The organism is Streptomyces solitudinis, from assembly GCF_036323765.1.
In the GTDB taxonomy this organism is placed as follows: Bacteria; Actinomycetota; Actinomycetes; order Streptomycetales; family Streptomycetaceae; genus Streptomyces.
The window spans coordinates 111,267-167,817 of the sequence record NZ_JAZDCW010000006.1 but is presented as its reverse complement, the minus strand read 5'-3'; the positions used below and the strand labels follow the sequence as shown (position 1 = coordinate 167,817).

51 protein-coding genes (2 of these 51 only partly in view) are annotated in these 56,551 nt (G+C 75.1%); 32 read left to right on the top strand and 19 right to left on the bottom strand.

Annotation, left to right across the window (positions count from 1 at the left end; genetic code table 11):
- The 3 genes in view from V1J52_RS17295 to pdhA are tightly spaced (each overlapping or abutting the next) and all read right to left on the bottom strand, a layout consistent with a single transcriptional unit that may run on beyond the window.
- A protein-coding gene (locus tag V1J52_RS17295) for a dihydrolipoamide acetyltransferase family protein (protein ID WP_330140742.1) crosses the window boundary here: on the bottom strand, positions 1–186 show its start. 1,254 nt of this gene lie to the left of the window's left edge; only the first 186 of its 1,440 coding nucleotides appear in the window; its start codon is at positions 184–186; its stop codon lies off the left edge, out of view.
- A complete protein-coding gene (locus V1J52_RS17290; protein WP_330140741.1) occupies positions 186–1,247 on the bottom strand; it encodes an alpha-ketoacid dehydrogenase subunit beta in 1,062 nt (353 codons plus the stop codon). The genes V1J52_RS17295 and V1J52_RS17290 overlap by 1 nt, the downstream gene beginning before the upstream one ends.
- Positions 1,244–2,392, bottom strand: a complete 1,149-nt coding sequence (gene pdhA / locus V1J52_RS17285; protein WP_330140740.1) for a pyruvate dehydrogenase (acetyl-transferring) E1 component subunit alpha — start codon at positions 2,390–2,392, stop codon at positions 1,244–1,246. The genes V1J52_RS17290 and pdhA overlap by 4 nt, the downstream gene beginning before the upstream one ends.
- Positions 2,393–2,646: 254 nt before the next feature.
- Here pdhA and V1J52_RS17280 point away from each other — a divergent pair, with 254 nt between their 5' ends.
- Complete coding sequence (locus tag V1J52_RS17280; RefSeq protein WP_330140997.1) at positions 2,647–3,132, top strand: Lrp/AsnC family transcriptional regulator; 486 nt, start codon at positions 2,647–2,649, stop codon at positions 3,130–3,132.
- Between the two features lie 36 nt (positions 3,133–3,168).
- On the opposite strand, the gene V1J52_RS17275 is transcribed toward V1J52_RS17280, so the two are convergent.
- Positions 3,169–3,783: a TetR/AcrR family transcriptional regulator gene (locus V1J52_RS17275; RefSeq protein ID WP_330140739.1), complete on the bottom strand. Its 615-nt coding sequence runs from the start codon at positions 3,781–3,783 to the stop codon at positions 3,169–3,171.
- Positions 3,780–5,330, bottom strand: a complete 1,551-nt coding sequence (locus tag V1J52_RS17270) for a 3-hydroxyacyl-CoA dehydrogenase (RefSeq protein WP_330140738.1) — start codon at positions 5,328–5,330, stop codon at positions 3,780–3,782. Before V1J52_RS17270 ends, V1J52_RS17275 begins: the two co-directional genes overlap by 4 nt.
- A gap of 93 nt (positions 5,331–5,423) precedes the next feature.
- Between V1J52_RS17270 and paaN the strand changes: the two genes are divergently transcribed.
- Positions 5,424–7,130: a phenylacetic acid degradation protein PaaN gene (paaN, locus tag V1J52_RS17265; protein ID WP_330140996.1), complete on the top strand. Its 1,707-nt coding sequence runs from the start codon at positions 5,424–5,426 to the stop codon at positions 7,128–7,130.
- A 67-nt stretch (positions 7,131–7,197) separates the two neighbouring features.
- Here paaN and V1J52_RS17260 read toward each other — a convergent pair whose 3' ends face one another.
- From V1J52_RS17260 to V1J52_RS17235, 6 genes are all read right to left on the bottom strand, one after another.
- The gene (locus tag V1J52_RS17260; protein ID WP_330140737.1) at positions 7,198–7,974 is read right to left on the bottom strand and encodes a TrmH family RNA methyltransferase; all 777 of its coding nucleotides are present in this window, start codon (positions 7,972–7,974) and stop codon (positions 7,198–7,200) included.
- Between the two features lie 155 nt (positions 7,975–8,129).
- Entirely contained in the window at positions 8,130–9,371 is a 1,242-nt protein-coding gene (locus tag V1J52_RS17255) for a cytochrome P450 (RefSeq protein ID WP_330140736.1), read from the bottom strand.
- 215 nt (positions 9,372–9,586) lie between these two features.
- Entirely contained in the window at positions 9,587–10,498 is a 912-nt protein-coding gene (locus tag V1J52_RS17250) for a Yip1 family protein (RefSeq protein ID WP_330140735.1), read from the bottom strand.
- Positions 10,499–10,629: 131 nt separating this feature from the next.
- Positions 10,630–11,091 carry an ATP-binding protein gene (locus V1J52_RS17245; protein ID WP_330140734.1) on the bottom strand — a complete coding sequence of 154 codons (462 nt, stop codon included), beginning with the start codon at positions 11,089–11,091 and terminating at the stop codon, positions 10,630–10,632.
- 193 nt (positions 11,092–11,284) lie between these two features.
- The gene (locus V1J52_RS17240; protein ID WP_330140733.1) at positions 11,285–13,588 is read right to left on the bottom strand and encodes a (Fe-S)-binding protein; all 2,304 of its coding nucleotides are present in this window, start codon (positions 13,586–13,588) and stop codon (positions 11,285–11,287) included.
- A 271-nt stretch (positions 13,589–13,859) separates the two neighbouring features.
- Complete coding sequence (locus V1J52_RS17235; RefSeq protein ID WP_330140732.1) at positions 13,860–14,978, bottom strand: M23 family metallopeptidase; 1,119 nt, start codon at positions 14,976–14,978, stop codon at positions 13,860–13,862.
- 316 nt (positions 14,979–15,294) lie between these two features.
- On the opposite strand from V1J52_RS17235, the gene dnaK reads away from it, so the two are divergent.
- From dnaK to V1J52_RS17215, 4 genes are all read left to right on the top strand, one after another.
- Positions 15,295–17,154, top strand: a complete 1,860-nt coding sequence (gene dnaK, locus V1J52_RS17230; RefSeq protein ID WP_330140731.1) for a molecular chaperone DnaK — start codon at positions 15,295–15,297, stop codon at positions 17,152–17,154.
- On the top strand, positions 17,151–17,852 hold the full coding sequence (grpE, locus tag V1J52_RS17225; protein WP_330140730.1) for a nucleotide exchange factor GrpE: 702 nt from the start codon (positions 17,151–17,153) through the stop codon (positions 17,850–17,852). The genes dnaK and grpE overlap by 4 nt, the downstream gene beginning before the upstream one ends.
- An 84-nt stretch (positions 17,853–17,936) precedes the next feature.
- A complete protein-coding gene (gene dnaJ, locus V1J52_RS17220; RefSeq protein ID WP_330140729.1) occupies positions 17,937–19,112 on the top strand; it encodes a molecular chaperone DnaJ in 1,176 nt (391 codons plus the stop codon).
- Between the two features lies 1 nt (position 19,113).
- Positions 19,114–19,575 (top strand): heat shock protein transcriptional repressor HspR, encoded by a 462-nt coding sequence (locus tag V1J52_RS17215; RefSeq protein ID WP_330140728.1) that lies wholly within the window; start codon positions 19,114–19,116, stop codon positions 19,573–19,575.
- A gap of 41 nt (positions 19,576–19,616) precedes the next feature.
- On the opposite strand, the gene V1J52_RS17210 is transcribed toward V1J52_RS17215, so the two are convergent.
- The gene (locus V1J52_RS17210; RefSeq protein WP_330140727.1) at positions 19,617–21,707 is read right to left on the bottom strand and encodes a SpoIIE family protein phosphatase; all 2,091 of its coding nucleotides are present in this window, start codon (positions 21,705–21,707) and stop codon (positions 19,617–19,619) included.
- 172 nt (positions 21,708–21,879) lie between these two features.
- Between V1J52_RS17210 and V1J52_RS17205 the strand changes: the two genes are divergently transcribed.
- From V1J52_RS17205 to V1J52_RS17120, 18 genes are all read left to right on the top strand, one after another.
- Positions 21,880–22,728 carry a trypsin-like serine peptidase gene (locus tag V1J52_RS17205; RefSeq protein ID WP_330140726.1) on the top strand — a complete coding sequence of 283 codons (849 nt, stop codon included), beginning with the start codon at positions 21,880–21,882 and terminating at the stop codon, positions 22,726–22,728.
- 253 nt (positions 22,729–22,981) lie between these two features.
- On the top strand, positions 22,982–25,576 hold the full coding sequence (gene clpB, locus V1J52_RS17200) for an ATP-dependent chaperone ClpB (RefSeq protein ID WP_330140725.1): 2,595 nt from the start codon (positions 22,982–22,984) through the stop codon (positions 25,574–25,576).
- Positions 25,577–25,670: 94 nt separating this feature from the next.
- Entirely contained in the window at positions 25,671–26,207 is a 537-nt protein-coding gene (locus V1J52_RS17195) for a YbjN domain-containing protein (protein ID WP_330140724.1), read from the top strand.
- A 175-nt stretch (positions 26,208–26,382) separates the two neighbouring features.
- Positions 26,383–26,967 carry an AMIN-like domain-containing (lipo)protein gene (locus V1J52_RS17190; RefSeq protein ID WP_330140723.1) on the top strand — a complete coding sequence of 195 codons (585 nt, stop codon included), beginning with the start codon at positions 26,383–26,385 and terminating at the stop codon, positions 26,965–26,967.
- A 204-nt stretch (positions 26,968–27,171) separates the two neighbouring features.
- Positions 27,172–27,456: a polyprenyl synthetase gene (locus V1J52_RS17185; protein ID WP_330140722.1), complete on the top strand. Its 285-nt coding sequence runs from the start codon at positions 27,172–27,174 to the stop codon at positions 27,454–27,456.
- On the top strand, positions 27,437–28,501 hold the full coding sequence (locus V1J52_RS17180) for a polyprenyl synthetase family protein (protein ID WP_330140721.1): 1,065 nt from the start codon (positions 27,437–27,439) through the stop codon (positions 28,499–28,501). The genes V1J52_RS17185 and V1J52_RS17180 overlap by 20 nt, the downstream gene beginning before the upstream one ends.
- Positions 28,502–28,565: 64 nt before the next feature.
- Entirely contained in the window at positions 28,566–29,732 is a 1,167-nt protein-coding gene (locus V1J52_RS17175; RefSeq protein WP_330140720.1) for an oxygenase MpaB family protein, read from the top strand.
- A 107-nt stretch (positions 29,733–29,839) separates the two neighbouring features.
- Positions 29,840–30,082, top strand: a complete 243-nt coding sequence (locus tag V1J52_RS17170; protein ID WP_330140719.1) for a hypothetical protein — start codon at positions 29,840–29,842, stop codon at positions 30,080–30,082.
- Positions 30,083–30,455: 373 nt separating this feature from the next.
- The gene (locus V1J52_RS17165) at positions 30,456–30,980 is read left to right on the top strand and encodes a DUF2617 family protein (RefSeq protein ID WP_330140718.1); all 525 of its coding nucleotides are present in this window, start codon (positions 30,456–30,458) and stop codon (positions 30,978–30,980) included.
- A 92-nt stretch (positions 30,981–31,072) separates the two neighbouring features.
- On the top strand, positions 31,073–32,806 hold the full coding sequence (locus V1J52_RS17160; protein WP_330140717.1) for a polyamine aminopropyltransferase: 1,734 nt from the start codon (positions 31,073–31,075) through the stop codon (positions 32,804–32,806).
- Between the two features lie 78 nt (positions 32,807–32,884).
- Positions 32,885–33,844, top strand: coding sequence for an SRPBCC family protein (locus tag V1J52_RS17155; protein WP_330140716.1), 960 nt, complete (start codon positions 32,885–32,887; stop codon positions 33,842–33,844).
- Positions 33,845–33,912: 68 nt separating this feature from the next.
- Complete coding sequence (locus tag V1J52_RS17150) at positions 33,913–34,725, top strand: aldose epimerase family protein (protein ID WP_330140715.1); 813 nt, start codon at positions 33,913–33,915, stop codon at positions 34,723–34,725.
- 10 nt (positions 34,726–34,735) lie between these two features.
- The gene (gene pyrE, locus V1J52_RS17145; RefSeq protein WP_330140714.1) at positions 34,736–35,275 is read left to right on the top strand and encodes an orotate phosphoribosyltransferase; all 540 of its coding nucleotides are present in this window, start codon (positions 34,736–34,738) and stop codon (positions 35,273–35,275) included.
- 177 nt (positions 35,276–35,452) lie between these two features.
- Complete coding sequence (gene fbaA, locus V1J52_RS17140) at positions 35,453–36,475, top strand: class II fructose-bisphosphate aldolase (RefSeq protein ID WP_330140713.1); 1,023 nt, start codon at positions 35,453–35,455, stop codon at positions 36,473–36,475.
- A 146-nt stretch (positions 36,476–36,621) separates the two neighbouring features.
- On the top strand, positions 36,622–37,035 hold the full coding sequence (locus V1J52_RS17135) for a DUF3151 domain-containing protein (protein WP_330140712.1): 414 nt from the start codon (positions 36,622–36,624) through the stop codon (positions 37,033–37,035).
- 86 nt (positions 37,036–37,121) lie between these two features.
- Positions 37,122–37,943: a tryptophan 2,3-dioxygenase family protein gene (locus V1J52_RS17130; protein WP_330140711.1), complete on the top strand. Its 822-nt coding sequence runs from the start codon at positions 37,122–37,124 to the stop codon at positions 37,941–37,943.
- Entirely contained in the window at positions 37,936–39,447 is a 1,512-nt protein-coding gene (gene kynU / locus V1J52_RS17125; RefSeq protein WP_330140710.1) for a kynureninase, read from the top strand. Before V1J52_RS17130 ends, kynU begins: the two co-directional genes overlap by 8 nt.
- Entirely contained in the window at positions 39,444–39,986 is a 543-nt protein-coding gene (locus tag V1J52_RS17120) for an alpha/beta hydrolase family protein (RefSeq protein ID WP_330140995.1), read from the top strand. Before kynU ends, V1J52_RS17120 begins: the two co-directional genes overlap by 4 nt.
- A 108-nt stretch (positions 39,987–40,094) precedes the next feature.
- Here V1J52_RS17120 and V1J52_RS17115 read toward each other — a convergent pair whose 3' ends face one another.
- Positions 40,095–41,381 carry an adenylosuccinate synthase gene (locus V1J52_RS17115; protein WP_330140709.1) on the bottom strand — a complete coding sequence of 429 codons (1,287 nt, stop codon included), beginning with the start codon at positions 41,379–41,381 and terminating at the stop codon, positions 40,095–40,097.
- Between the two features lie 221 nt (positions 41,382–41,602).
- Here V1J52_RS17115 and V1J52_RS17110 point away from each other — a divergent pair, with 221 nt between their 5' ends.
- The gene (locus V1J52_RS17110; RefSeq protein WP_330140708.1) at positions 41,603–42,664 is read left to right on the top strand and encodes a hypothetical protein; all 1,062 of its coding nucleotides are present in this window, start codon (positions 41,603–41,605) and stop codon (positions 42,662–42,664) included.
- Here V1J52_RS17110 and V1J52_RS17105 read toward each other — a convergent pair.
- Positions 42,632–43,147: a GbsR/MarR family transcriptional regulator gene (locus tag V1J52_RS17105; RefSeq protein WP_330140707.1), complete on the bottom strand. Its 516-nt coding sequence runs from the start codon at positions 43,145–43,147 to the stop codon at positions 42,632–42,634. The two genes, V1J52_RS17110 and V1J52_RS17105, sit on opposite strands and share 33 nt — an antisense overlap.
- A gap of 90 nt (positions 43,148–43,237) precedes the next feature.
- Here V1J52_RS17105 and V1J52_RS17100 point away from each other — a divergent pair, with 90 nt between their 5' ends.
- The 4 genes from V1J52_RS17100 (at position 43,238) to V1J52_RS17085 (ending at position 47,324) form a co-directional block, all read left to right on the top strand.
- The gene (locus tag V1J52_RS17100; protein WP_330140706.1) at positions 43,238–44,194 is read left to right on the top strand and encodes an ABC transporter ATP-binding protein; all 957 of its coding nucleotides are present in this window, start codon (positions 43,238–43,240) and stop codon (positions 44,192–44,194) included.
- Positions 44,191–45,843: an ABC transporter permease gene (locus tag V1J52_RS17095; RefSeq protein ID WP_330140705.1), complete on the top strand. Its 1,653-nt coding sequence runs from the start codon at positions 44,191–44,193 to the stop codon at positions 45,841–45,843. The genes V1J52_RS17100 and V1J52_RS17095 overlap by 4 nt, the downstream gene beginning before the upstream one ends.
- Before the next feature lie 246 nt (positions 45,844–46,089).
- Entirely contained in the window at positions 46,090–46,638 is a 549-nt protein-coding gene (locus V1J52_RS17090) for a hypothetical protein (RefSeq protein WP_330140704.1), read from the top strand.
- A gap of 17 nt (positions 46,639–46,655) precedes the next feature.
- A complete protein-coding gene (locus V1J52_RS17085) occupies positions 46,656–47,324 on the top strand; it encodes a class F sortase (protein ID WP_330140703.1) in 669 nt (222 codons plus the stop codon).
- 130 nt (positions 47,325–47,454) lie between these two features.
- Here the strand turns inward: V1J52_RS17085 and V1J52_RS17080 are convergent, their stop codons facing one another.
- A complete protein-coding gene (locus V1J52_RS17080; RefSeq protein WP_330140702.1) occupies positions 47,455–47,652 on the bottom strand; it encodes a hypothetical protein in 198 nt (65 codons plus the stop codon).
- Positions 47,653–47,787: 135 nt separating this feature from the next.
- Here V1J52_RS17080 and V1J52_RS17075 point away from each other — a divergent pair, with 135 nt between their 5' ends.
- Together V1J52_RS17075 and V1J52_RS17070 are read left to right on the top strand one after the other, a co-directional pair.
- Positions 47,788–49,176, top strand: a complete 1,389-nt coding sequence (locus V1J52_RS17075; protein WP_330140701.1) for an aspartate aminotransferase family protein — start codon at positions 47,788–47,790, stop codon at positions 49,174–49,176.
- A gap of 35 nt (positions 49,177–49,211) precedes the next feature.
- Entirely contained in the window at positions 49,212–49,940 is a 729-nt protein-coding gene (locus tag V1J52_RS17070; protein ID WP_330140700.1) for a GntR family transcriptional regulator, read from the top strand.
- Between the two features lie 51 nt (positions 49,941–49,991).
- Here V1J52_RS17070 and V1J52_RS17065 read toward each other — a convergent pair whose 3' ends face one another.
- From V1J52_RS17065 to purD, 4 genes are all read right to left on the bottom strand, one after another.
- A complete protein-coding gene (locus tag V1J52_RS17065) occupies positions 49,992–50,906 on the bottom strand; it encodes a phosphoribosylaminoimidazolesuccinocarboxamide synthase (RefSeq protein WP_330140699.1) in 915 nt (304 codons plus the stop codon).
- A 95-nt stretch (positions 50,907–51,001) separates the two neighbouring features.
- Positions 51,002–52,492, bottom strand: coding sequence for a N,N-dimethylformamidase beta subunit family domain-containing protein (locus tag V1J52_RS17060; RefSeq protein WP_330140698.1), 1,491 nt, complete (start codon positions 52,490–52,492; stop codon positions 51,002–51,004).
- A gap of 211 nt (positions 52,493–52,703) precedes the next feature.
- Complete coding sequence (locus V1J52_RS17055; RefSeq protein ID WP_330140697.1) at positions 52,704–54,263, bottom strand: hypothetical protein; 1,560 nt, start codon at positions 54,261–54,263, stop codon at positions 52,704–52,706.
- A 289-nt stretch (positions 54,264–54,552) separates the two neighbouring features.
- Entirely contained in the window at positions 54,553–55,836 is a 1,284-nt protein-coding gene (gene purD, locus V1J52_RS17050) for a phosphoribosylamine--glycine ligase (protein WP_330140696.1), read from the bottom strand.
- Positions 55,837–56,144: 308 nt separating this feature from the next.
- Here purD and V1J52_RS17045 point away from each other — a divergent pair, with 308 nt between their 5' ends.
- Positions 56,145–56,551 carry the 5' portion of an SLATT domain-containing protein gene (locus V1J52_RS17045; RefSeq protein ID WP_330140695.1) on the top strand. The gene runs 325 nt beyond the window's last position, so the window shows 407 of its 732 coding nt (coding positions 1–407); the start codon lies at positions 56,145–56,147; the stop codon falls past the right edge of the window.

Genomic DNA, 56,551 nt, shown 5'->3' with positions numbered 1-56,551 from the left:
GAACCGCGCGGTGACCACGCCCTCGTACGGGCACGGCACCTCCACCACGGCCTTGGCCGTCTCGACCTCGACCACCGGCTGGTCCACGGCGACCACGTCGCCGACCTCCACCAGCCAGCGGGTGATCTCCGCCTCCGTCAGGCCCTCACCCAGGTCCGGCAGCGTGAACTCGTGCACCTGCGGCATCAGCGTCCGCCCCCTTCCGTCCACTCCGACTCCCACTGGAGCCGTGCGACGGCGTCCAGCACGCGGTCCACACCCGGCAGGTGGTGGCGCTCCAGCATCGGCGGCGGGTAGGGGATGTCGAAGCCGGTCACCCGCAGCACCGGCGCCCGCAGGTAGTGGAAGCAGCGCTCGGTGACGCGGGCGGCGATCTCGCCGCCGGGGCCGCCGAAGCCGCCGGACTCGTGGACGACGACGGCCCGCCCGGTCCGCCGCACCGAGGCGGACACGCGCGCGTCGTCGAAGGGCACGAGCGAGCGCAGGTCCACGACCTCCAGGTCCAGGCCGTCGGCGCGGGCCGCCTCGGCGGCCTCCAGGCAGACCGGCAGCGAGGGGCCGTAGGTGATCAGCGTGGCGGAGGTGCCGGTGCGCCGGACGGCGGCCTCGCCGACCGGCGGGACGGACGCGGGCGCCCCGGGGTCCCAGTCCTCCTTGGACCAGTAGAGCCGCTTGGGCTCCAGGAAGACGACCGGGTCGTCCGAGGCGATGGCCGCGCGCAGCATGCCGTAGGCGTCGGCCACCGTCGCCGGGGTGAGCACGTGCAGGCCCGGGGTGGCGGCGTAGTACGCCTCGGAGGAGTCGCTGTGGTGTTCCACGCCGCCGATGCCGCCGCCGTAGGGCACCCGGATGGTGATCGGCACGGGCAGGGCGCCGCGCGTGCGGTTGCGCATGCGGGCGACGTGCGAGACGAGCTGTTCGAACGCCGGGTAGGCGAAGGCGTCGAACTGCATCTCCACCACCGGCCGCAGCCCGTACATCGCCATGCCGACGGCCGTCCCCAGGATTCCGGCCTCGGCCAGCGGGGTGTCGGTGCAGCGCTCCGGGCCGAACCGGGCCGTCAGCCCGTCGGTGACCCGGAAGACGCCGCCGAGCGCGCCCACGTCCTCGCCCAGCACGTGCACGGCCGGGTCGGCGGCCAGCGCGTCGTGCAGCGCCCGGTTGAGCGCGCGGGCGAACGGGACGGGTTTGCGTCCGGCCGCCGCCGCGCCGGCCGGGCGCGGGCCCTGGCTGGTCGCTGTGCTCACCGGACGTCCCCCTCGCCGCTGCCGTCCGCCTCGGCCTCCGCCGCCAGCTCGGCGCGCAACTGCTCGGCCTGCTCCCGCAGCTGGCTGGTCTGCTCGGCGTAGACGTGGTCGAACAGGGCCATCGGGTCGAGCGCGGGGGGCGTGTTCATCCGGCTGCGCAGGTCGGCGGCGAGTTCCTCGGCGGCGTCCCGGGCGGCGGCGACCAGGGCGTCGTCGAGCAGGCCGCGCGCGGTCAGCTCCGCCTCCAGCAGGGTGACGGGGTCGTGCTCGCGCCACCGTGCCACCTCGTCGTCGTCCCGGTAGCGGGTGGCGTCGTCGGCGTTGGTGTGCGCCTCGATCCGGTACGTCACCGCCTCGACCAGCGTGGGGCCGTCGCCGCGCCGGGCGCGGGCCACCGCCTCCGTCAGCACCTCGTGCACGGCGGCCACGTCGTTGCCGTCCACCAGGCGGCCGGGCATGCCGTAGCCGACGGCCTTGTGGGCGAGCGTCGGGGCGGCGGTCTGCCGGTCCAGCGGGACGGAGATGGCGAAGCCGTTGTTCTGCACCAGGAAGACGACGGGGCAGCGCCACACGGCGGCGAAGTTGAGCGCCTCGTGGAAGTCGCCCTCGCTGGTGCCGCCGTCGCCGACGAGCGCGAGGGCGACGGTGTCGTCGCCGCGCAGCCGGGCGGCGTGCGCGAGCCCCACGGCGTGCGGGAGCTGCGTGGCCAGCGGGGTGCACAGGGGGGCGATGCGGTGTGCGCGCGGGTCGTACCCGGTGTGCCAGTCGCCGCGCAGCAGCGTGAGCGCCTGGACGGGGTCGAGTCCGCGGGCGACGGCGGCGAGGGTGTCGCGGTAGCTGGGGAACAGCCAGTCCTGCTCGGCGAGCACCAGCGCGGCGGCGACCTCGCACGCCTCCTGGCCGGTGGAGGACGGGTAGACGGCGAGGCGGCCCTGCTGGGTGAGGGCGGTGGCCTGCCGGTTGTAGCGGCGGCCCTTGACGAGGTGCCCGTACCACTGCCGGAGCAGGTCCGGGTCCAGGTCGGCGCCGGTGCCGAGCAGCCGGTGGGGCTCCTCGTCCGGCAGCAGCGGTGCCGCGTCGGCGCGGGGCCGCCAGGCGGGCGGCGGTGCGGTGCGGTAGGTGCCTGGCTGGGCGAGGACCGTCATGGCGGGCACACCTCCGGTGGGCGGCGGGCGGGCGTCGGGCGGCGGCCGGGGCCGGGGCCCTCGGGCTCGGCCGGGGCCCGGGAGGCCGCCCGTGGGGCTCGGCCGGGGTGCCGGCGTCCCCCCTACCGATTGTTCGGTCCGGAAGGCATTCTGGCTACAGGTGGTGCGGCGCTGTGGACGTTTGGCCGCCGCGCGGCCCGCGCGGGCGCCGGACGTCCAACGAGGGGAGGCTGTGGGGCGTGGTGGATGAACAGATGGCCAGGGAGCCCGCACGGGAGCCGGGCGTGCCGCCCGCCCGTCCGCTGGACGAGGTGGACCGGACGGTCCTGCGCCTGCTCCAGTCCGACGGACGGGCCTCGGTGCGCGCGGTCGCCGAGCGGGTGCACATCTCCCGGGCGAACGCCTACGCGCGCATCAACCGGCTCGTCGAGGACGGCGTGATCCGCGGCTTCAGCGCCCGCGTGGACCACGAACGGGCGGGCCAGGGCGCGTCGGCCTACGTCACGCTCAAGATCGTCCAGAACACCTGGCGCACGGTCCGCGCCGAACTGGAGCGGCTGCCGGGGGCGGCGCACATCGCGCTGGTCAGCGGGGACTTCGACGTCCTGCTGCTGGTGCACACCGCCGACAACCGGTCGCTGCGGGAGCTGGTGCTCACCCGCATCCAGGCGATCCCCGAGGTGCTGAGCACCCGCACGCTGCTGGTCTTCGAGGAGACCGACCTCGACCCCGCGCCCTGACGCCCCCGGCCGTCCCGTGCGCCCGCGCCGGGGCCCTCAGCCCTCCCCGCGCGCCTGTCCCGGTTCCGTCCGCAGGCCCGCGAACGCCATGCGGACGACGGCCGCGGCCACCTCGTCCCGCGCACCGGCCGCGTCCCGCTCGGGCCGGTACCACTCCACGATCGAGTTGATCATCCCGAACAGCAGCCGCGTCGCCAGCCGCAGGTCTATGTCGGCCCGCAGGTCGCCCTCGGCGGCGGCCCGCCGCAGCAGCTCGGCCACCTGCTGGTCGAACTCGCGGCGCCGGGCCAGCGCCCAGCGCTCGGTGGCGGTGTTGCCGCGCACCCGCAGCAGCAGCGTCACGTACGGCAGCTCCGCCATCAGCACCTCGGCCGTGCGCCGGGTGACGTGCTCCAGCCGCTCGACGGCCCGGCCCCTGACGGCGCCGGGCTCGGCCAGGATGCCGAACAGCCCGTCCAGCGCCCGGCTGACCGCCCGGCGCAGCAGGTCCTCCTTGCCGCTGACGTGGTGGTAGATCGACGACTTGGAGATCCCGGCGGCGCGGGAGAGGTGCTCCATGGACGTGCCGTCGTACCCGCGTTCGTTGAACACGCGCACGGCGACGGCGAGCAGCGTGTCGGGCGTGTACGTGTCGCGCCTGGCCATGGTCACGATTGTCCTCCGGTGCGTCCGGCGCGGCGCAGCAGGGCCTGGGAGGGGGCGTACCGGCCGGTCGGGTAGGCGGCGTGCAGGGCGCGCAGCACGTCCACCGCCCACTCGGCGCCGAGCGCGTCGCACCACTCCAGCGGGCCGCGCGGATAGTTCACGCCCAGCCGCATCGCGGTGTCGGTGTCGGCCTCGGAGGCCACGCCCCGGGCGACGGCGTCGGCGGCGAGGTCGGCGAGGAGGGCGACGGTGCGGGTCACGATGAGGCCCGGCACCGGTTCGACGAAGCTGACCTCGCGCCCGAGCGCCTGGAACAGCCCGGCGGCGGCGGCCCGGTCCGTCTGCGGGACGTCGTCCGCGCAGCCCAGGGCGGTGCGGGTCGCGGCGGCTTCGTCCAGGGCGAGGTCGTAGTGGATCTCGCCGGACGCCGGGGCGTGCCCGTTCGCGGCCAGGAGGCGCGAGCCGCCGGGCAGCGCGACGTACCCGCCGCTCCCGTCGCTCCTGCTGGGCTCGGCGGGCCCGCCGTCCCCTTCGGCCGCCTCGGGCTCGTGCCGGACGACGGTCAGGCCCGCCCCGGTGCACAGGGCGGCGAGCCGGGCGGCCGGCCCGGGCCCGCCGTGGACGGTGACGGTGCGGGGCGCGGGGTGCCGCGGCTCGGTGCGCGGACGCGGCTCCTCGGCCCCGTCGCCGTGGGGGTACCAGCCGTGCCCCGACTTGCGGCCCAGCCGCCCGGCCTGGACGAGCCGCCGCTGCGCGAGGGACGGGGTGAACTTCGGGTCCTGGTAGAACGCCTCCCACACGCTGCGGGTGACGGCCTCGTTGACGTCCTGCCCGATGAGGTCCGTCAGCTCGAAGGGGCCCATCCGGAAGCCGCCGCTCTCCCGCAGGACGGCGTCGATGGTGGCCGGGTCGGCGGCACGCTCCTCGTACAGGCGGAACGCCTCGGCGTAGAACGGGCGGGCGACGCGGTTGACGATGAACCCCGGCGTGTCGGTGCAGCGCACCGGCGTCTTGCCCCAGGCGGCGGCCAGCTCCTCGGCCCGCGCGGCGGCGGCCTCGTCGGTGGCGGCGCCGCTCACCACCTCCACCAGCGGCAGCAGCGGTGCCGGGTTGAAGAAGTGCAGGCCCACGCAGCGCCCCGGGTGGCGCAGGGCCCCGGCGACGGCGGTGACGGACAGGGAGGAGGTGTTGGTGGCCAGCAGGCAGTCGGCGGAGACGACGGACTCCAGGGCGCCGAAGAGCTGCTGCTTGGCGCCCAGCTCCTCCAGCACGGCCTCCACGACGAGCCCGGCGTCGGCCAGCTCGCCCAGTTCGGCCGCGGGGTGCAGCCGCGCCAGCGCCTCCGCGTGCGCCTCGGGCGTCATGCGGCCCTTGGCCACCAGCCGTTCCAGCCGCTGCCCGATCGCCGCCGCGGCCTGCTCGGCGCGCCCGGGTGCCACGTCGTGCAGCCGCACCCGGTGCCCGGCGACCAGGGCGACCTGGGCGATGCCCTGCCCCATGGTTCCGGTGCCGACGACGCCGACCGTCTCCCGAGCCGTCTCCACGCTGGCCATTTCAGCCCCCTTGTCCCGACCGATCGTTCGGTTACTCTAGCCGTTGTCCACCAGCCCACGCCCAGCTCGACGAGGAGTTGGTCCCCGATGACCATGGTGACCCCCGCGCTGACCGTCCGGCAGTTGGCCGACCAGCACGGTCCCACACTCGACAAGGCTCTGGAGGCCCTTCGTACCCGCGAGTACTGGTCTCCCCACCCCGAGCACCCCAAGGCGTACGGCGCGGACGGCACGCCCGGCGCGGCCGAGGGGAAGGCCGCCTTCGACGCCCTGCTCGGCACCCGCTTCCCGCTGGAGCAGCCCGGCACGGACGACTGGACGGGTGGCGAGACCTCCCCGTACGGCGTCGAGCTGGGCATCACCTACCCGCACGCCGACGCGGACGTGCTGCTCCCCGCGATGCGGGACGCCATGCCCGCCTGGCGGGACGCCGGGCCGAAGGCGCGGGCGGTCGTCTGCCTGGAGATCCTCGCCCGGATCAACGCCCGCTCCCACGAGTTCGCGCACGCCGTCATGCACACCAGCGGCCAGGCGTACCCGATGGCCTTCCAGGCCGGCGGCCCGCACGCCCAGGACCGGGGGCTGGAGGCCGTGGCCACCGCCTACGCCGAGCAGACCCGCACGCCCGCCACGGCGGTGCGCTGGACGAAGCCGCAGGGCAAGCGCGACCCTCTGGAGCTGACCAAGGAGTTCACCGCCGTCCCCCGCGGCGTCGCCCTGGTCATCGGCTGCAACACCTTCCCCACCTGGAACGGCTACCCGGGGCTGTTCGCCTCGCTGGCCACCGGGAACGCGGTGCTGGTCAAGCCGCACCCGCGCGCCGTGCTGCCGCTGGCGCTCACCGTCCGGACCGCCCGCGAGACGCTGGCCGAGGCCGGGTTCGACCCGGACCTGATCGCGCTGGCGGCCGAGCGCGAGGGCGAGGGCGTCGCCAGGTCCCTCGCGCTGCGCCCCGAGGTCCGCGTCATCGACTACACCGGCTCCACCGCCTTCGGGGACTGGCTGGAGGCCAACGCCCGCCAGGCCCAGGTCTTCACCGAGAAGGCGGGCGTCAACACGGTCGTCGTCGACTCGACGGACGACTACCGCGGCATGCTCGCCAACCTCGCGTTCTCCCTCTCCCTCTACAGCGGCCAGATGTGCACCACGCCGCAGAACCTGCTGGTCCCCCGGGACGGCATCCGCACCGACGCGGGCCACAAGAGCTACGACGAGGTCGTGGCCGACCTCGCGGCGGCCGTGGACGCGCTGCTCGGCGACGACGCCCGCGCCGCCGCGCTGCTCGGCGCGCTCGTCAACCCGGGCGTCGTCGAGCGCCTGGACGCGGCGCCCGGTCTCGGCGAGGTCGCCCTGGCCTCCCGGCCCGTGCCGCACCCCGAGTTCCCCGACGCCACCGTCCGCACCCCGGCCCTGCTCACGCTGGACGCCGCCCGGTACGCCGACGCGCCGCAGGACGCCCCCTACCTCAGCGAGTGCTTCGGACCCGTCTCGTTCGCCGTCGCCGTCGACTCCACGGCCGACGCGGTGGAGCTGCTGCGCCGCACGGTCCGCGAGCGGGGCGCCATGACCGTCGGCGCCTACACCACCGACCCGGAGACGGCCCGGCTCATCGAGGAAGCCTGCCTGGAGGAGTGCGCCCAGCTCTCCCTGAACCTCACCGGCGGCGTCTACGTCAACCAGACGGCGGCGTTCTCCGACTTCCACGGCTCCGGCGGCAACCCGGCCGCCAACGCCGCCCTGTGCGACGCCGCCTTCGTGGCGAACCGCTTCCGCATGGTGGAGGTCCGCCGCCAGGCGTGACGGCGGGCACCCGGCGGCGCGGGCCCGGGCGGGCACCCGGTGGCGCGCGGGCCAGCGGTCAGCGGTGTCAGCGGCGTGCGGCCCAGTGGTAGAGGGCCATCGCGGCGCTCGTGGCGAGGTTGTAGCTGGAGACCTGCGGCCGCATCGGCAGCGCCAGCAGCCGGTCGGCGCGGGCCCGCAGCTCCGGCGAGACGCCGTGGCGCTCGGTGCCGAACGCGAGGACGGCGTCGTCGGGCAGCACGGTGGTGCGCAGGTCGTCGCCGTCCGGGTCCAGCACGCACAGCGGGCCCGGCGGCAGCGCGTCCGGCTCCAGGCGCTCCACGGCGGTCGCGTAGTGCAGGCCCGCCCCGCCGCGCACCGCGCCGGGGTGCCAGGGGTCGGCCGGGCCGGTGGTGACCACGCCCGTCGCCCCGAGCCCGGCGGCCAGCCGGACGACGGCGCCGACGTTGCCCAGGTGGCGCGGGTCCTCCAGGAGGACGACCGGCGCGCGGCGCGGACGGGCGTGCAGCACCGCGAGGTTGGCGGACCGCTCCCGCCGCCCCGCCAGCGCGGCCACGCCGGTGGGATGCGCACGCGGCACCAGCGACCGCAGCACCGAGTCGTCCACCTCGACGGCGAGCGCGCCCAGGGCCCCCGCCACGTCGGGGGCCAGCTCTCCGGCCAGTCCGCGCAGCTCCGCCGCGTCCCGGGCCAGCACCACCCGCACCTCCGCGCCGAACCGCAGCGCGTGCTTGACCGCGTGGAACCCGTCCAGCACGACGCCGTCCGCCGCGTGGCGCCGCCACGCCCGCACGGCCTCCCGGGCCGCGTCCGTCCCGCCCGCCGGGGCGTCCTGCCTGCTCACCACCCCAGGCTACGCGCGCCCGGAGCGCGTCGGCCCAGCGGTGACATGGTGACGCCCCCCGGGGACGTGGAGGGGCGGACCGGATGGTCCGGCCGCGATGGACGCGCCCAGCCGGTCAGCCGGACGGTGTGCGGCCGGGCCGCGCTGACCGGACGTCACGGACGGACGCCGGTGAGGACGACGCCGCTGCGCGGCCGGGTCGGGATGCGGCGCAGCGGGATCGTGAGGTCCTGCTCGGGGACGGTGTACTCCAGACGGGCCAGCCGCGTCGCCAGCGCGGCCAGCAGGGCGACGGTCACGTCCTCCCCCGGGCAGCGGTGGCCGGTGCGCGGGTCGCCGCCGCCCTGGGGCACCAGCTCGTCCGCGCCCGGCGCCCGCCGGAGGAAGCGCTCGGGGCGGAAGGCGTACGGATCGCCCCACAGCCCGGGGTCGTGGTCCTGCCCGTACAGGTCGAGCAGCACCATCGCCCCGGCCGGAACCGGCTCCCCGCGCCACGTCAGGTCCCGCACGGCCCGGCCGGCCACGAACGGCGCGAACGGGTAGAAGCGCCGCACCTCGTGGGCGAACGCCTCGGCGTAACCGCTGTCGTCGGTGCGCAGCCGCTCGCGGTGCCCGGGGTAGCGGTGCAGGGCGTGTCCGGCGAAGGCGGTGAACCACGAGACGGCGACGGTCGGCCGCAGCACGTTCAGCAGCTCGACGGCGGCGACCCGGGCGTCCGGCCGCACCCCGTCGGCGTCCCGGTGCGCCGCCACCGCGGCGAGCGCGGAGCCGGGCGGCGCGCTCGCCGCGCCCGAGCGCACGTCCTCGACCAGCTCCGCGAACCGGGACTCCCACCGGGCGCGGGCCCGCCGCGCCCGCCAGTGGCGCGGGCCGAGCGTGCCGAAGCCGTCCACCATGGCGATCAGGTCGGCGGCGAGCCGCGGCAGTTCCTCCTCGGGGACGGGTACGCCCGCCCACTCGGTCACCCCGCGCGCGAGGACCCGGCTCGTCTCGTCGAACAGCACCGTCCGCGGCTGCTCGGACCACCGCTTCGCCGCCTGCTCCCAGGCCGCCGTCGTCCGGGCGACGAGCGCGGCGACACCGTCCGGCGGGGTGAGCAGCGCCGTGAACAGCTCCTTGCGCACCCGGTGGGCCGTCCCGTCCAGCGTGTGCACGGCGCCCTTGCCGAACAGCGTGGACACGACGGGCTCGGGCAGCGCCGTGCGCCGCTCCACGTGCCGCTCGTCGTAGAAGAACCGCACGGCGTCCTCGCCGCGCAGCGCCACCGTGTGCCGCCCCATCAGCCGGGTGCGGACCACGGGCGCCTCCGTGTTCCGCCACCGGTCCGGCAACCAGGCGTAGCCCTCGGTTCCCAGGGCCAGGGTGCTGTCGAGCAGGGGCGCGGAGGAGGCAGGCATGCGCTGCCGTGTGCCCGGACGGTGCCTGGCCGAAACCGGCCCCGCCCGCGCCGGTCAGGCGGCCGCGCCCGAGCCCCCGGGGGGCGCCCCCGGGGTCCGTCATCACGCCTTCGGCACTGACGCGGAACCGTCCGCCCGCCCTGCTCCGGCGCGCGCCGCGGCCACCCGGCGTCCAGCGGCCCGCCCGGCCGTCCGGCGGCGCGGTGCGCCTCGGCTCAGAGCGTGCCGAGTTTGATCAGGAAGAGCAGGGCGACGAGCTGGATCGCGGAGGCGCCCAGGGCCTTGGGCCAGGGGAGGTCGTGGGAGCGGCTGACCATCAGGGCGAACAGCGCACCCGCCGCCACCCAGGTGAGCCAGCCCAGCACCTGCACGAACGGGGCGTTGCCGCCGAGGAAGAACGCGAACAGCAGCCGGGGGGCGTCCGTCAGCGAGCTGATGAGCATCGCCAGGCCCACGGTCGGCGCCCACGCGCCGTCACCGCCGAACTGGCGGGCCAGGGTGTGCGTCACCGACCCGAGGACGACCATGGAGATCACCACCGCGACGCCGGTGATCAGCACGTACGGGACGGCGCTGGTCAGCGTGGAGTTCAGCACCTCCTCGCGGGCCTGGTCGAGGCCGAAGACGGCCAGCAGGCCGTACAGGAAGGTGACCAGGACGGCGGGACCCCACACGGCGTGGTCGCGCGTCTGCCAGAACGTCGTCTTCGGCCGCAGCACGATGCCCGCCAGCAGCTCCTTCCACGGCAGCCGCGGCCCGGCGGGCGGCGCGCTGGTGCGTCCGGCGGCGTAGGTGGAGCCACTGGTGTAGTCGTCACCGCCGCCGGGCTCCTCGTGGATGCTGAACTGGCGCGTGTGGCCGGGGGCGTCGGCGTACGGGTCGCGGACGGCGTGCCCGTCGAAGTACTCCGGTTCGCCGTGCGGCGAACCGTGCCCGGCGCCGTGCGGTGAGCCGCCCTGCCCCTGCCCCCAGCTCACCGGCTGCTGCCCGCCGTACGGCCCCGGGGCCTGCCCCGGGTGGTGCTGCCCGTGCGGGGGCTGCTGCGGAGGGCCCTGCGGGACGGGCGGTTGCTGCCCCTGCTGAGCGTTCCGCGGGCCACGGCCGCGTCCGATCCTGAATCCAGCCACGTCATCGAACGTACCGCGTCCGCCGCCCCGCCGGACCACGGGGACCGGCCCCAGCACCTCCTTGTGGCCGGTTCGGTACATCCCGTAGGGATACGCCCCTAGGTGCCGCGCGGCCTCCCGGGCGGACCGGGTCAGGGGGCGGGGCGGAAGAGGGCCACGGGGCCGGGGGGCAGGGCGACGGCGAGGGTGACGACGGAGCCGGGGTGGGCGGGGGCGATGCGGAGCCGGTCGGTCGTGAGCCGGGCCAGCCACAGCCCGCGCCCGCGGTGCCCGCCGTCCAGACCGGGCAGCAGCTCCGGGATCACGTCCGCGCTGAATCCCGGTCCGGCGTCGCTGACCTGGGCCTCCAGCTCGTCACCCACCCGCCGCAGCAGCAACCGGCCTTCGCCGCCCGCGTGTTCGACCGCGTTCGTCAGTACCTCGTCCACGGCGAGCACGAAGCCGCCGCGCTGCGGCTCGGGCAGCCCGGCGCAGGCGGCGCACTCCTCCACGCGCAGCCGCAGCTGCGGCAGGGTCCGGGCCGTGAAGCGGCGTTTGAGCAACTGCTGTTCCGGCCGTCCCGGGCGGGTACGGGGCGCCTGGTCCACGGGCATACCGCGAAGGCTAGAGCCGCGCGGCCCTGTGACGACAGGGCGCGTGGCCGCCCGGCTGGTTTCCCGCCAGCTCTGGCCGAAAACGGGCCGGAGCACGCGGGCGCCCGCCCGGCACCCGCTCCCCGTCCCACGCGCCCGGCCGCCGTCCCACGCGCCCGGCCGCCGTCCGGGTGCGGAATGCGCCGGCGGGGCGTCAGCCAGCCGTCGGCGCCGGTTCCGGCGCGTCCGTCGTGTCCGTCGCGCCGTCGCCGTCGTCCGGGCCGGCGGGCGTCTTCACCGACGTCAGCAGCAGCTGCGCCACGTCCACGACCTGCACGGACTCCTTCGCCGTGCCGTCGTTCTTCTTCCCGTTCACCGAGTCCGTCAGCATGACGAGGCAGAAGGGGCAGGCCGTCGAGACGATGTCGGGGTTCAGCGACAGCGCCTCGTCCACGCGCTCGTTGTTCACGCGCTTGCCGATCCGCTCCTCCATCCACATGCGCGCGCCGCCGGCGCCGCAGCAGAAGCCGCGCTCCTTGTGCCGGTGCATCTCCTCGTTGCGCAGCCCCGGCACCTTGCCGATGATCTCGCGCGGCGGCGTGTAGACGTTGTTGTGGCGGCCCAGGTAGCACGGGTCGTGGTAGGTGATCAGGCCCTCCACGGGCGTGACCGGCACGAGCCTGCCCTCGTCCACCAGGTGCTGGAGGAGCTGCGTGTGGTGGATGACCTCGTAGTGGCCGCCGAGCTGCGGGTACTCGTTGGCGATCGTGTTGAAGCAGTGCGGGCAGGTGGCGACGATCTTCTTCCGGGACGCCGGGAGCCGGGTGGGCCCGTCACCGTCCTCGGTGTCGTCCTCGCCGAAGGCCGCGTTCAGCGTGGCGACGTTCTCCTCGCCGAGCTGCTGGAACAGGAACTCGTTGCCGAGGCGGCGGGCGGAGTCACCGGTGCACTTCTCGTCGCCGCCCATGATGGCGAACTTCACGCCCGCCATGTGCAGCAGTTCGGCGAACGCCTTCGTCGTCTTCTTGGCCCGGTCCTCCAGGGCACCCGCGCAGCCGACCCAGTACAGGTACTCGACCTCGGTGAGGTCCTCGATCGTCTTGCCGACGACCGGCACCTCGAAGTCGACCTCCTTGGTCCACTCCAGCCGCTGCTTCTTGGCCAGCCCCCAGGGGTTGCCCTTCTTCTCCAGGTTCTTGAGCATCGTCCCGGCCTCGCTCGGGAACGCCGACTCGATCATCACCTGGTACCGCCGCATGTCGACGATGTGGTCGACGTGCTCGATGTCCACCGGGCACTGCTCGACACAGGCGCCGCAGGTGGTGCAGGACCACAGGACGTCCGGGTCGATGACGCCGTTCTCCTCCAGGGTGCCGATCAGCGGACGCTCGGCCTCGGCCAGCGCGGCCGCGGGCACGTCCTTGAGCTGCTCGGCGGTGGCCTGCTCCTCGCCCTCGGCGTTCTTGCCGCCGCCGGCCAGCAGGTAGGGCGCCTTGGCGTGGGCGTGGTCGCGCAGCGACATGATCAGCAGCTTCGGCGACAGCGGCTTGCCGGTGTTCCAGGCCGGGCACTGCGACTGGCAGCGTCCGCACTCGGTGCAGGTGGAGAAGTCGAGGATGCCCTTCCAGGAGAAGTGCTCGACCTGGGAGACGCCGAACTGGGTCTCCTCGCCGCCCTCCTCGTCGAACACCGTCTCGAAGTCGATCGGCTTGCCGCCCGACGTCATCGGCTGGAGTTCGCCCAGCGCGGTGCCGCCCTTCGCGTCCCGCTTGAACCAGATGTTGGGGAAGGCGAGGAAGCGGTGCCAGGCGACGCCCATGTTCGTGTTGAGGCTGACGGTGATCATCCAGATCATCGTCGTGCCCAGCTTCACCATCGCCCAGAAGTAGACGAGGTTCTGCAGCGTGGCGACGTCCAGCCCGTTGAACAGCGCCACCAGCGGGTACGAGACGAGGTACGCCGGCTCGTACCCGTCCACGCCGTGCAGGGCGCCCTCCAGGCCGCGCAGCACCAGGATCGCGAGACCGATCGTGAAGATGATGTACTCGACGAAGTACGCCTGCCACATCTTCGAGCCGGTGAAGCGGGACTTGCGGCCCGCCCGCGTCGGCAGGTTCGCCAGCCTGATCACCATGAGCGTGGCGATGCCCAGCGTCGTCATCAGGCCGATGAGCTCGATGTACATCTCGTACGGCAGGAACCCGCCGAGCACCGGCAGCGTCCAGTCGGCCTGGAAGAGCTGCCCGTAGGCGTTGATGATCGTCGGCGGGAGGGTGAGGAACCCGATCGCCACGAACCAGTGGGCGACGCCGACGACGGCCCAGCGGTTCATCCGGGTGTGGCCCAGGAATTCCCGGATCAGGGTGGCCGTGCGCGCCTTCCAGTCGTCCGTGCGCGTCCCCGCCGGTACCGGCTGGCCGAGCTTCACGAAGCGGTAGATCTGTGCGACGGCACGAGCGATGAGCGCCAGGCCGACCGCGGTGAGGCTCAGCGTGACGATGATCGCGGCGAGTTGCATGACGGCTCCTCGGGCCTGCGGAGGCGGTAGAGGCGAGGGTTCGGGGCGGGCGTACCAGTTGGTAACTTAGTCAGTCCGTACGAGACTATCCACTATCCGCTCCGCGCTGTACCGGGGCATGCGGTGATCTGCGTCGCTGAGGGTGGGCTAACCCCGGGCGCCCGCGCGGGACACGCCCCCGCGCGCTGCTGTACGAGCCCGGACGTGCCGGGCGCCGCACGTGCCCGGACGTCCCGGGCGTGGCGAGCGGGCGCCGCCCCCCGGGGCACGGCTACAGCCGCACGCCCCGGGCGCGCAGCCACGGCACCGGGTCGACGCCGCGCGCCGCGCCGGACGGCCGCACCTCGAAGTGCAGGTGGGGGCCGCTGGAGTTCCCGGTGGAGCCGGAGAGCCCGATCTGCTGCCCGGCCCGCACCCGCTGCCCCGCGCCGGTCTGGAGGACGGACAGGTGGGCGTAGTACGTCTCGAAGCCGTCACCGTGCCGGACCACCACCCGGTTCCCGAACGCCCCCGCGTACCCGGCGCGCACGACGGTCCCGGCGCCGACGGCCCGGACCGGGGTGCCCGTCCGCACCGCGAAGTCCTGCCCCGTGTGGCGGCCCGCCCAGCGGGAGCCGGACGCCGCGTACCCGGCGCTGAGCCGGTACGCCGCGACGGGCGCCGCCCAGGAACCGGCGCCGCCGTGCCCCATGGCCGTACGCGTGCCCATCCGGGCGGCCCGTGCCCTGGCCCGGTCCAGCTCCGCGCCGACCTGCCGCTTCAGCCGGAGCCGGCGGGCCTCCTCGGTGCGGAGCCGGGCCAGGGCGCGGGCCGCCTCCGCCCGCTGCCGCTCCAGGCGGACGCGCGCCTGGCGGGCGGATTCCGCCAGCCGTGCGGCGGCCCGGTTGCCCCGCAGCATGGAGGCGGTGCTGTGCAGGAACGCCTCGGGGGAGTCGGCCAGCACCACGCGGGCGCCCGCCAGGAGCCCGCTGCCCCGGTACTGGCCGGCCGCCGCGGAGCCGATCGCCCGGCGCAGCTCCGCGTACTCGGCGCGCTGCCCGGCCAGCTCACCGGAGAGCCGGTCCACCCGCTCGCGCTGCCGCGCCGTCGCGGCCCTGGCCCGTTCGTACCGCTGTCCCGCCCGGGTGGCCTCCCGGTAGATCCGGGCGGCCTCCGCGACGGCCGTCTGCGGGGAGCCGCCCGCCCGCGCCGGGCCGCCGGGCGGGCGCGGGGCGGCGCGCCCGAGGTGGTCGGGCCCCGCCGGGCGGGGCTGTGCGGCGGCCGCGGACTGGGCCGGCGCGATGACGGGCACCGCCGCCGGCACGAGCGTCAGGGCCAGGGCCGCCGTCCACACGGACAGCGCCGAACGCGTCAGCCGCGGCCGGGGCGTGGCGCCCCGCGAGGTCGGCACGCACGCGCACACCGTCACCATCTCCCGTCCGGCAGGGGCTCAGCAGGGTCACTGGGGGCCTCTCCCGGGAACGCGGTGTTCAAAGCCCGAACCAGGAGAACCTGGACAAATTTCAGCCCCGTGCAGGAAAAAGCAGAAGAAGTCCCAAGCGGAAGAGATGCCCAACGCCAGTCATGGGCGGCCCTCGTGGAGCAAGCGCTGCGCGTGCTCACGACAATAGACCTGAGTCTCCCCGGCTCACGTCTCTTGACGGCCGCGCGTCCGTCAGGCACCCTTGAGTCAGTAACACTCAATGTGAGCTGGAGGAGATCCCGAGATGGCACGTGCGGTCGGCATCGACCTGGGTACGACGAACTCCGTCGTCAGTGTGCTCGAAGGCGGTGAGCCCACCGTCATCACCAACGCCGAGGGCGCCAGGACCACGCCGTCCGTCGTCGCCTTCGCGAAGAACGGCGAGGTGCTGGTCGGCGAGGTCGCCAAGCGCCAGGCCGTCACCAACGTGGACCGGACGATCCGGTCGGTCAAGCGCCACATGGGCACCGACTGGAAGATCAACCTCGACGGCAAGGACTTCAACCCGCAGCAGATCAGCGCGTTCGTGCTGCAGAAGCTGAAGCGGGACGCCGAGGCGTACCTGGGCGAGAAGGTCACCGACGCGGTCATCACCGTCCCCGCGTACTTCAACGACCACGAGCGCCAGGCCACCAAGGAGGCCGGCGAGATCGCGGGCCTGAACGTCCTGCGCATCGTCAACGAGCCGACGGCCGCCGCCCTCGCCTACGGCATGGAGAAGGAAGACCAGACGATCCTGGTCTTCGACCTCGGCGGCGGCACCTTCGACGTCTCGCTGCTGGAGATCGGCGACGGCGTCGTCGAGGTGAAGGCCACCAACGGTGACAACCACCTCGGTGGTGACGACTGGGACCAGCGCATCGTCGAGTACCTCGTCAAGCAGTTCCAGTCCGGTCACGGCGTGGACCTCGCCAAGGACAAGATGGCGCTCCAGCGGCTGCGCGAGGCCGCCGAGAAGGCCAAGATCGAGCTGTCCTCGTCCACCGAGACGACGATCAACCTGCCCTACATCACCGCCTCCGCCGAGGGCCCGCTGCACCTCGACGAGAAGCTGACCCGGGCGCAGTTCCAGCAGCTCACCCAGGACCTCCTGGACCGCTGCAAGACCCCGTTCCACAACGTCATCAAGGACGCGGGCATCCAGCTCTCCGCGATCGACCACGTGGTCCTCGTCGGCGGCTCCACCCGCATGCCGGCCGTCGCCGAGCTGGTCAAGGAGCTGACCGGCGGCAAGGAGGCCAACAAGGGCGTCAACCCGGACGAGGTCGTCGCCATCGGCGCCTCGCTCCAGGCGGGCGTGCTCAAGGGCGAGGTCAAGGACGTCCTCCTGCTGGACGTCACCCCGCTGTCCCTCGGCATCGAGACCAAGGGCGGCATCATGACCAAGCTCATCGAGCGCAACACCACGATCCCGACCAAGCGCTCGGAGATCTTCACCACGGCCGAGGACAACCAGCCGTCCGTGCAGATCCAGGTCTACCAGGGCGAGCGCGAGATCGCGGCGTACAACAAGAAGCTCGGGATGTTCGAGCTGACCGGGCTGCCCCCGGCGCCGCGCGGCGTCCCGCAGGTCGAGGTCACCTTCGACATCGACGCCAACGGCATCATGCACGTCTCCGCCAAGGACCTCGGTACCGGCAAGGAACAGCGCATGACCGTCACCGGCGGCTCCGCGCTGCCGAAGGACGACATCGAGCGCATGATGCGCGACGCCGAGCAGTACGCCGAGGAGGACACCAAGCGCCGCGAGGCCGCGGAGACGCGCAACCAGGCCGAGCAGCTGGTGTACACGACCGAGAAGTTCCTCCAGGAGAACGAGGACAAGGTCCCGGCCGACACCAAGGGCGAGGTCGAGGAGGCGGTGTCCGACCTCAAGGAGAAGCTGAAGGGCGAGGACACCTCCGCGATCCGCGAGGCCACCGAGAAGGTCGCGGCCACCAGCCAGAAGCTGGGCCAGGCCCTCTACGCCGACGCCCAGGCCCAGCAGGCCGCCGCCGGCGCCGAGGGCGGGGCCGGCCAGGCCGGCGCCGCGCAGGGTGACGACGACGTGGTCGACGCCGAGATCGTGGACGACGAGAAGGACAAGCGAGGAGGTGCAGCGTGACGGAGGAGACCCCGGGCTTCGAGAAGGACGAGCCCGAAGTCCCCGCCGACGCTCCCGCATCGCCCGAGGAGGCCGTGGCAGCCGGTGCCGGGTCCGCCGACCAGGCGGACCCGGCCGCCGGGGCCGCCGACTCCGAGGAGCAGGACGTCCCGGCTCCGCAGGACGCCGGGAGCACGGCCCAGGGCGCGGCGCTGACCGCGCAGCTCGACCAGGCCAGGACGGCGCTGAACGAGCGCACCCAGGACCTCCAGCGCCTCCAGGCGGAGTTCGCCAACTACCGCCGCCGGGTGGAGCGGGACCGCGTCGCGGTCAAGGAGGTCGCGGTCTCCAACGTGCTGACCGACCTGCTGCCGGTGCTGGACGACATCGGCCGCGCCCGGGAGCACGGCGAACTGGTCGGCGGCTTCAAGTCGGTGGCCGAGTCGCTGGAGACGGTCGTCGCCAAGATGGGCCTGCACCAGTTCGGCAAGGAGGGCGAGCCCTTCGACCCGACGGTCCACGAGGCGCTGATGCACTCGTACTCGCCCGACGTCACCGAGACGACGTGCGTGCAGATCCTCCAGCCGGGGTATCGCATCGGCGAGCGCACGATCCGCCCCGCGCGGGTCGGCGTCGCCGAGCCCCAGCCCGGCGCGCAGGGCACGGGTGACGAGAAGGCGGCGACGGACGAGGAGAGCGGTGGCCCGGACGAGGGCTGACGTGTGGAGCCAGTGCCCCCGGGCGGGCCGCGCGGCGCGGCCCGCCCGGGCGGCGGCAGGACGAGGGAAGGAGGGACGCCGCCGATGAGTCTCAGCAGGGAAGTGCTGGAGAAGGACCTCTACAAGGTCCTCGGTGTCCCCAAGGACGCCACCGAGGCGGAGATCAAGAAGGCGTACCGGAAGCTCGCCCGCGAGTACCACCCGGACGCCAACACGGGCGACGCCCGCGCCGAGGAGCGCTTCAAGGAGGTCGGCGAGGCCAACGACGTCCTCTCCGACGCCAAGCAGCGCAAGGAGTACGACGAGGCGCGCGCCCTCCTGGGCTCCGGCGGGTTCCGGCCCGGCCCCGGCGGCGGCAACTTCAACTTCGACCTGGGTGACATCTTCGGCGGCACCCAGGGCGGCGGCACCGCGGCGGGCGGCTTCGGCGGCGGCCTCGGCGACGTCTTCGGCGGCCTGTTCAACCGGGGCGGCACCACCGGTGCGCGCACCCAGCCGCGCCGCGGCCAGGACGTCGAGTCGGAGGTGACGCTCAGCTTCACCGAGGCCGTGGACGGCGCCACCGTCCCGCTGCGGATGTCCAGTAGCGCCGCGTGCCGGACGTGCGCGGGCACCGGCGACAAGAACGGCACGCCCAGGGTGTGCCCGACGTGCGTCGGCACCGGGCAGGTCAGCCGGGGCGGCGGTGGCGGGTTCTCGCTCACCGACCCGTGCCTGGACTGCCGGGGCCGCGGCCTCATCGCCGAGGACCCGTGCGAGGTGTGCCGGGGCAGCGGCCGGGCGACGAGTTCGCGCACCATGCAGGTCCGCATCCCGGCGGGCGTCTCCGACGGGCAGCGCATCCGGCTGCGCGGCAAGGGCGCGCCGGGCGAGCGCGGCGGCCCGAACGGGGACCTCTACGTCGTCGTGCACGTCGACGCGCACCCGGTGTTCGGGCGGCGCGGCGACAACCTGACGGTGACCGTGCCCGTCACCTTCACGGAGGCGGCGCTCGGCGGGGAGATCAGCGTCCCGACGCTCGGCGGCCCCCCGGTCAAGCTCAGGCTGCCGCCCGGCACCCCGGGCGGACGCACACTGCGGGCGCGCGGCAAGGGCGCCGTGCGCAAGGACGGCACGCGCGGGGACCTCCTGGTCACCGTGGAGGTGGCCGTGCCCGGCGAGTTGAACGAGAAGGCAGTCGAGGCCCTGGAGTCCTACCGCGACGCGATGGCGGGGGAGGACCCACGGGCGGCGCTGTTCCAGGCCGCGAAGGGAGACTGAGGTGGACGGCCGAGGTGCACGCAGGAACAACCCGTACGAGCTGACCGACGAGTCGCCGGTCTACGTCATCTCGGTCGCCGCCCAGCTCTCCGGGCTGCATCCGCAGACGCTGCGCCAGTACGACCGCCTCGGCCTGGTCTCCCCCGACCGCACGGCCGGGCGGGGCCGCCGCTACTCGGCGCGCGACATCCAGCTGCTGCGCGAGGTGCAGCGGCTCAGCCAGGACGAGGGCATCAACCTCGCCGGGATCAAGCGGATCATCGAGCTGGAGAACCAGGTGGCGGCGCTCCAGTCCCGCGTCGCCGAACTCCAGCAGGCGCTGGAGGGCGCCGCGGTGACCATGCGCCAGCGCGAGGCGCAGGTGCACGCGTCCTACCGCCGCGACCTCGTGCGCTACCAGGACGTGCAGCAGTCCAGCGCCCTCGTCGTCTGGCGCCCCGGCGGCCCCGGGCCCCGCGGGTAGCCGTATCCGCTGGGGGCGCGTCCCGCGGACGCGCGCCACCGTCAGCGCACGCGGGCGACGAGCAGGGCGGCGTCGTCGTGGTCGTCCTGCTCGTCGCGCCCGCGCAGGTGGTCCAGCAGCCGGTCGCAGGTCTCCTCCAGCGGCCGGTCCTCGCCCTCCAGCACCGCCAGCAGCGCCTGGAGCCGGACGTCGATGTCCTCGTCGCGCCGCTCCACCAGCCCGTCGGTGTACAGCACGAGCCGGTCGCCGGGGGCCAGCTCCACGGTGACGGACCGGAACACGGTCCCGCCGACGCCCAGCGGCGCGCCGGTCGGCAGGTCGAGCAGCTCGGGCCGCCGCCCGTGCCGGACGACGGCCGGCGGCAGGTGCCCCGCGTTGGCGACGCAGCAGGCGCCGCTGTGCGGGTCGTAGAGGGCGTAGACGCAGGTGGCGATGTAGTTGTCGATGCCGGTGGTGATGCGGTCGAGGTGCCGGAGCAGCTCGGCCGGGTCGAGGTCCAGCTCCGCGAGCGTCTGCGTGGCGGTGCGCAGCCGTCCCATCGTCGTCGCGGCGTTGATGCCGCTGCCCATCACGTCGCCCACGATCAGGGCCGTCCGGTCGCGGCTGAGCGGCAGCGTGTCGAACCAGTCGCCGCCCACCTCGCTCACGGCCTCGGCCGGCTGGTAGCGGGAGGCCACGTCCAGGCCGTACAGGTGCGGCGGGTGCTGCGGCAGCAGGCTGCGCTGGAGGGTCAGCGCGGTGTCGCGCTGCCGCTCGTACCAGCGGGCGTTGTCGATGCAGACGGCCGCGCGGGCGGCCAGCTCGCAGGCCAGCGCCACGTCCTCCTCGTCGAACGGCAGCGGGTTGCGGGCCCGCTTGAGGTCCAGGGCGCCCAGCACCTCCCCGCGGGCGATCAGCGGCACCGCCAGGTAGGAGTGGACGCCGGCCCGGGCCAGCAGGCCGGCGGAGTCCGGGCCGCGGGCGATGCGGGCCAGGTCGGCGTCCGTCGTGCGGGCGACCAGCACCGGGCGCCCGGTCCGCACGCAGCGCGTGACCAGGCGGTCCGCGCCGTAGCGGGCCGACTCGCCGGGCGGGTCGGCGGCCCGTGCCGCGTCCGTCGGATGGCCGACGCCCAGGGCCAGCGCCCGGAAGACGGCCGGTCCGTCCGGCGCCGGTGTGCTGCGGCGGCCCGCCAGGACGGCGTCCAGCACGTCGACGGCCGCCACGTCGGCCAGCTCGGGCACGGCCACGTCCGCCAGCTCCCTCGCCGTCTGTGCCAGGTCCAGCGTGGTGCCGATCCGCACGGAGGCGTCCGCGACGACGGCCAGCCGGTGCCGGGCGCGCTCGGCCTCCAGGCCGGCCCGGTGCCGGTCGGTGACGTCCACCACGGAGGTGGCGAGGCCCAGCACCCGCCCGCCCGCGTCCTCCAGCCGGTGCAGTGACACCGACCACGCGCGCTCCTCGTGCTGGTCGGTGGGCATACGCCCGATCGTGTACTTGTCCAGCACCGGTTCACCGGTCTCCAGCACCCGGCGCATGGCCCGCTCGGCGCTGTCGCTGTGCAGGAACGGCAGGATGTCCCGCACCCGCCGGCCCAGGTGCGCGTCGGCGGGGATGCCGCTGATCCGCTCCAGCGCCGGGTTGACGGCGACGTAGCGCAGGTCGGTGTCCATGATCGCCAGACCGATCGGGGACTGCTCCACCAGCCGCACGGACAGCGCGAGGTCCCGTTCCACGCGGCGCAGCGTGGGCTGGTCCGTGGCCAGGCTCAGCGCGTAGGCGTCACCGCCGTCGTCCAGCAGCCGCATGTTGCGGAACTCCAGCAGCCGCACCCCGCCGTCCTTGTGCAGGGCGGGGAAGGTGCCCTCCCAGCTGCCGCGCTCGTCCGCCATCAGTTCGGCGAACAGCCGCAGCACCAGGTGGTAGTGCTCCTCGGGCACGAGGAGGCGGGCCCCGTACCGGCCGAGCGCCTCTTCCGCCGGGTACCCGAGCAGCGCCTCGGCCTGCGGGCTCCAGAAGACGATGCGCCCCCGGTCGTCGAGGACGAACGTGGCCACGCCCAGCACGTCGAGCAGCCCGCCGGGCCGGGCCGGACCGGCGTGCGGGCCGCCCGCCGGGCCGGACCCGGACCACGTGCCGTCGGTACCGCTCATCCCCGCCCTCCTTCCGCGCGCAGGGCGCTTCCATCATGACCCCGCACGCCGCCGCCCCGCAGCCCCGCGCCCCCGGGTGGCCGCACGGCCGGGTGACCGCGCCCCCGGGCGGCGGTCATCCGCTCGGCCGCCTGCGGTGGCCCTGCGGAGGGCGGGCCCGCACGGTGGGGTGATGGAGCACATACGGACGGCGACGGCCGCGCTCGCCACCACCCTGACGGCCGTGGCGCTGGCCGGGGCCACCGGCCCGGCGCAGCGGGAGGACGGCGGGCCCGGCGCCCAGGGCGGCCCCTGGGCGGGCGGCAGCGTCACCACCGTGGGGAAGCTGGTGACGGACCTGGGGGACGGGCGGACCGGCGTCTGCTCCGGCGCCATAGTGGACTCCCCGAGCGGCAGCGTCATAGCGACCGCCGCGCACTGCCTGACCTCGCCCGACCGCCCGGACCGGCCGCGGGCGGCGTGGTTCGCGCCGGGGTACGAGGCCGGGCCCGGCGCCGGGTCCGGGGCGCTCGGCGCCGAGGGCGCGATGGAGCACGGGTGGAAGGTCGTCTCCTACCACGTCCCGCCCGGCTGGGACGTGAACCGGCCGCTGGAGGACATCCTCCCGCACGACTACGCGTTCGTGACGGTGGAGAAGAAGCAGGGGCGCAGCGTCCAGGAGGAGTTCGGGGCCAACCGGCTGGACTTCGCGCCGGTGGACCCCGGCTCGCCCGTCCTGCCGATGGGGTACCCGGCCGCGCCGCCCTACGACGGCCTGCGGCTCGTCCACTGCTCGGGCCGGGCGGAGCTGCTGACCGCGCGCACCGCGCACGCGGCGAACGTCGGCGGCCTGCTCCTGGCGCCGTGCCGGCTCACCCAGGGTGCCAGCGGCGGCCCCTGGCTCCAGGACTTCGACGCCGCCTCCGGTTCCGGCACGGTCGTGGGCGTGATGTCCGTGGGCAGCGGCGACGGGCAGGTCCTCGGCCGTCCGTTCCCCGCGGCCACCGGCCGCGCGCTGTACGCCGAAGCCACCGCGGTCTGACCCGCGCGTCCCGGCTTTCGGCCCGGCGCGGCCGCCCGCCCGCCCCCAGCCCTCCTCCGGCCCGGCCCCCGCCCGTCCCCGCTCCCGCCCCGGGCCCGCCGCCGCCAGCCCGTCTCGGCCCGGCCCCGACCCTGCGCACGGGGGCCGAACCTGCTTGAGTGGCTTCCGCTCAAGTTTGTGTACCCTAGAGGAGTCAGGGCGCTCTGGAAGGCGCCCTCGTGGTCCGTCGGACGGTTCGAGGAGGAGACACCGCGTGGAAGCCGAGCTGACCAACAAGAGCCGGGACGCGATCAGCGCGGCCCACGACCGCGCCCTCGCCGACGGGCACCCCGACATCACCCCCGCCCACCTGCTCCTCACCCTGCTGGAGGGCGAGGACAACGACAACATCCAGGACCTGCTCGCCTCCGCCGAGGCGGACCAGGCCGCGCTGCGCTCCGGCGCCGAGCAGCTCCTCGCCGCCCTGCCCGTGGTGCAGGGCGCCACCGTGGCCAAGCCGCAGCCCAACCGGGAGCTGCTGGCCGTCATCGCCGACGCGAGCCGGCGGGCCAGGGAACTGGGAGACGCCTACGTCTCCACCGAGCACCTGCTCATCGGCCTCGCCGCGAAGGGCGGACAGGCCGGGGCGCTGCTGGAACGCCAGGGCGCCGGGGACCGGAAGCTGCTGGACGCCTTCACCCGGGCGCGCGGGGGGCGCCGTATCACCACGGCCGACCCCGAGGGCACCTACAAGGCACTGGAGAAGTTCGGCACCGACCTCACCGCCGCCGCCCGCGACGGCAAGCTGGACCCGGTCATCGGGCGGGACCAGGAGATCCGCCGCGTCGTGCAGGTGCTCTCGCGCCGCACCAAGAACAACCCCGTCCTCATCGGCGAGCCCGGCGTCGGCAAGACCGCCGTCGTCGAGGGGCTGGCCCAGCGCATCGTCAAGGGTGACGTGCCCGAGTCGCTGCGCGACAAGCGCCTGGTCTCCCTGGACCTGGGCGCGATGATCGCCGGGGCGAAGTACCGGGGCGAGTTCGAGGAGCGGCTGAAGACGGTCCTGGCCGAGATCCGGGACAGCGAGGGCCGGATTGTCACGTTCATCGACGAACTGCACACCGTCGTCGGCGCGGGCGCCGGCGGCGACTCGGCGATGGACGCGGGCAACATGCTCAAGCCCATGCTGGCGCGCGGCGAACTGCGCATGGTCGGCGCGACGACCCTGGACGAGTACCGCGAGCGCATCGAGAAGGACCCGGCGCTGGAACGCCGCTTCCAGCAGGTGCTCGTCGCCGAGCCCACCGTCGAGGACTCCGTGGCGATCCTGCGCGGGCTCAAGGGCCGCTACGAGGCGCACCACAAGGTGCAGATCGCCGACAGCGCGCTGGTGGCCGCCGCGTCCCTGTCCGACCGCTACATCACCTCCCGCTTCCTCCCGGACAAGGCCATCGACCTGGTGGACGAGGCGGCCTCCCGGCTGCGCATGGAGATCGACTCCTCGCCCGTGGAGGTGGACGAACTCCAGCGCTCGGTGGACCGGATGCGCATGGAGGAACTGGCGCTGGCCACCGAGTCCGACCCGGCCTCGGTCGAACGGCTGGCCCGGCTGCGCCGCGACCTGGCGGACCGCGAGGAGGACCTGCGGCGCCTCACCGCCCGCTGGGAGAAGGAGAAGCAGGCGCTCAACGCGCTCGGCGAGCTGAAGGAGCGGCTCGACGAGCTGCGCGGCCAGGCCGAACGCGCCGAACGGGACGGCGACTTCGACACCGCGTCCAAGCTGCTCTACGGCGAGATCCCGGCCGTCGAACGCCGCCTGGAGGAGGCCGCCCGCGCCGAGGCCGAGCAGGGGGCCGCCAAGGACTCCATGGTCAAGGAGGAGGTCGGCCCCGACGACATCGCCGATGTCGTCGCCTCCTGGACGGGCATCCCCGCCGGCCGCCTGCTGGAGGGGGAGACGCAGAAGCTGCTGCGCATGGAGGACGAACTCGGCCGGCGCCTCATCGGCCAGCACGAGGCCGTCCGCGCCGTCTCGGACGCGGTGCGCCGCACCCGGGCGGGCATCGCCGACCCGGACCGGCCCACCGGCTCGTTCCTCTTCCTCGGCCCCACCGGCGTCGGCAAGACGGAACTGGCCAAGGCCCTCGCCGACTTCCTCTTCGACGACGAGCGGGCCATGATCCGCCTCGACATGAGCGAGTACGGCGAGAAGCACTCGGTGTCCCGCCTCGTCGGCGCCCCGCCCGGGTACGTCGGCTACGAGGAGGGCGGCCAGCTCACCGAGGCGGTCCGGCGGCGTCCCTACGCCGTCGTGCTGCTGGACGAGGTGGAGAAGGCGCACCACGACGTCTTCGACATCCTGCTCCAGGTCCTCGACGACGGGCGGCTCACCGACGGGCAGGGCCGTACGGTGGACTTCCGCAACACCATCCTCATCCTCACCTCCAACCTGGGCAGCCAGCACCTCATGGACCCCCTCGCCAAGCCCGAGGAGCGGCGCGAGAAGGTCCTCGCCGCGGTGCGGGCCGCCTTCCGGCCGGAGTTCCTGAACCGGCTGGACGACCTGGTCGTCTTCTCCGCCCTCAGCGGGGACGAGCTGGAGCGCATCGCGCAGCTCCAGATCGACGGCCTCCAGCGGCGCCTGGCCGAACGGCGGCTTACGCTGGAGGTGACCGAGGCCGCCCGGCACTGGCTGGCGGTCGAGGGGAACGACCCGGCCTACGGTGCCCGTCCGCTGCGCCGCCTGGTGCAGACGGCGATCGGCGACCCGCTGGCCCGGGAGATCCTGGCCGGCGAGGTGCGCGACGGCGACACCGTCCAGGTCGACGTGTCCGGTGACGGGCTGCTCGTCGGGCCCGTGACCGGCTGACCGCGCCGCCCCGGCCGGGACGCGCCCGGCCGGGTTGCGGAACCCGGCCGTCCGTGGGGGAGGATGGCCGGAGCCGTACGAAGGGAACACCTACGTGAGCATCGACCCGTCCTCGATCCCGAATTTCGGGGGCCAGCAGCCCGAGCAGCCGCAGGGTGGTCCGCAGGGGCCGATCGTCCCGGACCAGGACCTGGTCAAGCAGCTGCTCGACCAGATGGAGCTCAAGTACGTCGTCGACGACGAGGGTGACCTCGCGGCGCCGTGGGAGGAGTTCCGGACGTACTTCATGTTCCGGGGTGAGAAGGAGCAGCGGGTCTTCTCGGTCCGTACGTTCTACGACCGGCCGCACTCGATCGACGACAAGGTCAAGATCCTGGAGTCGATCGACGACTGGAACCGCCGCACCCTGTGGCCGAAGCTCTACACGCACACCCACGACGACGGCACCGTGCGCCTCATCGGCGAGGCGCAGATGCTGATCGGCACCGGCGTCTCGCTGGAGCACTTCGTCTCCAGCACGGTCAGCTGGGTGCGGGCGTCCATCGAGTTCGACAAGTGGCTCGTGGACGCGCTCGGCCTGGAGAAGGACGCCGAGACCAACCCGGAGGGGCCGGAGGGCACCGAGAGCTGAACCGGTACCCGCGGCGTCCGCGACACGAACGACGGCCCCGAGCGCACCCACCGCCCGGGGCCGTCGCCGTGCCCGCACCCGGCACGGGGGTCCGGCAAGCGGTGCGGATACGGTTCTCCGCAGCCAGAACCGCCCGTCCCGCCCGGGCGGGCGCCCGCCCGGACCCTGGAGCCGCATGCGCCGCCGGAAGATCCTGCCCGCCCTCACGCTCGCCGCGCTGGCGCCACTGGCCGCCACGGCGTGCGGCGGCGGTGGCCCGGACGCGGCCGCCTCCGCCGCCCCGAGGCCGCCGCAGTCCCCGGCCGCCTCCGCCGCGCCGCCGTCCCCGAGCGCGGAGCCGTTCGGCACGGGCGAGCGGTCCGGACCGGCCGACGGCGCCGCGATGACCCCTCCGGTGATCGAGGACGTCCGCGTCGGCACCCGCGAGGGGCACGACCGCGTCACCCTCACCTTCGCCGAGGGCACCCCGGCCTACATCGCGCACCTCATGGACCCGCTCAGCCACGGCGGCCGGGGCGACGTCACCCCCCTGCCCGGCGAGCACAGCCTGAAGCTCGTCCTGGTCGGCATGGGACCGGCGGCCGAGGTCCCGGCCACCGGGACGACCCCCACCGTCCGCGCCGTCGAGGGCCTCGGCGTCTTCGAGGGGGAACTCGGCGCCGGCATCGGCGTCGACACGTCCGACGGCGCCCCGCCCGCCTTCCGCGTCACCACCGAAGCCGACCAGCTCCACGTCGACATCGCCCACTCCGCCCCCTGATCCACCCGCCCGCGGCGGGGCGGGGCGGGCTCCGGTGGTGGCGTGGGGACTCCAGTGCGACTAGTCATCCGATCGGTGTTATCCGCTCCGGCGTGGGCGGGGCCCCGGCAGACTCGCGTCAGGACGGCGGGACCGCGGGCCGCGCGCCACGGGACGGCGCGCCGGTGACGGCCGGACCGGCCCGCCTCCGGGAGGAGGGTGGCGATGACGGAGCGGCACGACCGGGGGTCCGGCCCCCGGAAGGACGACGCGGTGCTGCTGGTGGCGGGGGTGGCCGACCTGGCGGTCAGCGGCCTGAGCGCGGCCCTGGGCGGGCTGCGCGGCCTCCTCGGCCGCGCGGACCTCGCCGACCTGGCCGGTGAGGGGCGCCAGGACGTCAGGGCACGGGGGCGGCTGGCCCTGGACCGCCTGAACGCCTTCGCCCCGGCGCACCTGGAGGTGCTCGCCCAGCACGCGGCGGCCCGGCGGGATGACCGTGCCGGGGGGTGACGCCGGGCCGGACCACGCCCTGCGGGCCCGGGTGGACGCGGTGCTGGGCCGCTTCGTGGACGAGGAGGTCTCCCACTTCGCGGCCATCGACGCCGACCTCGCGCCCGTCGCCGCGCAGCTCCGCACCGCCACCGCCCACGGCAAGCGGCTGCGCGCGGCGTTCTGCTACTGGGGCTGGCGCGCGGCCGGGCAGCCCGACAGCGACGCCCTGGTCCGGGCGGCGGCGGCGATGGAACTGGTGCACGCCGCGGCCGTCGTCCACGACGACCTGATCGACCGGAGCCCCGTGCGGCACGGCCTCCCCACGGCGCACCGGGCGCTGCGCCCCGCCGTCGCGGACGGCCCGCGTCCGGCGGACGCCGCCCACTCCCTGGCGGTCCTGGTCGGCGACCTGCTGATGGCGTGGGCCGGGCAGTTGTTCGCCGCGTGCGGCCTGCCCGCCGCCTACCTCGCCAGGGGCCGTCCGCTGTGGGCCGTGCTGGCCCGGGAGCTGGTGGCCGGGGAGTGCCTGGAGATCCTGCGGACCGGCTCCCGTCCGGACACCGCCGCGTCCCTCCAGGTCGTCCGCTACAAGACGGCCAAGTACACCGTCGAGCACCCGCTGCTGATGGGGGGCGCGCTGGCCGGTGCCTCCACCGGGCTGCGGGGGCTGCTCAGCGCCTACGGGCTCCCCCTCGGCGAGGCGTTCCAGTTGCGGGACGACCTGCTGGGGATCTTCGGGGATCCGGAGCGCACCGGCAAGGCGAACGCGGACGACATCGCCGCCCACCGGCCCACCGCCCTGCTGGCGCAGACCTGGCAGGCCGCCTCCGCCGCCGAACGCGGCGACCTGCGGCGGCTGCTGGGCCGCCGCCGCCCGGAGCCGCGGGACGTGGACCGGGTGCGGGAGATCATGCGCCGCACCGGGGCGGTGGAGCGCGTCGAGCACATGATCACCGAGCGGGTCCGCACCGCCACCGGCCTCCTGGAGCGGGAGCGGCTGCCCGCCGGTGCCGCCGACGCCCTCACCCGCCTGGCGCGGACGGCGACCGTCCGCTCGCGCTGACCCCGCCGCCCGCGCCCAGGCCCTGCCCGTCCGCTGCACCCTCCCACCCATCCGAGGAGCCCCGATGACCGCCCCTACCGAGGAGTCGCTGGACGCCCTGCGGCACAGCGGCGACGAACTGGCCGACGCCACCGTGGAGACGCTGTTCGAGCGCGGTGAGGTGGGCACGTTCAACACCCTCATGCGCTACGTCTCCACCGTCGGCCAGGAGCTGCCCGACGGACTGCCGGAGGTGGCCCGCGCGTACCTGCACGAGACGAGCAGCCCGCCGTCCTGGGTCGACTGGGGCGAGATGGAGCGGGCCCGGCTCTTCTTCATCGACAACAACGTCCACATCTCCACCGCGCTCTCCTTCGCGGCCATGCCCGCCTGCTACGTGGTGCCGCGCGTCGCCCGGCTGCTGTCCGCGACCCACTCGCTGAAGTACCCCTCAAAACGCATGGCGGAGACCGGGCAGTTCACCGTCTACCTCATGCAGCCGGACGCCTTCGAGGCGGGCAGCCGGTTCGTCCCGGCCGCGCAGAAGGTCCGCCTGCTGCACGCCTCCGTCCGCTACCACCTGCGCCGCGAGGGACGCTGGGACGTCGAGTCCCTGGGCACGCCGATCTGCCAGGAGGACATGATCGGCGGCCAGACGATCTTCTCGATCCAGGTGCTGGACGCCCTGCACCGGCTCGGCGTGCACATGAGCGAGGAAGGGGCCGAGTCCTACCACTACGCCTGGCGGGTCGTGGGCGCCATGCTCGGCGTCGACCAGCGGCACGGGCCGCGTGACCTCCAGGAGGCCCGCCGGTTCTCCGACCGCTACATGACCCGCAACATGGGGCCGAGCGAGGAGGGCGCCCACCTCACCCGCCAGCTCATCGACCTGTACGAGGAGGTCGTCCCCGGCACCTTCTTCGACCCCGTCGTCTCCGCCCTGATCCGCTACCTCATCGGTGACACCTGCGCCGACTGGCTCCAGGTGCCGCGGACGTCCTGGGACACCGTCGTGCGGGCCGCTCCGGCCCTGCTGAACGTCCTGGAGACGGTGGAGGACCGCTCGGCGGTGGGTGCCTGGGCGCTGGACCGGCTCGGCCACCTGACGACGCGGCTCGAACTCAGCTCCCTCACCCGGGGCCGCGTCATGCACTACGCCATCCCCGAGGAGCTGAAGAAGGATTTCGGCGTGTCCTCCACCGTGTCCCCGGGCTCCCGCTGGACGCCGCCCGGCCCGGCCCTCGGGGGCTGAGGGTGAAGCTCTGAGCTTGCTCAAGTGTGCTTTGGGGCCGCGCCGGGCGGGGCATGTCCGGGGCAACACCCCCCGGATCGCGGGCGGGTGGACGAAGGGGGGCTGCCATGGGCAGTGACGTGATCGTGTTCGCCGTGGCGGGGCTGGGTGCTCTCCTGGTCCTGGGGCTCCTGGTGTGGGTGGGCACCACCGTCGCACCGGGGACGCCGCTGGGCCGGGGCGGCTACGGGGAGTCCGGCGGCGGCTGGGGCGGCGACGGCGGTTCCGGCGGCGGGGGCGGCGGCGACGGCGGTTTCGGCGGCGGGGGTGGCGGCGGCTGCGACGGGGGCGGTGGCGGCGGGGGCTGCTGAGCCCGCCACCGCACGACGGCGGCGGCCACCGCGCCTTCGGGGGCGCTGACGGCGCACGGCCGGCGGGGGAGGGGAGGGGCGGCGCCACCCGGGGCGGCGGGGGCCGGTCCGGGTGGGCGACACTGCGCTGACGCGCCCGGCGCACGCCTGGAAGTTGAACATATGATCGCCACCGCCCCCTCCGGTATGGAATGCGGGCCAACTTGGGTAGGAATGCTGTGGACTTGGCGTAATCCATGATTCGGTGAGGTCTCCATCCAGGCCCGTTCAGGGGCACGAGCCGGCGAATGACGATCCGAGGTCCACATCCGAGGACTGGCCGGTCCCACAACCTTCACCGGCCGATCCTCCACAGCGTTTGCGGAGCCGATCCATGCTCACCAAGCTGAAGACCGCCTACACCGACACCCGCGCCGGCGACCTCGCCTGGGCGCTCGGCAGGGAGCCGCTGCCCTCGCTGGCCACCCTGGACCTCGAACTCACGGGTGCACACGTGCAACTGCGCCTGCTCGGCGCCTCGCACCAGGTGCTGCTGGACGAGGCGGGAGGCTGGTGTTCGGAGACCGTCGCCTGCATGCCGGGGAGCAGCAGCCCGCTCCCCCTGGGCGTCTCCAAGCGGCTGGGCGCCTGGGAGTACGAGTTCGCCGCACGCGTCGAGCGGCTGTCGGACGGTTCCTTCGCGGGCCGGGCGCAGGAACTGCTCGCCCTCGTCGCCGACCACCCCAACGGCCTGGCCGGCACGTTCCCGGGGGAGCCGCACGCGTTCACCGCGCTGCTGGTCCAGCGCGTGCGGGAACAGGTGTGCTGGCGCACCTGGCACGCCTACCCGCAGGAGAGGCGGCTCGTCGCCACCCGCACGCGCGTGGGCGTGCACACCCGGCGTACGGCGCCCGCCTGACGTCGGGGGTACGGCACGGCGCGACTCACACCGCCGCAACGGCACCCCTGCGGGTGACAGGGGGTGTGTCCGGCGTCACGTAGCGTGCCCTCATGATCGACGAGCCTGTGCCCGGACGGGCGGTCCGGCCGGGCACGCCGCGCGGGACCTCCGGCGGCCCGGCCCTACGGCTCCCCGTGCGTCCGGGCCTCGGCCGCTCCCTGGTCCTCGCGTCCGTGTTCGTCTGCGCCGCGTGCGGGCTCGTGTACGAACTGGCCCTCGTGGCGATGGCCTCGCACCTCACCGGGAACTCCGTCACCCAGGCGTCCATCGTGCTGTCGGTGATGGTGTTCGCCATGGGGGTCGGCTCGCTGCTCGCCAAGCGGCTGCGGCGCCGGGCCGCGGCGAACTTCGGGGTGATCGAGACGCTGCTCGCCCTCGTCGGCGGCAGTTCGTCGATGGCGCTGTACGCCTGCTTCGCCTGGTTCGGAGTCTCGCGGGCCGCCCTTGTCGGGTTCTCGCTGGCGATCGGCGTCCTCATCGGCGCCGAGATGCCGCTGCTGATGACGCTCATCCAGCGGATCAGGGCACAGGACGCCGACGGCGCGGTCGCCGACCTGTTCGCCGCCGACTACGTCGGTGCGCTCGTCGGCGGCCTCGCCTTCCCGTTCCTGCTGCTGCCGCTGTTCGGGCAGCTCACCGGCGCGCTGCTGGTCGGCCTGGTGAACGCGCTGGCCGGCGGCGTCGTGGTGCTGTGGCTGTTCCGGCACGACCTCTCCGCCTCCGGACGGACCTGGTTGCTCCTCGCCTACCTGTCCGTACCGCTGCTCCTCGGCACCGCGCTGGTGTGCGCCGGGCCCTTCGAGGCCGCCGCGCGGCGCGCGGTGTACGGCGGCGAGGTGCGGGTGGCGCTGGAGACGGAGGTGCAGTCCGTCGTCGTCCTCGCCGACGGCCGCGGCCCCCGGGGCGGCGGAGAGCCGGGACGGTGCGGGTTCGCGCTCTTCCTCGACGGGCGCCGTCAGGTGTGCGGGGCGTACGAGGCGCGCCACCACCAGGCGCTCGTCCGGCCCGCGATGGCCGCCGGGCGGCGGGAGCGGGTCCTGTTGCTCGGGGGCGGCGACGGCCTCGCCCTGCGCGAGGTGCTGCGCCACGACGGGGTGCGCGCGGTGACGGTCGTGGAGATCGACGCGGGCCTGGTGCGGCTGGCCCGCGGCGATCCGCAGCTGAGGGCCCTCAACGACGGCGCGTTCGACGACCCCCGGGTGCGGGTCGTCGCGGCGGACGCGTTCCGCTGGCTGCGGGACCGGCCCGCGGGCGCCACCGCCTACGACGTCGTCCTGTCCGCGCTGCCCGACCCCCGGCTGACCGACAGCACGCGCCTGTACTCACAGGAGTTCTACGGCCTCGTGCGGCACGCCCTCGCGGACGGCGGCCGGTTCGCCGTCCACGCGGGCCCGGGTCCGCACGCGGTCTGGACGGTCGAGGCCACGCTGCGCGCCGCCGGGCTGCGCCCGGCCGCGTACCTGGTGGACGTGACCGGGGCCGGAAACGGGAACGGGGCCGGAAACGGGAACGGGGCCGGGAAAAGGGGCGGCGGTGGGAACGGCGACGGGGGTCCGGCCGGGGCCGGGGAGGACGGCGAGCGGGGGTTCCTGCTCGCGGGAGTGGCCGCCGTGCCGCCGCTCGGCCTGGACGCGCCCCGGGCCTCCCCGGGCGCGCGCGGGGCCGTCCGGCCGGTGGCCGGGCTGACGGAGGCCGACCTCGCCGGGGCCGCCGCCAGGGCCGCGGAGCGGCGCGTCACCGGGCTGCCGCCCTCCACCCTGCTGCACCCCCGCTACGACGACTGACCCGCCGCCGGGGCCGTCGGCGGACCGCTGTGGACCGGGTCGGTCGTGGAGCGGGCCGACGCGGGTAGGCTCCGCCCCATGGAGCATGAGGTGTACGTTCCGTTCCCGGTCGGCCCGGTGCGGGCCGCGCTCGCCGAGGCCGCACGCGTCGCACGCTGCGTCCCCGGGCTTCAGCTCGACGCCCCGGAGGGTTCGGGGGAGGCGGCCGGCGGGGAGTCCGGCGCCGGGGGCACGGTGGCCGGCCGGCTGCGGCTGCGCATCGGCGGGTCCACGATCACCTACCGGGGCACGCTGACCCTGGCCGCGCGCGACGACGGCTTCCGCGTCACCGGGACGGGCGACGAGGCGCGGGGCAGCGGCTCCGCACGGCTCACGCTCACCGTGGTGCCGCGCCCGGCCGACGGCTCCGGGGAGGCCGGGGACGGGGGCGGCACGGTGCTCGCCTGCGCCGGATCGGTGCGCGGGGAGGGCCGGCTCGCCGAGACGGAGGCCCGGCACCGCACCGCCGCCGCCCGCCGCCTGCTGGAACGGTTCGGCGAGGCCCTGGCGGAGAGCCTGGCCGCGGAGCCCCCGGCCGACGACAACGAGCGCGCCATCCCGGGCATCCCCGCCCCCGAGGAGCCCGCGGCGGAGACGACGGCCTCCCCGGAGCCCGCCTCCGAGGCGGCGGTGTCCGAGGCACCCGTTTCCGAGAAGCCCGCTTCCGAGGAGCGTCCCGCCCCCGAGGAGTCCCCCGCCGGGCGGGACGGCTCCGGCTTCGGCGCCGAGGTGCCGTCGCCGTCCCCGGGACCGCTCGACGAGGACGCCTACGACTCCGACGAGCCGGTGCCCGCCGAGGCCGCCCACGCCCGCCGGACGATGATCGGACGCAGCGCCGAGGAGGTGGACCACGCGCCGCCGCGCGGCCGGTACGCCCCGGTGCCGGCCCCGGAGACGGTGTCCACGACCGCCGCCCTGCGCTGGGCCGCACCCGCCGCCGCGCTGGCGGTGGCCTCCGCCGTCCTCGTCGGCCGCGTCCTGCGCCGCCGCCGGAGCTGAGGGCGGGTCAGCCCGCCGCGCCCGCCGATTCGTGGGCCCCCGGGCCCGGTACGGCCTAGGCTCGGGGGGTGACCACGCAGACAACCGACGTCCGGCTCGCGGCCGGTGACGCCCACGTGACCGTCGAACCCCACCACGGCTGCCGTATCGCCTCCCTGAGCGTCGGCGGCACCGAACTGCTCCGCCAGGGCGAGGAGTACGGCTCGTTCGTGATGGTGCCCTGGTGCGGCCGCACCGACCGGGGGCGGTTCCGGCACGGCGCCGACACCTATCAGCTCCCCATCGACGCCGCGCCGCACGCCATGCACGGCCTGGCCCGCGAGGGCCGCTGGCGCACCGTCCGGGCGGATGAGCGCTCGGCCGCGTTCACCTGGGAACTGGGCGACCCCTGGCCCTGGTCCGGCACGGTGACGCAGCTCGTGGAACTGGCCGAGGACGGCAGCGCGCTCACCCTGACCCTCGGCGTGGAGACGGCGGCCGACTCGTTCCCCGCGCAGGTCGGCTGGCACCCCTGGTTCCGGCGCAACCTGGGCACCGGCGAGGACGTGCGCATCGGCTTCACCCCGCAGTGGCAGGAGGAGCGGGGCGACGACCACCTGCCCACCGGGCGCCGTATCGAGCCCCGGCCCGGCCCCTGGGACGACTGCTTCGGCATGCCCGACGGCGTGGACGTCACGCTGACCTGGCCGCAGGAGCTGGAGCTGCGGGTCACCAGCCGGGCCGAGTGGGTGGTGGTGTACGACGAGCAGGAGGCGGCCGTCTGCGTCGAGCCGCAGACCGGCCCGCCCAACGGCCTCAACACGCACCCCGCCCTCGTCACGCCGATCTCCCCGGTGGAGACCACGACGACCTGGGCCTGGCGGCGGCCGCAGGATCGATAAGCTCGGGTCCATGAGCGACGTACGAGCCGACCTGCTCCAGCAGATCAAGGACAAGGCCGTGGTGCACGGCAAGGTGATCCTCTCCTCCGGCAAGGAGGCGGACTACTACGTCGATCTGCGCCGGATCACCCTGGACGGCGAGACGGCGCCGCTGGTCGGCCAGGTGATGCTGGACCTGACCGACGGCCTGGAGTACGACGCCGTCGGCGGTCTGACCCTCGGGGCCGACCCGGTGGCCACCGCGATGCTGCACGCCGCCGCCGCCCGCGGCCGTCGGCTGGACGCGTTCGTCGTGCGCAAGACCGGCAAGGCCCACGGCTTGCAGCGCCGTGTGGAGGGCCCGGACGTCGCCGGGCGGCGGGTGCTCGCGGTGGAGGACACCTCCACGACCGGCGGCTCCGTCCTCACCGCCGTCGAGGCGCTGCGTGAGGCGGGCGCCGAGGTGGTCGGCGTGGCGGTGATCGTCGAGCGCGGTGCCGCCCCGGCCGTCGAGGAGGCCGGGCTGCCCTACTACCAGGCGTACGACCAGAAGGACTTGGGCGTCAGCTGAGCGCCACCGCGCCGAGGGGCGGGCTGTTTCACGTGAAACAGCCCGCCCCTCGGCGCACCCCCGTACGGACGGCCCCTCTGGAGCATCCGGGCCCGTCTGGGAAGATGGGTCCGACGATGACGTCGCCCAAGGTCAGGGCCCACGCACACACCCGCACATCTTCCAAGGAGCGGACAGATGCCCATCGCAACCCCCGAGGTCTATAACGAGATGCTCGACCGGGCGAAGGCAGGCAAGTTCGCCTACCCGGCCATCAACGTCACCTCGACGCAGACCCTGCACGCAGCGCTGCGCGGGTTCGCCGAGGCCGAGAGCGACGGCATCGTGCAGATCTCCACCGGCGGTGCGGAGTTCCTGGGCGGCCAGTACAGCAAGGACATGGTCTCGGGCGCGGTCGCCCTGGCCGAGTTCGCGCACATCGTCGCCGAGAAGTACCCCGTGAACATCGCCCTGCACACCGACCACTGCCCGAAGGACAAGCTCGACGGCTACGTCCGCCCCCTGCTGGAGGTCTCCCGCGAGCGGGTGGCGGCCGGCCGGAACCCGCTGTTCCAGTCGCACATGTGGGACGGCTCCGCCGAGACGCTGGCCGACAACCTCCAGATCGGCCAGGAGCTGCTGGCCGTGGCCGCCGCCGCGAAGATCATCCTTGAGGTCGAGATCACCCCGACCGGCGGCGAGGAGGACGGCGTCACCCACGAGATCAACGACGAGCTGTACACCACGGTGGACGACGCGCTGCGCACCGCCGAGGCGCTGGGCCTGGGCGAGAAGGGCCGCTACCTGCTCGCCGCCTCCTTCGGCAACGTGCACGGCGTGTACAAGCCGGGCAACGTCGTCCTGCGCCCGGAGCTGCTGAAGGACCTCCAGGAGGGCGTCGCGGCCACGTACGGCAAGCAGAGCCCGTTCGACTTCGTCTTCCACGGCGGCTCCGGTTCCACCGAGCAGGAGATCGCCACCGCGCTGGAGAACGGCGTGGTGAAGATGAACCTCGACACGGACACGCAGTACGCGTTCACGCGGCCGATCGCGGACCACATGCTCCGCAACTACAACGGCGTGCTGAAGGTGGACGGCGAGGTCGGCGACAAGAAGACCTACGACCCGCGGAGCTGGGGCAAGCTCGCGGAGAAGTCCATGGCCGAGCGCGTGCGGCTCGCCTGCGGGCACCTGCGCTCCACCGGTACGAAGCTGAAGTAACGCGGCGGGTCCGCACCGCGCGGAGGGGCCGGCCGCCCGCCCCTCCGCGTCCCGCGCCGTGCCCCGTGCCGTGTCCCGCACCCCGTGCCGTGCCCGGGGGCTCGGGCGCGCGGCGCGGGCGGACGCGGGCAAGGCACACTGGGCGCATGTCCATTCACGAGAACCTGCTCGGGGGCCCGCCCCCGACCCACCTGCCCGACGACCCCGGGCCGCGCGAGGCGCTGGCCTCCGGCACGGCACCGTCCGACGTCGCCGCGCGGTTCCCCGCGTCCTCCCTGGCCTGGGCCCAGCTCGCCGACGAGGCGTTCGAGGGAGGCCGGGTCGTCGAGTCCTACGCGTACGCGCGGACCGGGTACCACCGGGGCCTGGACGCCTTGCGGCGCAACGGCTGGAAGGGCCACGGCCCGGTGCCGTTCGAGCACGAGCCCAACCGCGGGTTCCTGCGCGCCCTGCACGCCCTCGCCCGCGCCGCGAAGGCCATCGGTGAGGAGGAGGAGCACGAGCGCTGCGCCACGTTCCTCAAGGACAGCTCGCCCACCGCAGCCGCCACGCTCTCCTGAGAAGACTGGCTCTTGCCGTCGCCGGGCCCGCCGGAGATGATCGCGGCAGGCCCGGTGACCCCGGGCGCGTGCGCAAGGAGACATGGATGCCGGACACCCCTGAGACGCCCCACCTGGACTTCGCGGGAACGACGCCGTACGAGGACTACGTGCAGGCCGACGTCCTGACCCACCTCCAGCACCCGCTCACGGACGACCCCGGTGAGCTGGCCTTCCTGGTGACGACCCAGGTCATGGAGCTGTGGTTCACCCTGCTCGTCCACGAATGGCAGACCGCCGCCCAGGCGCTGCGCGAGGACGACCTGCGGACGGCGCTGGACGCGCTGAAGCGCTCCACCTACGAGTTGCGGTCTCTGAACGCCTCGTGGGAGCCGCTGGCGCACCTCACCCCCGCACAGTTCAACTCCTACCGTGCCTCGCTCGGCGAGGGCTCGGGCTTCCAGTCCGCGATGTACCGCCGCCTGGAGTTCCTGCTGGGCGACAAGTCCGCGTCCATGCTCGTCCCGCACCGGGGCGCGCCGCGCGTCCACGACGAGCTGGAGAAGGCCCTGCACGAGCCGAGCCTCTACGACGAGGTGCTGCGTTACCTGGCGCGGCAGGGCGCGGACATCCCGCGCGAGGTGCTGGACCGGGACGTCGCCCGGCGCTACGAACCGGCTCCCGAGGTGGAGGCGGCCTGGGAGCGGATCTACTCCGGGGACCCGGAGGCGCCCGCCGCCCGGCTCGGCGAGGCGCTGACCGAGGTCGCGGAGCTGGTGTGGCGCTGGCGCAACGACCACCTGATCGCCACCCGCCGGGCGATGGGCGCCAAGACCGGCACGGGTGGTTCGGCCGGTGTGGCCTGGCTGGAGAAGCGGGCCGCCAAGATCGTCTTCCCCGAGCTGTGGACGGCCCGCAGCCATGTCTGAGCGCGTCACCGCCCCCGCCTCCGCCTCCGTCTCCGCTCCCGCCGCCGCGCCCGACGACGCCGCCGCTCCCGCCGCCGCCCCGGCCTCCGGTGCCGCCCCGGCCTCCGGCGCCGGGCGCGGCACGCTGCGGCGGGAGGCCGCCCGCCTGGACGCGGCCGACGCGCTGGCCGGGCTGCGGAAGCTGTTCGTCCTGGACGCGCCCGGTCACCCGGACGGCGGCGTCTACCTCGACGGCAACTCCCTCGGAGCCCTGCCCCGTGCCGTACCGGACCGCCTGGCGGACGTCGTCGCCCGAGAGTGGGGCGAGCTGCGCATCCGGTCCTGGACGGAGTCGGGCTGGTGGACGGCGCCGGAGCGGATCGGCGACCGGATCGCCCCGCTCGTCGGTGCGGCTCCGGGCCAGATCGTCGTGGGCGACTCCACGTCCGTCAACGTCCTCAAGGCCCTCGTCGGCGCCGTCCGCATGGCCGGAGCCGGGCGGGACGAGATCCTGGTGGACGCGACGACCTTCCCCACCGACGGCTACATCGCCGAGTCCGCCGCGCGGATCACCGGCCGCACGCTGCGGCCGGTGCCACCGGGCGAGCTGCCCGGCGCGCTCTCCGGACGGACGGCCGCGGTGCTGGTCAACCACGTGGACTACCGCACCGGCGAGCTGCACGACCTGCCGGGCCTCACCGCCGCCGCGCACGCCGCGGGCGCCCTCGTCGTCGCGGACCTGTGCCACAGCGCGGGCGCCCTGCCCGTCGGACTGGACGAGCACGGCGTGGACTTCGCCGTGGGCTGCACGTACAAGTACCTCAACGGCGGGCCCGGCGCCCCCGCCTACCTGTACCTGCGGCGCGAGCACCAGCCCCGGTTCGACTCGCCGCTGCCCGGCTGGAACTCCCACCGGGACCCGTTCGGCATGGCCGCCGGGTACGCACCCGCCGAGGGCGCCGCCCGGGGGCGCGTCGGCACGCCCGACGTGCTGTCCATGCTCGCCCTGGAAGCCGCGCTCGGCGTGTGGGACGGCGTCGAGGTGACCGCCGTGCGCGCCAAGTCCCTGGCCCTGACGGACTTCTTCCTGCGCTGCGTGGACGCCTACGTGCCCCGCGACCGCCTCACCCTCCGCACACCGCGCGCCCACGAGCGGCGGGGCAGCCAGATATCCCTGGAGTGCGCGGACGCCGAGCGCGTCATGGCGGGGCTGATCGCGCGCGGTGTCGTCGGCGACTTCCGCCGTCCCGGCGTGCTCCGCTTCGGCTTCACACCGCTCTACACGTCGTTCGCGGACACCGAGCTGGCCGCGCGGGTGCTCGCCGAGGTCCTCCAGGAGGCCGCCACATGTCCGACGCCGAGCAGCGGGACCTCATGGGGCTCGCCCCCGCCGTCCCCGACCGCACCGGACGCTACGGGGACCACCCCTCCCAGGTCGTCGACCACTTCGGGGACGGCAGCGGACCCCGGGTCACCGTCCTCCACGGCGGCTACTGGCGGGAGCGGTACGACCGCGGCCACCTGACGCCGTTCGCCGCCGCGCTGGCCGGGCACGGCTTCGCGGTGGAGCTGGTCGAGTACCGCCGGGTCGGCGGGGGCGGCGGATGGCCCGCCACCGCCGAGGACGTGGACGCGGCCCTCACCCACCTCGGCGGCCCGCCGCACGTCCTGCTGGGCCACTCCGCGGGCGGCCAGCTCGCCCTGTGGGCCGCAGCCCGGCGGGAGCGGGCGGCGGACCGGGTGATCGGGGTCGGCGCGGTGGCCGACCTGGCCCGCGCGCACGACCTGCGGCTCGGTGACGACGCCGTGGCCGCCTTCCTGGGCGGCCACGCCGAGGTGGCGGCCCGGCTGCCCGAGGCCGACCCCATGCGGCTGCTGCCCCGGGTGCCGGTGGAGCTGGTGCACGGCACGGCGGATCTGGACGTGCCCGTGGAACTGTCGCGCCGGTACGCCTCCGACTGGGGCGCCCGGCTGCACCTGCTGCCCGGAGCCGGGCACTTCGCGCCGTTCCACCCGCACCGGCCGCCGTTCGGCGTCCTGCTGGACATGATCCGCCGCGTCTGAGCCCCCGTCACGGCGTACGGTGTACGGCGCCGCGGCGGCGCCTCGCCCCGCGTGACGGGCCGGTCCGCGCGTGCGGCGGGACCGGGCCCGTCCGGCGGCGGCCGGTCGTCAGTCGAGGAACGAGCGGACCTGGATCGTCTCGTCGCGGCCCGGGCCCACCCCGATCGCCGAGACCGGCGCGCCCGACATCTCCTCCAGCGCCCGCACGTAGCCCTGCGCGTTCTTCGGCAGGTCGGCGAAGGTCTTCGCCTGGGTGATGTCCTCCGACCAGCCCGGCAGGTACTCGTAGACCGGCTTCGCGTGGTGGAAGTCGGACTGGCTGTAGGGCAGCTCGGTGACCCGCCGGCCGTCCACCTCGTACGCCACGCACACCGGGATCTGCTCCCAGCCGGTGAGCACGTCGAGCTTGGTGAGGAAGAAGTCGGTGAGGCCGTTCACCCGGGTGGCGTAGCGGGCGATCACCGCGTCGAACCAGCCGCAGCGGCGGTCGCGACCGGTGGTGACGCCCTTCTCACCGCCGATGGTGCGCAGCTTCTCGCCGTCGTCGTCCAGCAGTTCGGTCGGGAAGGGACCGGCGCCGACGCGGGTCGTGTACGCCTTGAGGATGCCGATGACGCGGCTGATGCGCGTCGGGCCGACCCCCGCGCCCGTGCAGGCGCCGCCCGCCGTCGGGTTGGAGGAGGTGACGAAGGGGTACGTGCCGTGGTCCACGTCGAGCAGCGTGCCCTGGCCGCCCTCGAAGAGGACGACCTTGCCCTCGTCGATGGCGTTGTTCAGCACCAGGGTCGTGTCGCAGACGTAGCCGGAGAGCTGGTCGGCGTAGGACAGCAGCTCCTCGACCACCTGCTCCGGCTTGACCGAGCGGCGGTTGTAGAGCTTGGCGAGGACCTGGTTCTTGAAGTCCAGCGCGGCGTCCACCTTCTGCCGCAGGATCGACTCGTCGAACAGGTCCTGGACGCGGATGCCCACGCGGTTGATCTTGTCGGCGTAGGTCGGGCCGATGCCGCGCCCGGTGGTGCCGATCTTCCGTTTGCCGAGGAACCGTTCCGTCACCTTGTCGATCTCGGTGTGGTACGGCGTGATCAGGTGGGCGTTGCCGCTGAGCAGCAGCTTCGAGGTGTCGACGCCGCGCTCCTCCAGGCCGCGCAGCTCGCTGAGGAGCACGGCCGGGTCCACGACGACGCCGTTGCCGATGACCGGGGTGCAACCCGGTGAGAGGATGCCGGAGGGCAGCAGGTGGAGGGCGTATTTCTGGTCGCCGACGACGACCGTGTGGCCGGCGTTGTTGCCGCCCTGGAAGCGGACGACGTAGTCGACGGAGCCGCCGAGCAGGTCGGTGGCCTTCCCCTTCCCCTCATCACCCCACTGAGCACCGAGCAGCACGAGCGCGGGCACAGGCGTACACCCCTTCCGGGCGGGGCATGTCCAACGTGCGAAGTGGCGGACGAACCATGTGTGACGCCGCGCATGACGCTGTGCGCCACCAAGCGCACAACGCGGCGTGCAGCGCATGTGCCACCACGAGAGCCGTGAACCGGTGCCCCGGATAGTCGAAGCCCCTGGCGCAACAGCGGCAGGGGCTCTTGCACCGAGAGATTACCTGAGGAAGGACGAACGTGTCGGCCCCAGATCTGCTCGTGGTCGTCGATCCCGCTGCCCGGCACCTCGACGGAGAGTCCGTGCGCATCGCGCGGGACGTCCTCGGCGCGGGGGCCCCGGGCGTGAAGGTGTGCCTGCCGCAGAACCGCGAGGGCGTGGCGAGGGCGGTGGCCCGGCGGGGCCGCCGCCGCCCGGTGGTGGTGGGGGACGACCGGGCGCTGCTGTGCGCGGTGGAGCAGCTCCACCGCGAGAGGACCGCCGCGGACGGCGCCCGGCCGGACGGCCCGGGGGCGCGGGGTGCGGGGCGGCGCGGGGCGGGCGGCGCGCCGGTGCCGTCGGCGGTGGCGCTGGGCATGGTGCCGGTGGGCCCCGGCTGGTCGGTGGCGCTGGCCTGGGAGCTGGGGCTGCCGCTGGACGTCGTCACGGCCGCCCGCGCGGTGCTGGCCGGTACCGAACGCCCGCTGGACCTGCTGGTGGACGACGCGGGCGGCGTGGTGCTGGGCGGGCTGCGCATCCCGGCGGGGCGGGCGGCGCCGGCCGCCGTCGCCCGGTTCCGGGACGAGCCGCACGACGGCTGGTACGACGGCTGGTACGACGGACCGCGCGACGACCGGTCCTGGGACGGCCGGTACGCCGGTGCCCGGGACGGAGGTCTGGACGACGCCCGGGGAGACAGCCGCAACGGCGGCCGGGACGGCTCCGGGGCCGCCCGCGCCACGGGCGCGGCCCCGTCCGGGGTGCTCGGCTCGCTGGGACGGCGCGCCTCACGGGTGTGGCAGTGCCGCAGGCCGGAGGAGGCGCCGCTGCCCCGGCTGCGGGTGGAGGCTGACGGCGTCGTCCTGGCGGAGCCCGCGCGTCCGGTCGCCGAGGTGTCGGTGTCCACGGGGCCGGGCGGTGCGGGCGGGGGCCTCGCGGAGGTGGTGGTGCGGCGTGGTCCGGCCGGTGGTGACGGCTCGGCCGCGACGGCGTCGCTGGTGCGGGTGACGGCCCGCGCGGTCACCGTCTCCGGTCCGGAGTTCCGGGCCCGGACGTGGACGGTGCACCCGTCAGCCCTGCGCCTCACCGTCCCCGCCGGCTGACCGCAGTTCCTCGCGCAGCCGCTGCCAGCGGGTGACGATCCCGTGCAGTTCCTCGCGCAGGAAGGCCAGGAAGGCGGCGCTCTCGGCCACCCGCCGCCCGGCGGGGGTGTCGGCGCCGAGCGCGGCGACGCCGTCGGTGAAGGTGGTCAGCCAGCGGCCGAGGAGGGCGTCGCGGCTGGCCATGGTGTCGTGCCAGACGTCGGCGTGCACCCGGTACTGCTCGCGGCGTGAGCCCGGCAGCCGCTCGCGGGTGACGAGGTGGAGCTGGGCCAGGTAGCGGACGGCGCCGGAGACGGCGGCCGGGCTGATGCGCAGGCGCTCGCTCAGCTCGCCGGAGCCGAGCGCACCGCGTTCGGAGGCGAGCAGGCAGGCGAAGACCCGGGAGGCCATGCGCTGCATCCCGGCCTCGGTGAGGTCGGCGGCGAACCGTTCCACGAAGTCGGCCACCTGTGGTGGGTAGTCGGCGTTCTGCACGGTGGTCATCCTTCCAGCCGGGGCGGGGACCGCGCACTCCGGGGGTTTTGTCGCTCTCTTAACTTCACAATTTTCTGAACGAAGAGTAATTTCGAAACCATGACAACGCCATCCCCCGCCATCGAGGTGTCCGGCCTGGTGAAGACCTTCGGCCGCACCCGGGCCCTGGACGGGCTCGACCTGAGCGTCGGCCAGGGCGAGGTCCACGGCTTCCTCGGCCCGAACGGCGCCGGGAAGTCCACCACCATCCGCGTCCTGCTCGGGCTGCTGCGCGCCGACTTGGGCACCGCACGGCTGCTGGGCCGCGATCCCTGGCACGACGCCGTCGCGCTCCACCGGCGGCTGGCCTACGTGCCCGGCGACGTCGAACTGTGGCCGAACCTCACCGGCGGCGAGGCCATCGACCTCCTCGCGCGGCTGCGCGGCGGCATCGACGCCCGGCGCCGCGACGAACTGGTCGAGCGCTTCGACCTCGACCCCGGCAAGAAGGGCCGCAGCTACTCCAAGGGCAACCGGCAGAAGGTGGCCATCGTCGCCGCCCTCGCCTCCGACGCCGAACTGCTGCTCCTGGACGAGCCCACCGCCGGACTCGACCCGCTCATGGAGGCCGTCTTCCAGGACGTGATCGGGCAGGCCAAGGCCGCGGGCCGCACCGTGCTGCTCTCCAGCCACATCCTGGCCCAGGTCGAGAAGCTGTGCGACCGGGTCAGCATCGTGCGGCTGGGACGCACCGTGCAGGCCGGGACGCTCGGCGAACTGCGCCACCTCACCCGCACCACCGTCGAGGCCGAGACCGAGCGCCCCGTCACCGGCCTCGACGGGCTGCCCGGCGTGCACGACCTGCGCACCGGGGACGGCCGCGTCCGGTTCGCCGTGGACGGCGCCCACCTGGACGCCGCCGTCCGGCGGCTCGGCGACGCCGGACTGCGCGCCCTCACCAGCCACCCGCCGACGCTGGAGGAGCTGATGCTGCGCCACTACGGTGACACGCTCGCCGGGCCTGCCGGTGACGGGCGGGCCCGTGCCGCCGACGCGGGAACGGAGGCCGGGCGGTGACCGCCGCGACCGCGCCCCCGGCGCCCGCAGGCAGCCCCGCCCGCGGCACCGCCCCGCTGGCCGGGGCCGGGACGCTCCTGCGCTTCGCCGCCCGCCGCGACCGGGTGCGGCTCCCCGTGTGGACCGCCGCGCTCGTCCTGGGCACCGTCACCACCGCCGGCAGCTACCGCGACCTGTACCCGACCGCCGAGGCGCGACGCTCCACCGCCGAGACGATGAGCAGCCCCGCCGCGCTGGCCATGTCGGGGCCCGAACGCTTCCTCGCCGACTACGGCTACGGCGCGATGCTCGGCCACCAGATGCTCGGCTTCACGGCCGTGCTCGTCGCGCTGATGTCGGTGCTGACCGTGACCCGGCACACCCGCGCCGAGGAGGAGAGCGGACGTGCCGAGCTGGTGCGCTCGGCCGCCGTCGGACGGCACGCGCCGCTCGCGGCAGCCCTGGCCCTGGCCGTCCTCACCAACGCGGTGCTCGCCTGCGTGATGGCGCTCGGCCTCGGCGGGCTCGGCCTGCCGGGCGCCGGCTGGGGCGGCTCGCTGCTCTACGGCGCCGCCCACGCCGCCGTCGGCCTCGTCTTCACCGCCGTCGCCGCGGTGACCGTCCAGCTCACCGCCCACGCGCGCGGCGCCTCCGGGGCGGCCCTGGCCGTACTGGGCCTGGCCTACGTGCTGCGGGCGGCCGGGGACGTGGGCGGCGGCGCGCTGTCCTGGCTCTCCCCCGTCGGCTGGGCCCAGCGCACCTACGTCTACGTGGACGACCGCTGGTGGCCGCTGCTCCTCGCGCTCGGCGCGGCGGCGGCGGGCACGACGCTCGCCGTCCGGCTCAGCACCCGGCGGGACCTGGGCGCGGGACTGCGTCCGGCCCGCTCCGGGCGCCCGCACGCCACCGCAGCCCTCACCCATCCGCTCGGCTTCGCGCTGCGCCTGCACCGCGGCCTGCTCACCGGGTTCGCCGTCGGACTCGCCGCGATGGGCGCCGCCTACGGCGCGGTGCTGGGCGACGCCGAGGAGATGCTCGCGGACGTCGCCGCCCTGGAGGACGCCCTCGCGGAACTGGGCGGCGCGGACCTCGCCGAGTCGTTCGCCGCGATGGTCATGATCGTGCTCGCCGTCGTCGCCGCCGTCTACGTGGTGCTGGCCGCCCTGCGCCCGCGCGCCGAGGAGAGCGGGCGGCGCGCCGAACCGCTGCTGGCCACCGCGCTGTCCCGCACCCGCTGGGCGGGCAGCCACCTGGCGGTCGCGCTCGCCGGGGGCACGCTCCTGCTGCTGCTGGCCGGGCTGGGGTTCGGCGCGGCCGGTGCGGCGGCCACCGGGGACGGCTCCCTGGTGCCCGCGCTGACGGGCGCGGCCCTGGCCTACGCGCCCGCGCTGTGGGTCACCGCCGGGGTCGCCGCCGCGCTGTACGGCTGGCTGCCCCAGGCGACGGCGCTGGCCTGGGTGATGCCGGTGCTGGCCTTCGTCGTCGGCTACCTCGGGCCGCTGCTCCAGCTCCCGCAGTGGCTGTCCCGGCTGTCGCCCTTCGGGCACGTGCCGCGGCTGCCCGCCGAACCGGTCGACTGGACGCCGCTGGTGGTGCTCACGCTGCTCGCCGCGGCCCTGATCGCCTCCGGACTGGCGGGCTTCCGGCGCCGCGACGTGGTGATGGCCTGACGGACGTGCCCGGCGCGCCGGAGGTGACGGGCGCGCCGGTGGGCCGTCCCGGCCGTACCGCGCGGAGCTGACGCGGCGCCACACGCGCGGCCACGACCCGCCCTCGGTCGGGCCAACGGGCCACCCGGCGGGCGGTACCCCGGGTGCGGCGCGCCCGGGTCGCTGGTCGCATGAAGGCGACGGCGCGCGGACACGCTGGGGAACGGCCCCCGCACGCGCGCCACATGACCGGAGGTCACGCTCCTCATGCGCAAGACGCGTCTTTACGCCACCGCAGCGGCCAGCGCCGCGCTCGTCGTCTCGATGGCCGGCCCGGCCTTCGCGGGCGGCGACACGGGCACCGGCGGCCTGCAGATCTCCCCGGCGTCCGGCGGTCCGGGCACCCACGTCGAGGTGAAGGCCCTGTGCCGGGACGGCGGGCACGGCACCGTCGCCTCGGACGCCTTCGAGTCCAGCCAGGCGCACACCGACCGCTACGGCGACGACCGGGCGGACGCCGCCCGGGCACGCCACCGCTCCTTCGCCACCGCCAAGGTCATGCACGAGGGCCTGACGCCGGGCAAGAAGTACCAGGTCACCGGGTACTGCCGGAACCACCAGCCGCTCACGGGCACGTTCACCTACACCGGCGTCTCCGGCGGTGCGCGCGCCGGGCTCGGCGGCCTGGCCTCGGGCACGGGGAACGGCACCCCGGCGACGGCCACCGCCGCCGCCCTCGCCGGCGGACTGGCCGCCGCCGGCGCGGCCGGGTACCTCCTGGTCTGGCGCCGCCGGGCCGCCGGGGACCAGGCGTGAAGCGCCCCCGGATATCCATGACGACTCGTCAGCAGCGGATCGCGGCGCGCGGCCGACGTCTGGAGACGGCGGCCGCGGCCGTGACCGTGGTCGTGGCCGGGGCGCTGTGCGCGGCCGTGCCCGCCGAGGACACCGCCAGGGAGCGGCGCACGGCCGGACTCACCATGGTCGCCGACGGCGTCTCGCGGCCCGAGGCCGTCGACACCCGGCCGCCGCTGCCGGAAGCGGGGTTCCTGCCCCGCGCGGAGCCGGAGCGGCTGCGCATCCCGCAGCTCGGCACGGACGTCGCCGTCTACGCCGACGACGCCGAGGACGACGGCACCCCGCCGGTGCCGGACGAGGACGACGCGGAGCGGGCCGTCTGGTACCAGGGCGGCCCGTCTCCCGGGGAACAGGGGCCCGCGCTGGTCATCGGGCACCTGGACACCGACGACGGGCCCGCCGCCTTCGCCGGGCTCGGCGCGCTCGAACCGGGCGCCGAGGTCCGCGTCGACCGGGCGGACGGCTCCACGGCCCTGTTCACCGTCGACTCCGTCGAGCAGTACGCGAAGGACGACTTCCCCAACGAGCGGGTCTACGGTCCCACCAGGACCGCCCAGCTCCGGCTGATCACCTGCGGGGGGGACTGGAGCGAGGAGGAGGGCTATGACGCGAATATCGTCGCCTTCGCCAGCCTCAGGAACTGAGGCACGCCCCCCGCGGACGCCGCCGTCACCGCCACCCGGTGCCGGCGGCGTCCGTGTGCCGGGCACCGTCCCGCCCGCGCCGGAAACCGGGCGCCGACCCGGGCGCCGTTCGCGCGCCGACCGGGCGGCGTCAGCGCGTGAAGCCCTCCTGCACCAGCGAGACGGCGGCGAGCAGCGAGGTGAACAGGGCGAGGAGGGCCAGCACGGTGACCAGCACCCAGCCCGGCGAGCGGCCGTCCCGGCCCGCCCCGTCCCGCGGCGGTTCCCGGTCCCGCGGTGGCTCGCGGTCCTCCGGTGGCTCCCCGGCCTCGCTGTCCCGCGGCTCCATGCGAGCAGGGTAACGGGCAGGTGTTCGCCGCACGCCCCGTGCGAGTGAACGAAAGGGAACGCGGGACCCGCCGCGCGCCCAGGGTGCCCCGATAGGCTGACGGCCCGGACCGGCGAGCGGTGAGGAACGGCAACGATGAGCAGCGCATCCCTCCACGGTGAGACCGGCGGCGACGGCCCGGCGGACGCCGCCGCCGTCAAGGCCGCCGACCGCGCCCACGTCTTCCACTCCTGGTCGGCGCAGGGCCTGATCGATCCCCTCCCCGTGCACCACGCGGCCGGCTCGGCCTTCTGGGACTATGACGGCAACCGCTACCTCGACTTCGCCTCCCAGCTGGTCAACGCCAACATCGGCCACCAGCACCCGAAGGTGGTCGCCGCGATCCAGGAGCAGGCGGCCCGCCTGTGCACCGTCGCCCCCGGCTTCGCGGTGGACGTGCGCTCCGAGGCCGCCCGGCTCGTCGCCGAACGCACCCCCGGCGACCTGGACAAGGTGTTCTTCACCAACAGCGGTGCCGAGGCGGTGGAGCACGCCGTCCGCATGGCCCGGCTGCACACCGGGCGCCCCAAGCTGCTCAGCGCCTACCGCTCCTACCACGGCGCCACCTCCACCGCGATCAACCTCACCGGCGACCCGCGCCGCTGGGCCAGCGACACGGGCACCGCCGGAGTCGTCCACTTCCGGGGCCCCTTCCTCTACCGCTCGTCCTTCCACGCCGCGGACGAGGCCCAGGAGTGCGAACGGGCGCTGGCGCACCTGGAGGAGACGATCGTCTTCGAGGGGCCGCAGACCATCGCCGCCGTCATCCTGGAGACCATCCCCGGCGGCGCCGGCGTCCTGGTCCCGCCGCCCGGCTACCTGCCCGGGGTGCGCGCCCTGTGCGACCGGTACGGCATCGTCCTCGTCCTGGACGAGGTCATGGCGGGCTTCGGCCGGGCCGGGCGCTGGTTCGCCCTCGACCACTACGACGTCACGCCCGACCTCATCACCTTCGCCAAGGGCGTCAACTCCGGCTACGTCCCGCTCGGCGGCGTCGCCCTCTCCGCGCGCATCGCCGCGGACTTCGAGGAGCGCCCCTACCCCGGCGGGCTCACCTACTCCGGGCACCCGCTGGCCTGCGCCGCCGCCGTCGCCACGATCGGCGCCATGGCCGAGGAGGGCGTCGTCGAGCACGCGGCGCACCTCGGCGAGACGGTGCTGGGCCCCGGGCTGCGCGCGCTGGCCCAGCGCCACCCCTCGGTCGGCGAGGTGCGCGGCACCGGCGTCTTCTGGGCGCTGGAACTCGTCCGCGACCGGGAGACCCGCGAACCGCTGGTGCCCTACCAGGCGGCCGGGGACGCGAACCGGCCCATGGCCGCGTTCGCCGCCGCCTGCCGGGAACGGGGCCTGTGGCCGCTGACCGTGATGAACCGGCTGCACGTCGTCCCGCCGTGCACGATGAGCGAGGCCGAGGCGGAAGAGGGCCTGGCGATCCTGGACGAGGCCCTGACCGTGGCCGACGCCCACACCGCCGCCCCGTCGTAGGGTGTGGGGCCGTACCCCCGAAGGAGAACGCTCCCATGCCCGCCATCACCCGCAGCACCCTGCGCCAGCAGCTCGCGGACGCGCTGCGCGACGAGGTGCTGGCCGGGCGGCTCCCGGCGGGGCGGCAGTTCACCGTCAAGGAGATCGCCGAGCAGTACGGCGTCTCGGCGACGCCGGTGCGCGAGGCCCTGGTCGACCTGACCGCCCAGGGCCTGCTGGACGCCGACCAGCACCGGGGCTTTCGGGTCCACGAGTTCACCCTCGACGACTTCGTCGCCATGATCGAGGCCCGCACCCTGGTCATCAAGGGCGTCTTCCGCACCGGGGGCCACGGAAGCCTCTCCCCGGCGCGTGCGGCCTCCCGCGAGCGGCAGGACGCGCTGTCCTCCGTGCGGCGCCGCGCCGTGGCCGCCCGCCGGGCCGCCCTCGCCGGGGACCTCGACGTGCTCATCGGCTACGACCTGCGGTTCTGGCGGGAGCTGGGCGAACTCGTCGGCAACTCCTACGTCTCCGACTTCCTGGACCGGGTGCGCGTCCACTCCTGGGTCTTCGCCGTCCCCCACCTGCGCGCCCGGCGGGACGTGGCCGGGCTGCTGTGGGCGGGGCACCTGGACCTCGTCGCGGCCGTGGAGGCCCGCGACGCGGTGGCCGTCGAGCGGATCGTCACCGCGTACAACGACCACTCGCTCACCGTCGTGCGGTCCCTGGTGGCGCCGCCCGCCGCCCGCCCCCGCCCGGCGGACCCGCCCGGCGACCCGGCCTGACGGCGGGCACCGGCCGCGCCGCGCGCCGGCGTGGCGCGGCGCCGGGCCCGCTCAGGACCAGGGCACGCCCGTCAGCCGCTCGTACACCTCCGCGTACCGGCGCCGGGTGTGCTCCACCACCGCGTCCGGCAGCGCGGGCGGCGGCTGCTCGCCGTGGCGGTCCCAGCCCGACTCCGGGCCGCCGAGCCAGTCGCGGACGATCTGCTTGTCGTAGGACGGCTGCGCCCGGCCCGGCTGCCACTCCTCGGCGGGCCAGAACCGGGAGGAGTCCGGCGTCAGCACCTCGTCGGCCAGGATCAGCCTGCCCTCGTCCGACGCGGCCGAGGCGAAGCCGAACTCGAACTTCGTGTCGGCGAGGATGATGCCGCGCTCGCGCGCCGTCTCCCGGGCCCGGCTGTAGATCGCCAGGGTGAGCTGGCGCAGCCGCGCGGCCGTCTCGGCGCCCACCCGCCGGGCGACCTCCTCGTACGGCACGTTCTCGTCGTGCTCGCCCACCTCGGCCTTCGTCGCCGGGGTGAAGATCGGCGCGGGCAGCTCCGAGCCGTCCACCAGGCCCTCCGGGAGCGCCAGACCGCAGACCGTGCGGGAGGTCTCGTACTCCGCGAGACCCGAACCCGTCAGGTAGCCGCGTGCCACGCACTCCACCGGGAGCATGGACAGGGGCCGGCACACCATGACCCGGCCCGCCCAGCTCGCGGGCGCGCCCTCGGGCACCTCGGTGGACAGGACGTGGCCCGCCACCAGGTCGGCGAGCTGGTCGAACCACCACAGCGAGAGCTGGGTGAGGATGCGGCCCTTGTCGGGGATCTCCGTGGGCAGCACCCAGTCGTAGGCGGAGACGCGGTCGCTGGCCACCATCACCAGCTCGCCGTCCGCGGTGCGGTACAGGTCACGCACCTTGCCGGTGTGCAGATGCACCAGCCCCGGCACCTGCGCGGGTTCGGGCTTCTCGACGAATCCGGACACCAGTCCTCCATGGAGAGTGCGACGACAGCACCGATTGTCCCGTACGCCCGCGGGGCGGCGCGCGGGGGCCGGGGCCGGAGGGTGCCGAATCCGGGTCAGTCCCGTTTGCAGATACGGTCCAGCAGGTTCGCCGTCGCCTGCTGGACGCGTTCGTCCACGTGCCCGGGGCGGTCCAGGGCGGGGGACCACGCGAAGGTGCCCGAGGAGAAGACGAGCGCCCCGCTCGGCGCCCGGTAGAGCGACGTCTCCTGGTGGCGGCGGGCGCCGCCCGCGTCCTGGTACGGGGAGTGCGCCAGCAGGATGCGGTCGGTGTGGGGCGGGAGCGGGGCGCGCGGGTAGTAGCGGTCGGCCTCGCCCGCCACCAGGCCCGGCAGTTCGTCGCCCTCGCCCGCGCCGGTGGCCTGCCACAGCCAGTGCCCGGCGTTGCGGACGATCAGCGGGGACGGTGAGGGCACCTGCCCCGCGTACTGGATGCCCAGGAGCTGCTGCTCGGGCTCGCCCTGCTCCCGCCACAGCGCGGGCCGCCCCGGGCCGTGGCGTTTTCGGCAGGTCAGCAGCCGGTCGGGCTCGCCCGAGGGCAGCGGCCCCAGCTCGACCTGCCAGTACATGGTGTTGGCCGACAGGAACACCAGGGACGTGCCGCAGTCCCGGGCCCGCTCCACGGCCCGGCGCATGGGTACCGTCCAGTACTCGTCGTGCCCGGCGAAGACGACGCCCCGGTAGTGCGCCGGGTCCACGCGCCCGGCGTGCAGATCCCGGGCGTCGGCGTAGCCGAGGTCGTAGCCGTACCGCTCGGCCCAGCGGACGAAGTCGTAGGAGTGCCCGACGTGCAGCGGCAGGCCCGCGCCCGCGTAGGGGCGGTCGAAGCTGACCGTGACGGCCGCCTCCTCCTCGCCGAGCAGCCGCCCCCCCTCGTCCCAGGCGTGGTACAGGCTCGCGCCGGTGCGGCCGTCCTCGGGGAAGAGGTTGTAGGCCTGCCACGTCAGGTCCGGGATGACCAGGAGCAGGTCGGCGGCGCGGGTGTCGCGCACGGTGAACGGGATGTGCGAGCGGTGCCCGTCGTCGGTCGTCAGCACGGCGACGTGCGCGCCGGTGCTCCAGTCGGCCGGGATCTGGAGCCGCCAGGACAGCCACCAGTGGTGGCAGGAGACCGTCCGGTCGGCGGCCATCGGCTCGGGCTGCACGATGCCGGACAGCCGGGGGCTCGTGGTGATCTTCGTGGCGCCCGCGCCGCCGTAGTGGCCGATGCGGTAGACGTCCACGCCGAACCGCTGCGGCGGGTTGACGGTGATCCGGAAGTCGATGGACTCGCCGGGGGCCACGGAGCCGGTGGAGGCGAAGCCCTTGATCTGGCAGCCCACGTCGTCGGCCGTCGTGGTGGTGCTGGCCCCGCCGCAGCGCGGGGCGGGCAGGATGCGCCCGTCGGCGGCGAGCGTGGTGCTGTCCACGTACCAGGGGACGACCCGGCCGCTGTCGAAGTAGTGCTCGCTCCCGCGCAGCCACGGCAGCGGACCCTGGCCGAACGGGTCCGTCACGGCGTGCGCGAGCGCGCCCGACTCCCACCGCCGGATCTGTCGCGTGCTCACCTCTCGCTCCCCTCCCTGCGTCCGTACGTCCCCCGGAAGCACGGGGGTACAGCACATCACATGGCGCAGTGATCCCGTCACCCTTCGTCGAGAAACGGTTCGCCTCCGCGTCGGCCCGGCCTTCTTCGGGGTCTGCTGTGGCAGGCGCCCGCGGCCGGACGGCGGCAGCCACCGCCCGTCAGTCACCGCCCGGGGCCGGGAGACGGCCGCCCTAGACCAGCCGCACCGGCTTGTCGGGGCGGACGCCCACGGCGGCCAGCCACGCCCGCAGCGGCCCGGCGTCGCCGTCCTCCGCCAGCGCCAGCACCGGCCGCCGCAGATCCGTGCGGCGCTCGCCGCCGACCAGCAGCGCCGGGCCGTCCAGCCAGTCGAGCCCGGGGGCCGCGCTGCCGGTGTCCACGGCGGCGCAGCAGACGGCCGCCGCGACGTGGTCGGCCAGCAGCTCCCGGGAGCCGCGCGCCCCTACGGCCGGGAAGGCCGGGACGACCGGCTCGCCGGGTATGAGCCCGCCGCTGCCGGGCGGCGGCGGGGGCCGGTCGCGCTCCGCGCGGGCGGCGTCCGCGCTGATCCGCGCGGCGAGCGTGCCCCGGTCCTCCCGCACGGCCAGCCGCTCCATCACCCGGGAGAGCGTCGGACGGCCCCAGCCGGGCCGCTCGTGCCGGGCCTGCGCGGGCTCCGCGCCGCCCTCGGTGGCGTCCAGCGCGCCGAAGAGGCGGGCCGCCTCGGTGCGCCAGCCGCGGTCCACCACCTCCTCGGGGTAGGCGGACCAGTCCACCGGCGCCCAGTCGGGGCCCGGTTCCGCCGGGCCCCCGTAGAACAGCCGTGCCGCCAGCAGCGAGACCTGCGCGTCCACCGTGCCCGGCTCCTCCAGCAGGTCGCAGGCGGGCCGGTCGCCCAGCCGCGAGGTGAAGCCGTCGGCCAGCCGGTCCCGGCGGGACAGTTCGCTCAGCGCGGAGACGACGCCCGCGTCCAGCCGGGAGGGCCAGCGCCCGGTGCGCCACGCGGGCAGCGCGACGCGGGTCAGCAGGCGGTCCCAGCCCGCGTACGCGAGGCCCACCTGCTCCTGCGCCAGCAGCCGCAGCCCGTGGTCCACGCTCTGGGCGCGCGCGGACGCGGCGGTGGCCACCAGGCGCTCCATCTCGGCGGCGTGCCCGCCAGCGGCCCGCAGCAGCAGCCGCGCCAGCGGACCGGTGCGCGGCTGCGCGGCGGCGGCGTCCAGGGCGCGCAGGAAGCGCCGCGCGGCGGCGATGTCCGGATGGGCGGACGGGCCGGTGCCCGCGACGACGGGGGCCAGCAGGGCGCGCAGCTCCGCCACCCGCATCCACCACAGGAAGGGCGAGCCGATGACGAGGACGGGCGGGGCGGTGCCCGAGCGCCCGGGCTCCTCCAGCCAGCTGTCGCAGTCGGGCGTGAGCGCGACGGCGGACGGCTCGGGGACGTCCAGCCGGTCGGCCAGATCCCGCACGAGGCGGTACAGCTCGGGCGCGTCCCGCTCGGGCACGGGAACCGTCGGGGAGATGGCCGTGCGGGCCCGGGCGACGGCGGCGGTGGCGACGGCGGCCACCGCCAGCACGACGGCGGCCAGCAGCGCCAGCGGCAGCCGCAGCCACGCCCAGCCGGGCCCCAGGTGCCCGCTCGCGGTGCCGGCGACCACCAGGACGGCGGCGGCCGCCGGGAGCAGCGCCACGGCGAACGCCGTCCCGCGCACGCGCAGCACGGCCAGCGCGTGGCCCCGTGCCGTCCTGGACCTGTTCGCATCCACGGCTGCCATGGACCTCACCCCCTGCCGCATCGACGTGCCCGGGTTTCCCACCACTGTCGCACCGGGCACCGACTCCGCAAGGTGCGGTGGGCCAGACGACCGACGCCGCCGGAACGCGCTGGAACCACGCGTTCATCGTGGTCACAGCGGTTCCAGGCCGCCGCGCGGAACCCTAGTGCCGCGTCGTGCGGCCGTCAGCCGGTCCCGGAAACGGTCACTCGATGGAATGGCTTTGGGTAGAGGTCTTGCGCTTCAGGGGCTGCCGGAGGTGCCCCGATTGGGGCCGCGTCCTCCCCGGCTACCCGGCTTCGCCGGTCTTCTCCTGCTCCGCCGCCCGCCGGGCGATGTCGGTGCGGTGGTGCGATCCCTCCAGCGAGAGGCGGCCCACCGCCCGGTAGGCGCGCTCCCGGGCGGCGGCCAGGCTCGCGCCGCCCGCCGTCACCGACAGCACCCGGCCGCCCGCGCTGAGGACCCGCCCCTCCTCGTCCCTGCGGGTGCCCGCGTGCAGCACGTACGCGTCCGGCGCGTCCTGCGCGGCCACCGCCTCCAGCCCGCCGACCGGGTCGCCGGTGCGCGGTGCCGCCGGGTAGTCCTTCGCGGCGATCACCACGGTGACGGCCGAGCCCTCGCTCCAGCGCAGCGGCGGGAACTCCGCGAGCTGCCCGGTGGCGGCGGCGCGCAGCAGCCCGCCCAGCGGCGTCCGGAGCCGGGCCAGGACCACCTGCGTCTCCGGATCGCCGAACCGGGCGTTGAACTCGATGACCCGCACCCCGCGCGACGTCACCGCCAGCCCGGCGTACAGCAGCCCGCTGAACGGCGTGCCCCGGCGGCGCAGTTCGTCCACCGTCGGCTGCAGGACGGTGTCCAGCACCTCGTCCACGAGCTTCGGGTCGGCCCAGGGCAGCGGCGAGTAGGCGCCCATGCCGCCGGTGTTGGGGCCCTCGTCCCCGTCGTGGGCCCGCTTGAAGTCCTGCGCGGGCTGGAGCGGCACCACGCACGTGCCGTCGGTGACCGCGAACAGGGACACCTCCGGCCCGTCGAGGAACTCCTCGATCACGACCCGCTCGCACGCCACCGCGTGGGCGCGGGCGGCGGCCAGGTCCCCGGTGACGACGACGCCCTTGCCCGCGGCCAGCCCGTCGTCCTTCACCACGTACGGCGGGCCGAACGCGTCCAGCGCCTCGTCCACCTCGTCCGGCGTGGTGCACACGTACGCCCGCGCGGTCGGCACGCCCGCGGCGGCCATGACGTCCTTGGCGAACGCCTTGGAGCCCTCCAGCCGCGCCGCCGGCGCCGAGGGGCCGAAGACGGGGACGCCCGCCTCCCGCACGGCGTCGGCCACGCCGGCCACGAGCGGGGCCTCGGGGCCGACGACCACCAGGTCGTCACCGCCCAGGCCCAGCCGGGCGGCCAGCGCCACGACGGCCGCGCCGTCCAGGGCGTCCACCGCGTGCGGGGTCGCCACCTCGGCGATCCCGGCGTTGCCGGGGGCGCAGTGCAGCGCGGTGACGTCGGGATCGAGGGAGAGGGAGCGGCACAGGGCGTGTTCGCGGGCGCCGCCGCCGATGACGAGGACCTTCACGGGCGGAAGCCTAGTGGGCCCGGCCCCCGCGGCTCCGTCCGGTCCACGGAGCAGACGGCACCGGCACGGCGGGCGGCTGGCGGGCCCGCGCGCACCGGCCCCGCGCCCGCACGGCGGCGGTGCGGGGCGGACGGTGCACCACACCGTGTGCGGCCACTCTTTCGGGTGAGGACAGACGGACCGCTCCGCCCGGGGACGGGCCACTTCCGGGCGGATGGGACGGCGAAGCGGCCGAACGGCGGCCCGGTTGCCGGTAGGAATGGGTGCTTTGCGTGGTCCGTGTGCGGCCGTTCGTAGGGAGTGGGCAGGTGAGTCAGCCGGAAATGCAGCCCGGGGGTGGCGGGCGGGAGGGCCGGGGCGATCTGCTCGGACGCACCTTCCCGCTGGGGGACTGGGGGGAGCCGGCCGAGCGGCTCGACGAGCTGTACCAGTGGGTGGAGGAGGGCGCGCTGCGCGCGGTCGCCTGGTACGTGGCCGACCGCGGCGGGAAGCGCCGGTGCGCCCGGCTGCTGCGGGCGGTCACGGCGGCCGGTGCGGCGGGCGGCGCCGTCCTGCCCGCCCTGGAGCTGACCGGGGCGTTCCCGGGGACGGCGGTGTGGGGCTTCGTGTCGCTGCTCGCCGCCGCCGCGGGCCTGGGCGTGGACCGCTGGTTCGGGTGCACGGCGGGCTGGATGCGGGACGTCGCCACGGCGCAGGCGTTGCAGCGCAGGCTGGA

What these genes read in the sequence shown, in the direction of transcription:
- V1J52_RS17055 (WP_330140697.1), bottom strand. Translation starts at nt 54,263, where the DNA reads ATGGCAGCCGTGGATGCGAACAGGTCCAGGACGGCACGGGGCCACGCG.
- V1J52_RS17165 (WP_330140718.1), top strand. Translation starts at nt 30,456, where the DNA reads ATGCTCACCAAGCTGAAGACCGCCTACACCGACACCCGCGCCGGCGAC.
- paaN (WP_330140996.1), top strand. Translation starts at nt 5,424, where the DNA reads ATGGTGACCCCCGCGCTGACCGTCCGGCAGTTGGCCGACCAGCACGGT.
- V1J52_RS17130 (WP_330140711.1), top strand. Translation starts at nt 37,122, where the DNA reads ATGCCGGACACCCCTGAGACGCCCCACCTGGACTTCGCGGGAACGACG.
- V1J52_RS17240 (WP_330140733.1), bottom strand. Translation starts at nt 13,588, where the DNA reads ATGCAACTCGCCGCGATCATCGTCACGCTGAGCCTCACCGCGGTCGGC.
- V1J52_RS17210 (WP_330140727.1), bottom strand. Translation starts at nt 21,707, where the DNA reads ATGAGCGGTACCGACGGCACGTGGTCCGGGTCCGGCCCGGCGGGCGGC.
- V1J52_RS17075 (WP_330140701.1), top strand. Translation starts at nt 47,788, where the DNA reads ATGAGCAGCGCATCCCTCCACGGTGAGACCGGCGGCGACGGCCCGGCG.
- V1J52_RS17090 (WP_330140704.1), top strand. Translation starts at nt 46,090, where the DNA reads ATGCGCAAGACGCGTCTTTACGCCACCGCAGCGGCCAGCGCCGCGCTC.
- V1J52_RS17070 (WP_330140700.1), top strand. Translation starts at nt 49,212, where the DNA reads ATGCCCGCCATCACCCGCAGCACCCTGCGCCAGCAGCTCGCGGACGCG.
- V1J52_RS17100 (WP_330140706.1), top strand. Translation starts at nt 43,238, where the DNA reads ATGACAACGCCATCCCCCGCCATCGAGGTGTCCGGCCTGGTGAAGACC.
- kynU (WP_330140710.1), top strand. Translation starts at nt 37,936, where the DNA reads ATGTCTGAGCGCGTCACCGCCCCCGCCTCCGCCTCCGTCTCCGCTCCC.
- fbaA (WP_330140713.1), top strand. Translation starts at nt 35,453, where the DNA reads ATGCCCATCGCAACCCCCGAGGTCTATAACGAGATGCTCGACCGGGCG.
- dnaJ (WP_330140729.1), top strand. Translation starts at nt 17,937, where the DNA reads ATGAGTCTCAGCAGGGAAGTGCTGGAGAAGGACCTCTACAAGGTCCTC.
- V1J52_RS17085 (WP_330140703.1), top strand. Translation starts at nt 46,656, where the DNA reads ATGACGACTCGTCAGCAGCGGATCGCGGCGCGCGGCCGACGTCTGGAG.
- V1J52_RS17155 (WP_330140716.1), top strand. Translation starts at nt 32,885, where the DNA reads ATGGAGCATGAGGTGTACGTTCCGTTCCCGGTCGGCCCGGTGCGGGCC.
- V1J52_RS17205 (WP_330140726.1), top strand. Translation starts at nt 21,880, where the DNA reads ATGGAGCACATACGGACGGCGACGGCCGCGCTCGCCACCACCCTGACG.
- V1J52_RS17175 (WP_330140720.1), top strand. Translation starts at nt 28,566, where the DNA reads ATGACCGCCCCTACCGAGGAGTCGCTGGACGCCCTGCGGCACAGCGGC.
- V1J52_RS17135 (WP_330140712.1), top strand. Translation starts at nt 36,622, where the DNA reads ATGTCCATTCACGAGAACCTGCTCGGGGGCCCGCCCCCGACCCACCTG.
- V1J52_RS17160 (WP_330140717.1), top strand. Translation starts at nt 31,073, where the DNA reads ATGATCGACGAGCCTGTGCCCGGACGGGCGGTCCGGCCGGGCACGCCG.
- V1J52_RS17105 (WP_330140707.1), bottom strand. Translation starts at nt 43,147, where the DNA reads ATGACCACCGTGCAGAACGCCGACTACCCACCACAGGTGGCCGACTTC.
- V1J52_RS17245 (WP_330140734.1), bottom strand. Translation starts at nt 11,091, where the DNA reads ATGCCCGTGGACCAGGCGCCCCGTACCCGCCCGGGACGGCCGGAACAG.
- V1J52_RS17270 (WP_330140738.1), bottom strand. Translation starts at nt 5,330, where the DNA reads ATGGCCAGCGTGGAGACGGCTCGGGAGACGGTCGGCGTCGTCGGCACC.
- V1J52_RS17170 (WP_330140719.1), top strand. Translation starts at nt 29,840, where the DNA reads ATGGGCAGTGACGTGATCGTGTTCGCCGTGGCGGGGCTGGGTGCTCTC.
- dnaK (WP_330140731.1), top strand. Translation starts at nt 15,295, where the DNA reads ATGGCACGTGCGGTCGGCATCGACCTGGGTACGACGAACTCCGTCGTC.
- V1J52_RS17190 (WP_330140723.1), top strand. Translation starts at nt 26,383, where the DNA reads ATGCGCCGCCGGAAGATCCTGCCCGCCCTCACGCTCGCCGCGCTGGCG.
- pyrE (WP_330140714.1), top strand. Translation starts at nt 34,736, where the DNA reads ATGAGCGACGTACGAGCCGACCTGCTCCAGCAGATCAAGGACAAGGCC.
- V1J52_RS17185 (WP_330140722.1), top strand. Translation starts at nt 27,172, where the DNA reads ATGACGGAGCGGCACGACCGGGGGTCCGGCCCCCGGAAGGACGACGCG.
- V1J52_RS17255 (WP_330140736.1), bottom strand. Translation starts at nt 9,371, where the DNA reads ATGCCTGCCTCCTCCGCGCCCCTGCTCGACAGCACCCTGGCCCTGGGA.
- V1J52_RS17080 (WP_330140702.1), bottom strand. Translation starts at nt 47,652, where the DNA reads ATGGAGCCGCGGGACAGCGAGGCCGGGGAGCCACCGGAGGACCGCGAG.
- V1J52_RS17280 (WP_330140997.1), top strand. Translation starts at nt 2,647, where the DNA reads ATGGCCAGGGAGCCCGCACGGGAGCCGGGCGTGCCGCCCGCCCGTCCG.
- pdhA (WP_330140740.1), bottom strand. Translation starts at nt 2,392, where the DNA reads ATGACGGTCCTCGCCCAGCCAGGCACCTACCGCACCGCACCGCCGCCC.
- V1J52_RS17180 (WP_330140721.1), top strand. Translation starts at nt 27,437, where the DNA reads ATGACCGTGCCGGGGGGTGACGCCGGGCCGGACCACGCCCTGCGGGCC.